The sequence below is a fragment of the Tissierella sp. QWL-11 genome (assembly GCF_058683765.1).
Map to the genome: position 1 here is coordinate 2,303,360 of NZ_CM178750.1, position 57,671 is coordinate 2,361,030.

Genomic DNA, 57,671 nt, shown 5'->3' on the forward strand with positions numbered 1-57,671 from the left:
GGATATTTATTATGCTTTAAGTAATTATTTTGGATACAATGAATTTAAAAATGGACAAAAGAAAATAGTAGAAGCAGTATTAGAAGGTAAAGATGCACTTGGAATTATGCCTACAGGTGGAGGCAAGTCTCTTTGCTATCAACTCCCATCTGTACTTTTAGATGGACTTACATTTGTAATATCTCCTCTGATTTCTCTTATGAAGGATCAAGTTGATTTTCTAAATGAAATAGGTATCTCAGCAACCTTTTTAAATAGTACATTAAATGATTATGAATTAAATAATAGAATCACCCAAATAAAAGAGGGAAAATATAAACTTGTATATATAGCTCCTGAGAGATTAAATACATATCTATTTAAAAACTTAGTAGATTCTGTCAAGATTTCAATGGTAGCAGTGGATGAAGCCCACTGTATAAGCCAATGGGGTCATGACTTTAGACCCGCTTATAGGGAAATTCCTAAGTTTATACATTCTCTTAATTATAGACCTGTAGTTTCTGCCTATACTGCTACTGCAACAAAAGAAGTATTAGAAGAGATAAAACATTTATTAGAATTAAAGTCTCCTATTGAATCTATTATTGGTTTTGATAGACCAAATCTTTTTTATCAAGTTACGAAGGTAAATGATAAATTTCAGTTTATCCAAGATTTTGTAAATAAGAATTATTCCAATAAATCTGGAATAATCTACTGTGCTACAAGAAAAACTGTAGAGTCTTTGAACTCAAAACTAAATCAAGCTGGATTTAGCTCTCTAGCTTACCATGGTGGTATGGATTCTAGCTTACGAGAAAAAAGTCAAGATGAATTCATATTTGATAAAGTAAATATTATAGTTGCAACTAATGCCTTTGGTATGGGAATAGACAAGCCTGATGTTAGATTTGTAATTCACTACAATATGCCTCAAAACATGGAAAGTTACTATCAAGAGGCTGGTAGAGCTGGCCGTGATGGAGAGCCTAGTCATTGTATACTTCTCTATTCTCCTTCAGATACAGTCAAACAAAAATTACTTATTCAATATAATTCTAATTCTCCTGAAAGAGAAACTATGCTATATAAAAATCTGCAGTATTTAGAAGATTATTGTCATACAAATGATTGCCTTAGAAATAATATATTGTCATATTTTGGAGAAAGGCCTAAAAATATAAATTGTGAAAACTGTGGAAATTGTTTAGATGATTCTGAGATGATAGATATAAGTGTAGAATCTCAAAAAATACTCTCATGTATATATAGAGTAGGACAAAGATTCGGTTCTACAGTCATAGCTCAAGTTTTAAAAGGATCTAAAAATAAAAGAATACTTCAATTTGGTTTAGATAAAGTATCTACCTATGGGATTATGAAGGATTATGATACTTCTACTTTAAGGGAAATGATAATGACTTTAGTATCTAAAGGATATATAACAATGACTTCTGATAAATTTCCCATTCTAAAATTAAACAATAATTCTATAGACGTTTTAAAGGGAAAAGTCAAGATCTATCATAAGAAACATTTATTAGAGAAAAAAGAAGCTACTAAAAAATCTAATCATAGTTCGGAAAGCTTCAATGAAGATTTATATTCTACATTAAGAGAATTGAGATATAAATTAGCCATAGATAAAGATATCCCTCCCTTTATGATATTCCATGATTCAACTCTTAAGGAGATGGCTTCATTATTTCCAAGAGACAGGCAAGCTTTTTTAAATATAAAAGGGGTTGGAACTAAAAAATATGAGACCTATGGTGAAAGTTTTATACAAATCATAGATAAGTATTTAAAAAATAATGATATAATTCCTCCTAAAGCCCCAAAAAAAGCAAATGAAGATAATTTAAAACTTAGATATGAAAATACTTATAAGCTATATGAAGAAGGATTGTCTCTGAAGGATATTGCTAAAGAGATAGGATTTGTACCAAGTACTATAATTAGCCATTTACAAAAATGTGAAACCCAGGGAAAAACTGTCGACTGGAATAGATTTATAGATAATCCTATAAAAGAAGAAACTATACTAAATTCTATAGAAAAATTAGGGATCGAAAAATTAAAAGATTTAAAAGATGATCTTCCTGAAGATATTGACTATATAGATATAAAACTTGTCATAGCTAAAAATTTTTAATATTATTATTGACATATGTTCATAATATGTTATTATAAATATAAAGAACATATGTCGATAACTTAAGGAGGAAAATTTATGATTATAGGTATACCTATAGATGAAAAATCTATGAATAGTAATATCAGTGATAATTTTGGAAGGGCAAATTTTTTTCTAATATATAATGATCAAACTAAAGAGTATGATTTTTTTAAAAACACCGCTGTAAATAGTCAAGGTGGAGCTGGAATAGAAGCTGCTCAAATATTAGTTGATAAAAATATAAATATTTTAATTACACCTAGATGTGGAAATAATGCAGCTAAAGTCTTAGAATCTGGAGATGTAGATATTTATAAGTCTATATCCAAATCTATAGAAGATAATCTTAATAATTTCAAAGAAAATAAGCTATCTCCCCTTTTAGATATCCATCAAGGCCTACATAGGCATGGTAGTAGATAATATGAAAATCGCTGTATTAAGTGGAAAAGGTGGTACAGGAAAGACTTTATTATCTGTAAACTTGGCTAGTGTATATGAAAATTCAAATTATGTAGATTGTGATGTAGAAGAGCCTAATGGGCATTTGTTTTTTAAACCTAATATTTTAGATACTAAGGATATAAATGTTAAGGTCCCTGTTATAGACCATGAAAAATGCATTGGTTGCAAAAAATGTGTTAAATTTTGTAAGTTTAATGCTCTTGCATATGCAAAAAAAGTCTTAGTATTTGAAGATATTTGTCACTCCTGTGGAGCTTGCCTATTTGTATGCCCTCAAAATGCTATATATGAAAAAGATAGAGTAATAGGAAAGATAGATATAGGTCATAGTGAAGATGTAAATGTATTTACGGGGACTCTAAACATTGGAGAATCTTCAGGAACACCGATTATAAGCAATTTATTAAAAGAAATCAAAAAAGATAATAAATTAACTATAATTGATGCTCCACCAGGAAGTGCCTGTATTGTAATGGACACGATTAAGGATGTAGATTATTGTGTGTTAGTTGCAGAACCTACAGAATTTGGTTCCCATAATTTAAATATAGTCTATGAATTGGTAAAATTATTTAAAAAACCCTTTGGTGTAGTATTAAATAAGACTTTAGATAAAGAAAATCCTTCAGAAAACTTTTGTATTTCTAAAGGAATAAAGATACTAGGAAAAATCCCCTATGACAAAAATTTAGGCGACTTAAATTCTAATTCTCTTATAGCGGCAAGAGAGGATAATTTTTATAGAAATAAGTTTAAAAGTATCTTAAAAGCCATAACTAAGGAGGCTAAGCTATGAAACAACTTCTAATCCTTAGTGGAAAAGGTGGTACTGGAAAAACAACTGTTGCCAGTTCCTTTATAAAATTATCACAAACAAGGGTATTTGCAGATTGTGATGTGGACGCTCCAAATTTACATATATTATTAAATAAAGATACTGCCCCAAATATATCTCCTTTTTATGGTTTGGATAAGGCAAGTATTGATAACAATATATGTACTAATTGTAATTTATGTAGAGAAAAATGTAGATTTGATGCAGTTTCTTATGATGAAAGTACAAATTCTTATCATATAGATCCTTTTTCTTGTGAAGGCTGTAGTCTTTGTAAATTTTTGTGTCCAGTAAATGCTATTAAAATGGTACCTCATGTATCTGGATATTTAAAATTATATAGAGACAATAATATATTTTCCACTGCTGAACTAGAAATAGGAAGTGGAAATTCAGGATTATTAGTTACTGAAGTAAAAAAAAGGATGAAATCTGATGAAATAAAATCAAATCTAGAAATAATAGATGGTTCACCTGGTATAGGATGTCCTGTTATAGCATCTATTACTGGAGTAGACATGGTTTTAATAGTTACAGAACCCAGCATTTCTGGTGTAAGCGATCTAAACCGGATAATAAACACTGTATCTCATTTTGGAACTAAGATGGCAGTGTGTATAAATAAATATGATGTAAATATAAAAATTTCTAAACAAATACAAGAAATATGTAAAAACTTAGACATCCCATATATAGGAAGTATTCCTTATGATGAATCTGTAATTACAGCAGTAAATAGTGGAAAAACTATTGTAGATATCCAATGTGAAGCTGCTAAAAAGATGGAAAAAATCTATAGTGAAACTATTAAACTATTATTTTAAAAATGGAGGAATTTATATGAAAATAGCAGTAGCAAGCGACAATAAAAATGTAACTGGTCACTTTGGCCATTGTGAAACCTTTGAAATTTTTGAAACTAAAGACAAGGAAATAATAAGTCAACAAAGCATAGCTAATCCTGGACATAAACCTGGATTTTTGCCTAACTTCTTACATGAAAAAGGAGTAGATATCATAATATCAGGTGGCATGGGTAAAGGTGCAGTAGACATATTTAACCAACATAATATAAAAGTTATAGTAGGAGCGCAGAGTACTAGTAAAGAAGCTGTAGAATCCTATTTAAATGGAAACCTAAAATCAACTGGCTCTATTTGTGAAGAACACAATCATTAATTTTTTTCAAATGTAGGATAGTGTGAAAAGCTTTGTGTATCGACCTTCAAGTTCAAGGTAAGATAGTTATATTAAATTTAAAAACCTTACAGTGATTAATTCTCCAATCACTGTAAGGTTTTTTTCCTTTTAAATCTTTTCTAATTTAATTCCTGTCATTTCTCCATTTAAATCTTGCTCTTCTAAATCTTCTTCTACTAGTTTTATAGCCTCAGCTAAAGTTTCTGATTTTATAAATTCTTCGTAAGATTTTACTGCTGATTGTATCTCACTGCTTCCATTATAATATACATTTATATTATCAAGTACTTCATATCCATTATTCTTTCTCATTTGTTGAACTTTAGATATAAATTCCCTTGCATATCCTTCTTCTTTTAATTCTTGTGTCAAAGTAGTATCTAAGATTACAAATAGATTATTTTCCATTACTACATTAAATCCTTCTTTAGAAGAAATTGTAACCTGTACATAATCTTTTTCTATCTTAGTATCTTCTCCATTTAGATTCAATACTAATTCTTCACCTGATTCTAATTTTTCAACTGTATCTTTTGAATCTAATTGACTTAGTACTTTTCCAAATTCTTTTATCTTTTTACCTAGTATAGATCCTGCTACTTTGAAATTAGGTTTTAAGCTATAGTTCATGTACCCTGATAAATCTTTTTCAAATACTACTTCTTTTACATTTAATTCTTCTTTTATAAGAGGAATTAAATCTTTAATCTTATCTTCATATTTTCCATCTATAACAACCTCAGCTAAAGGTTGACGTACTTTTAATTTTACAGACTCACGAGAAGCTCGACCAATTCCAACTAAGTCTCTAACTAAATCCATTTTCTCTTCTAATTCATTATCTAAAAGCTCGTCATTTAACTCTGGATAATAAGCTAGATGTACAGACTCATCATCTGAAAGTTTTTGGAATAATTCCTCAGCTATAAATGGTACAAATGGAGCTATCATCTTAGACACACCTAAAAGTATCTCATAAGTGGTGTTGTATACAGACTTTTTATCATCATCTAATTCTGTAGACCAAAATCTTCTTCTATTTCTTCTTATATACCAGTTAGATACATCTTCTATTACAAAATCTTGAATGTTTCTTACTACCCTTGTAAGTTCAAATATATCCATATCTTCTTTTACTGATTTTATTAAATTATTGTACTTAGATAATATCCATCTATCTATCTCTGGTCTTTCTTCATAAGGGATGAAGAATTCCCTTGGATCTACTTCATCAGTATTTGCATATAATGAGAAGAAATTATATATATTTTTAAGAGATCTAAAGAATTTAGACTCTACTTCTCTAAGTCCATTTTCATCAAATTTAGTTGGAGTCCATGGTGGTGATACATATAATATATACCATCTTAATACATCTGCACCATATTCATCAAATAATCTGAATGGGTCTACTGTATTTCCTTTTGATTTAGACATTTTCTTTCCATTTTTATCAAGTACAAGATCATTTACTAATACATTTTTATATGGAGCTTTTCCAGTTACAAAAGTTGAGATTGCAAGTAATGAATAGAACCATCCTCTAGTTTGATCTATACCCTCACATATAAAGTCCGCTGGGAATAATTTATCAAAATCATCCTTATGCTCAAATGGATAATGATGTTGAGCAAATGGCATAGAACCACTGTCAAACCATACATCTATTACATCTTTTTCTCTAGTCATTTTACCGCCGCATTTATCACATTTTAAATGTACATTGTCTACATATGGTCTATGAAGCTCTATATCCATATCTATATCTTCTATAGATCTTTCTACTAATTCAGCTCTAGAGCCTACACTATCTGCATGATCACAGCTATCACATTTCCATACTGGGAATGGAGTACCCCAATATCTACTTCTAGAAATAGCCCAGTCATTTAAGTTTTCAAGCCAATTTCCAAATCTTTTTTCTCCTACAAAATCTGGATACCAATTTACCCCTTTATTGTTTTCTATTAACTTATCTTTTAACTTAGTCATTTGGATATACCAAGATGGCTTAGCATAGTACAATAGTGGTGTATGACATCTCCAACAATGAGGATAATTATGATTCATCTTTTGCTTTTTAAAGAGTTTACCTTCTTCTCTTAGCCACTGTATTATATCCTTATCTGCGTCCATTACAAATTTGCCTTCCCATGGAGTCTCTAAGAATTTACCATCTTCAGATACAGGATTTACTACTGCTAAATCATATTTAAGTCCAATATTATAGTCATCTTCACCAAAAGCTGGAGCAGAGTGAACTATCCCCGTACCATCTTCTGTAGTTACATAATCTCCTAGGGTTACAAAAAAGGCCTTACCCTTTACATCTATAAATGGAATCAATTGCTCATATTCCATATGTTCTAAGTCTTTACCTTCTAATTCTTCTAATACTTCATATTCATCTTCTAGCACTTTATCTGCCAATACTTTACTTAAATAGTAGATTTCATCATTTTGTTTTACCTTCAAATAGATTTCCTTTGGATTTACTGTTAAAGCTACATTTGAAGGCAATGTCCAAGGTGTAGTCGTCCAAGCTAAGAAATACTCATCTTTGTCTTTTCTTTTAAACTTAACTATTACAGTCTCAGTCTTTATTTCTTCATAGCCTTGAGCTACTTCATGAGATGCAAGTCCTGTTCCACATCTAGAACAATATGGAAGTATCTTGTGACCTTCATATATTAATCCTTCCTTAAAAAATTTATCAAGTATCCACCATACAGATTCTATATAATTATTATCAAGAGTTATATATGGATCGTCTAAGTCGATTAAATATGCCATTCTCTCCGTCATATCTCTCCAAAGTTTTTCATATTGGAAAACTGACTCTCTACACTCTTTATTGAATGCCTCTACTCCATATGCTTCAATATCGTGTTTATCCTTTAAATTAAGCTTTTTTTCCACTTCAATTTCTACTGGAAGTCCATGAGTATCCCATCCTGCTTTTCTCTTAACTTGATAACCCTGCATAGTCTTATATCTACAAGTTAAGTCCTTCAATGTCCTAGCCATTACATGGTGAATTCCTGGCTTTCCATTAGCCGTAGGGGGTCCTTCATAGAATACAAAAGGTTTATCTTCATCTCTGGTATTAACAGATTTATTTAATAAATCAATACTATCCCAATACTTTGAGATCTCTTGTTCCCTTGACTTTACAGGGTCCTTTGATAATTCATCAAATCTTTTCAATTCTTCTCCTCCTCTAATTAAAAAAGTCCTAAATCTATATAGACTTAGGACGAGTTTTTCGCGGTACCACCTAAATTACAAATATACTTAGTATATTTGTCACTTAATAGAATAACGGTCATCTCCGTAATACCTTAATGATTTCAGGTATTATGCTCAAAGGTGATCTTCACAAAGGATTTATGATAATCTCTCACCTAATGATTATCTCTCTAAGATAAATTTACTTTGCTACTGTCCTTATCTATGCATGTCTTTTTACTTGTCTACTAATATACTTAATTATCTTAATTTTGTCAAGGATAATTTTATTCTAGTAAATTTAAACAAGTTTTTCTTGTTCCATTCTTAATTTATATATTTCTGTATCCTTGTCTATATCCACCATATCGTAGGTAATAAATTCTCCCTTTTTGATATCTCTTTTGACTACTGCATTTTTATTTATAAGACCTATAGGAACTAAATTTTCTTTTTTAGCTACCTCATAAGTATCTATACTTCCTAAAACTGTATATTCTCCTATACCATCTAAATGCTCTCCAGCTTTTAAATCTTTTTTTGCTCTAGTAATTACTTCAACTACAGGAGTATCATACTTTGGTGCTATTGTAGCTTCTTTGTAAATAACAGTTTTGGCAACAGTTATAGGTGTCTCTAAACTAGTCAAATGATATGGTCTATACAGCACATAATTTGGGCCTTCTCCCATACTTAAGTATTTCATTTCTTCGTGTACTTGAGGCAATTTTGTACTAACTACTACAAATACACCTGGAGCTATGCCATGGACATAGTCAACTATTTTTTTATTATTTAATATTCCCCCATCTTCTTTAAGGCTAAAGATTTTTGGCAAATCTTCTACCGTTGCTGTCGGTCCATGTCCTCCTCTAATATCTGGCAAAAAGCCTGTAGAATTACTCATAGCAGCCATTTCAATCATTGTATTTGTACCATCGACAAAAGAAGCTAGTCGTAGAGGTTTTAAGTTCTTTTTAAGTGCTTTTTCCCTTAAACTACTTGGTGTAGCTTCATAATCAATAGGATTGTTTTTTCCTTTTCCAATTGCCAATATATCAAATCCTAAGGCATCTGCAAAATCATATATTTCCTTCACACTTCCAGGTTCATCACCAGCAGTTCCTGTATAAATTACTCCTGCTTCTTTAGCTAATTTGTTTAGTATTGGTCCAACAGTTACATCAGCCTCAACATTTACCATTACTATATGCTTTCTATTTGAAATTGAATCCATGGCAACCTTAGCACCTACATTTGGGACTCCTGTAGCATCAACTACCACATCGATTAAATTAGCCTTAGTAGCATATTCTGTAATATCAGTTACTACATATTTTCCCCTTTCCATGCTAGTATTTATATCATTTAGATTCCTAGCTATTACTATATCTTCTTTTGAAATCCCAGCTAAAGTATAGGCATCCATGGCGTCTTTTATTTTATTACTTGCTACTACAGCTGGTATCATTCCTTTCATCAGCATCATCTGACTGACCATACCTTTGCCCATTAAACCTGCTCCTATTAAGGATACCTTTATTTGTTTATTATTCTCTTCTAGCTCTCTTAGTTTATTATTTATTGACATAATATCCTCCAAACACTAAATTTTATCTGTGGATGCACTAATACCTGCAATATATCCAGATGACCATGCCCACTGCAAATTAAATCCTCCACAATCTCCATCTATATCTAACAATTCTCCTACAATATATAATCCTTTAATTAGCTTAGACTCCATAGTCTTATTATCTATTTCATTAGTTCTTACTCCTCCTGCTGTAACTTGAGCATCTGAAAAAGAAAGACCTCCTATTATTTTAAATCTCCAGGATATAAGTATACGAGTCAATCGAATTATTTCATCCTTAGAAAGATTAGATACATTCTTATTTTTATCTATATTTAATTCTTTTAAAATAGGAATTATAAGTCTTTTATTTATCATTCCTATTAGAGCATCCTGTATAGATTTTTTAGGCATTAATAAAAATCTATTTTCTAAATATATCCTTAATTCTTCAAAAGTTTTTGTATAAATTATTGATATTTCAAGTTCTATTTCTTCACCTCTATTTAGATTATATAAGGCTGTTCTACTCAATTGAAGTATAGGAGGACCAGATATTCCATAATCAGTAAAAAGTATATCTCCAGTATCTTCTAAGACTATCTTTCCTTTTTTATATAGTCTTGCTATTCCTTTAAATTTAACTCCTTTTAATCCTTTAAATATATTTCCTTCTAATTTTAACTGTACGAGCCCTGGAAATATATCTGTAATACTGTGACCAAGTTTCTTAGCAAGCTTATACCCATCACCACTAGAACCGCTATTAGGCATTGCCATACCGCCTGTTGCTAATATTACTTTATCAGCTTTAAATTTTCTACCATCTTTTAATATAACTATAAATTTATGATTTCTTACTATATCTACTACTTCAGCTTCTGTTATTAGATCAATATTTAGTGAATCTATTTCATATCTAAGTACATCCAACATACTAGAACTTTGAAAAGATAATGGAAATACTTTGCCACCATCTTCTATAGCAGGTGTTATCCCTAGTCTTTCAAAAAAATCTATGGTCTGTTCCACACTAAAAGTTCTCAAAGCACTATAAGCAAATTTATGATTTTCACCATGATAATTTTCAATTCTTACATTTTGATTTGTATAATTACATCTTCCATTTCCTGTTGCAAGAAGTTTTTTACCTACTCTAGAGTTCTTTTCTAAAAGTAATACATCTGCTCCATTTTTCTTGGCAACTATAGCAGAAATCATCCCTGCGGCTCCTGCTCCTATTACTATTATTTTTTTAGACATATTTTTACTCCTTTATTGTATTCTACTCTATTTTATACTTTATATGGAAAATTGTCTAATTTAAAAACTGTGCATAATTTAAAATTATGCACAGTTTAATTTATTTTATTTAAAAATATTTAATTTAAGCTTCTTTTTCTTTTCCTAGTAGGTTTAATATGAAGTTTAAACTTATACCTACTAAAGCTGCAAAACTCAAACCATTTATTTGAACTGACTCATTTATTGGTATACCTACTGTTATTCCTAAAGTGCTAGATAAATAATCTCCACCTAGCCCCAATACTAAAATTGTAATTATTACTAATAAGTTTTTGAAATTAAATTTTACTTTCTGGTTTCTTATGGTATTTACTCCTATTAAAGAGATCATACTAAATAGCATAAGTGATATTCCACCCATTACTGCATTTGGTATAGTTGCAAGTACAGCTCCTATCTTAGATATAAAAGCTAATCCTATTGCAAATACTGCTGCAAGTCTCAATATTGATGGATCATAATTCTTTGTTATTGCAAGTACCCCTGTATTTTCTCCATAAGTTGTATTGGCTGGTCCGCCTATTAGTGATGCAAAGGCAGTTGCTAATCCATCTCCCAAGAGAGTCCTATTTAATCCTGGTTCCTTTATAAAGTCTTTTCCTACTACCTGCCCATTAGTTGTTATATCTCCTAGATGCTCCATGAATACAGCTAAAATAACCGGTGCTATAATTGCTATTGCTCCTAAGTCAAACTTTGGCAAATTAAATGCAGGAATTGACACTATTGAAGCTTCTCTTATGATTTCTGTTTCTACTAATCCAATTCTTAATGATATTAAATATCCTACTGCTACTGCTATCAATATGGATAATTGTTTTATAAAATTGGTCCCTTTAAATTTTATTATTACTGCTATACCAAGTGTTATAAAAGCCACCATTAAGTTTTGACTTGCCATATTATAAGCTGTAGGAATTAAGTTTAATCCTATTACAATAATCATTGGTCCTACCACTTGAGGTGCAAGTAATCTTTGAATTTTTTCCACACCTATCTTTTTAATTAAGAAGGATAAAAGGACATAAATTAATCCAGCCACCATAATACCCCCTTGGGCGTAGGCTAGATCTCCATTGTAAATCTCTTTAACTGTTAAAATTACTGGAATAAAGGCAAATGATGAGCCTAGAAATACTGGTACTTTACCTTTTGTACAAGCATGGAATATAAGAGTCCCCATACCTGCTGAGAATAAAGCAATAGATGGGTTGAAACCCGTAATCATAGGTACTAATACTGTAGCTCCAAACATAGCTATTAAATGTTGTAGGGCTAATATAGTCTTTTTTGAACCCTCAAGTAATGTAGATGACTCTTTTACCTGAGCTTTTTTCATAATATTATCTGTCATAATATCTCTCCTTTCCAGCCTCACAGGACTGATTTAAAAGTTAGTGTAACGAGTAAATAGATTTAAGTTGCAAAACTGCACTTCAATTTCTATCTAACAGAATAACATATATTGTACTAATATGCAATACAATTTCCATAGAAATTTATAGGTGAATTTTCCCTCCTAATGATAAAAACCCCCTACCGCATCTATTATGCAGTAAGGGGTTCTTATATATGTAGCCCGGCGACTTCCTACTCTCCCAGGGCGTTGCCACCCAAGTACCATCGGCGTTAAGAGGCTTAACTTCTGTGTTCGGTATGGTTACAGGTGTGTCCCTCTTGCTATCGTCACCAGACGAAAACTACTTAGCAATTTATCTTTGATCATCATTTGGTCAAGTCCTCGACTTATTAGTATCTTTTAGCTTCAAGTATTACTACTCTTTCACCTTAGACCTATCTACCAGGTGGTCTTCCTGGAGTCTTACTCTATTGATGGGAAATCTTATCTTGAGGGGGGTTTCGTGCTTAGATGCCTTCAGCACTTATCCCTTCCAAACTTAGCTACTCAGCCATGCCTCTGGCGAGACAACTGATACACCAGCGGTTTGTCCATCCCGGTCCTCTCGTACTAAGGACAGCTCCTCTCAAATTTCCTACGCCCACGACGGATAGGGACCGAACTGTCTCACGACGTTCTGAACCCAGCTCGCGTGCCTCTTTAATGGGCGAACAGCCCAACCCTTGGGACCTACTCCAGCCCCAGGATGAGACGAGCCGACATCGAGGTGCCAAACCTCCCCGTCGATGTGAACTCTTGGGGGAGATAAGCCTGTTATCCCCGGGGTAGCTTTTATCCGTTGAGCGATGGCCCTTCCACGCGGTACCACCGGATCACTAAGTCCAACTTTCGTTACTGCTCCACTTGTAGGTGTTGCAGTTAAGCTTCCTTTTGCCTTTACACTCTTCGCACGATTTCCGACCGTGCTGAGGAAACCTTTGAGCGCCTCCGTTACTCTTTAGGAGGCGACCGCCCCAGTCAAACTGCCCAACTGACAGTGTCCCTATACCAGATAATGGTACCAGGTTAGAATTCTAGCCTAACAAGAGTGGTATCCCACATTTGACTCCACCAAGACTAGCGTCCTGGTTTCTTAGTCTCCCACCTATTCTGTACATGTTATGCCAAAATCCAATGTCAGCCTGCAGTAAAGCTCCACGGGGTCTTTCCGTCCTGTCGCGGGTAACACGCATCTTCACGTGTACTACAATTTCACCGGATCCTTTGTTGAGACAGTGCCCAAGTCGTTGCACCTTTCGTGCGGGTCGGAACTTACCCGACAAGGAATTTCGCTACCTTAGGACCGTTATAGTTACGGCCGCCGTTTACTGGGGCTTAAGTTCTAAGCTTCGGATTACTCCTAACTCTTCCCCTTAACCTTCCAGCACCGGGCAGGTGTCAGCCCCTATACTTCGTCTTTCGACTTAGCAGAGACTTGTGTTTTTGGTAAACAGTCGCTTGGGCCTATTCACTGCGGCCAGATGATCTTTCGATTGTGCAATCTATCCTTCTCTGGCACCCCTTCTCCCGAAGTTACGGGGTCATTTTGCCGAGTTCCTTAACAAAGGTTCTTCCGCTCGTCTTAGGATTCTCTCCTCGCCTACCTGTGTCGGTTTACGGTACGGGTAGTTAAATACTCGATAGTGGCTTTTCTTGGCAGCATGGAGTCAGTTGCTTCTCTACTTGTTTTTCGATCCCCATCACATCTTGGAATTATGGGAACGGATTTGCCTATCCCCACTTCCTACTTGCTTAGACGCGCTTTTCCAACTGCGCGCTCAACTTATCCTTCTGCGTCACCACATCTCTCAAACGCATTTATCTAGTACAGGAATTATAACCTGTTGTCCATCGCCTACGCTTTTCAGCCTCGGCTTAGGTCCCGACTTACCCTGAGTGGACGAGCCTTCCTCAGGAAACCTTGGGCTTTCGACGGGTGAGATTCTCACTCACCTTTCGCTACTTATGCCAGCATTCTCTCTTGTGTTAAGTCCACCACTCCTTTCGGTGTAGCTTCAAGCCTAACACAATGCTCCTCTACCACTGATACTATTGTATCAATCCACAGCTTCGGTACCAAATTTAGCCCCGGAAATCTTCGGCGCAGGGTCTCTCGACCAGTGAGCTATTACGCACTCTTTAAATGTATGGCTGCTTCTAAGCCAACATCCTGGTTGTCTGTGAAACCCCACATCCTTTCACACTTAATTTGGATTTAGGGACCTTAGCTGGTGGTCTGGGCTTTTTCCCTTTCGACTATGAAGCTTATCCCCCATAGTCTGACTCCCAAGTATATGAGTATGGCATTCGGAGTTTGATAGGCTTTGGTAACGCTATGCGCCCCTTAGCCAGTCAGTGCTCTACCTCCATCTCACTTTATCTTGAGGCTAGCCCTAAAGCTATTTCGAGGAGAACCAGCTATCTCTGAGTTCGATTGGCTTTTCACCCCTATCCACAGGTCATCCGATAACTTTTAAACGTTACCCGGTTCGAGCCTCCATTGAATTTTACTTCAACTTCACTCTGCCCATGGATAGATCACTCAGTTTCGGGTCTATGGCATACAACTAATTCGCCCTATTAAGACTTGGTTTCCCTACGGCTTCGTAACTTAATTACTTAACCTTGCTGCATACCATAACTCGCTGGCCCGTTCTACAAAAAGTACGTGGTCACACATATAAAGTGCTTCCACTGCTTGTAAGCATAGGGTTTCAGGTTCTATTTCACTCCCCTCCCGGGGTTCTTTTTACCTTTCCCTCACGGTACTATTCTCTATCGGTCACTAAGGAGTATTTAGCCTTGGGAGGTGGTCCTCCCTACTTCCCACAAGATTTCTCGTGTCTCATGGTACTCTGGAGAAAAGCCTGTATAAACTTAGTTTCGACTACAGGACTATCACCTTCTTTGGTGAGACTTTCCAGTCTTCTTCGTCTACTAATTTTATATCCTTTGCTTTTTCCTTAACCCCAGATAAATCTGGTTTGGGCTGTTTCCCGTTCGCTCGCCGCTACTTAGGAAATCGAATTTTTCTTTCTCTTCCTCAGGGTACTTAGATGTTTCAGTTCCCCTGGTCTTCCTTCATACACCTATGTATTCAGTGTATGATACTTGAGGGTTGCTCAAGTAGGTTTCCCCATTCGGACATCTCCGGATCAAAGTCTACTTGCGACTCCCCGAAGCATTTCGGTGCTTATCCCGTCCTTCATCGGCTCTTAGTGCCAAGGCATTCGCCCTATGCTCTTAATAACTTGACCTTAAAAATTTTGATCTATTTTTTATTGCTTTTGTAGTTTTCAATGTTCAGTGTAACTTAATTAAATAAGTTAATATATATAAGAAAACAGTGTGAGTACTTTGGAGTCGGCTCCGTAGACTAAATCAAAGATTTAGACTACGCGACATCTGACCTACAACGAAATCAGAGATTTCTGTTAGGTCATAATCTCCTTAGAAAGGAGGTGATCCAGCCGCACCTTCCGATACGGCTACCTTGTTACGACTTCACCCTAGTCATTGACCCTACCTTCGACAGCTGCTTCCTTGCGGTTAGCTCGCCGGCTTCGGGTATCGCCAACTTCCATGGTGTGACGGGCGGTGTGTACAAGACCCGGGAACGCATTCACCGCGGCATTCTGATCCGCGATTACTAGCAACTCCAACTTCATGTAGGCGAGTTGCAGCCTACAATCCGAACTGGGATCGGCTTTTAGAGATTCGCTCCTTATCGCTAAGTGGCTCCTCGTTGTACCGACCATTGTAGCACGTGTGTAGCCCAGGACATAAAGGGCATGATGATTTGACGTCATCCCCACCTTCCTCCGATTTATCATCGGCAGTCTCTCTAGAGTGCTCAACTTAACTTGTTAGCAACTAAAAATAGGGGTTGCGCTCGTTGCGGGACTTAACCCAACATCTCACGACACGAGCTGACGACAACCATGCACCACCTGTGTCCTCTGTCCCCGAAGGGAAAACTCTATCTCTAGAGTGGTCAGAGGCATGTCAAGCCCTGGTAAGGTTCTTCGCGTTGCTTCGAATTAAACCACATGCTCCGCTGCTTGTGCGGGTCCCCGTCAATTCCTTTGAGTTTCATACTTGCGTACGTACTCCCCAGGCGGAGTGCTTAATGCGTTAGCTGCGGCACCGAGGTTTGACCCCCAACACCTAGCACTCATCGTTTACGGCATGGACTACCAGGGTATCTAATCCTGTTTGCTCCCCATGCTTTCGTTCCTCAGCGTCAGTATAAGTCCAGAAAGTCGCCTTCGCCACTGGTATTCTTCCTAATATCTACGCATTTCACCGCTACACTAGGAATTCCACTTTCCTCTCCTTAACTCAAGCCTTCCAGTTTCAAATGCTTACCACGGTTAAGCCGTGAGATTTCACATCTGACTTAAAAGGCCGCCTGCGAACCCTTTACGCCCAATAATTCCGGACAACGCTCGCCCCTTACGTATTACCGCGGCTGCTGGCACGTAATTAGCCGGGGCTTCCTCCTAGGGTACCGTCATTATCGTCCCCTAGGACAGAACTTTACGACTCGAAAGCCTTCATCGTTCACGCGGCGTCGCTGCATCAGAGTTTCCTCCATTGTGCAATATTCCCCACTGCTGCCTCCCGTAGGAGTCTGGACCGTGTCTCAGTTCCAGTGTGACCGTTCACCCTCTCAGGCCGGTTACCCATCGTTGCCTTGGTGAGCTTTTATCTCACCAACTAGCTAATGGGACGCGAGACCATCTTTCACCGCTTTACGCTTTGACTTTTAAATAATGCTATCTAAAAGTATCATAAGGTATTAATCCCAGTTTCCCGAGGCTATCCCTTTGTGAAAGGCAGGTTTCTCACGCGTTACTCACCCGTCCGCCGCTAAGATAATAAAAGAGTCAATCCGAAGAAATCTTCTTTTAAAACTTCGCTCAACTTGCATGTGTTAGGCACGCCGCCAGCGTTCGTCCTGAGCCAGGATCAAACTCTCATTTAAAAGTTTAAGTTTGATTGGCTCAATTATTTGTTGTTAATTGATTTTGTGTGTTTAGATTCAAAGTATTTCACACTGTTTAATTATCTAAGTTCATTGCCGCTCTCTCGAGGCGACTTTATTAGTATAACATTTCTTTTGTTTCTTGTCAACAGTTTTTTTAAATTCTTTTTTGTTGACTCTTTTCTTGCTTTGTTGACTTTGTTTGAGTCAACTCTTAATATACTACTATGTTTTTCTCATTTTGTCAACAACTTTTTAAAAATTATTTTAAATTGTTTTATCAAAATTTGAAAATCCAGCAAAAACATATTAGTTTCGACTGGATTTTTAGTATACAATAAATATAATTAACTGTCAAGGGTTTCTATGAAATAATCCTTTAATACTTATTCTTCTATAGGTTTCATAGTAGGGAATAACAATACATCTCTTATACTCTTTTGATTTGTTAAAAGTATTATAAGTCTATCTATACCAATCCCAAGCCCTCCAGTAGGTGGCATACCTACTTCTAATGCATTCAAGAAGTCTGTATCCATAGGATGAGCTTCACTGTCTCCCTGAGATTTTTGTTCTACTTGAGCTTCAAATCTTTGTCTCTGATCTATAGGATCATTTAATTCTGAGAATGCATTTGCAATTTCCCATGTGTTTATAAATGCTTCAAATCTATTTGTCTTTCTAGGATCATCTGGATTTCTTTTAGCCAAAGGTGATACCTCTACAGGATGTCCAGTAACAAATGTTGGTTGTATAAGATGTTCTTCACAAAACTCTTCAAACATCTCTGATATGATATGTCCTCTTTTCATTCCCTTTCTTACTTCTATACCTTTAGATTCTGCTATTTTAATAGCTTCCTCATCACTTTCTATTTTAGAGAAGTCAACTCCAGTATATTTTTTTACTGCATCTGCCATATCTATCCTATTCCAAGGTGGAGTTAAGTCTAACTCTGTTCCTTGATAATCTATTTTTAAAGTTCCTAAAGACTTTTCTGCTACATATGCAACTAAATTTTCTGTAAGTCTCATCATCTCTTCATAATCTACATAGGCTTGATATAATTCTATATTAGTAAATTCAGGATTATGTTTAGGACTCATACCTTCATTTCTAAACATTCTACCCATTTCATATACTTTTTCAAATCCACCTACTATAAGTCTCTTTAAATATAATTCATTAGCTATTCTCATATACATATCTAAATCTAAAGTATTATGATGAGTCGTAAATGGTCTTGCATTTGCTCCCCCTGCTATAGTACTTAATATAGGTGTTTCTACTTCTAAGAATCCTCTTTCATCTAAATATTCTCTTACTGATTTTAACATTTTAGATCTTAGTTTAAATGTCTCTTTTACTTCAGGGTTTACAATTAAGTCAACATATCTTTGACGATATCTTAAATCTTGATCCTTTAATCCGTGGAACTTTTCAGGAAGTATTTGTAGAGATTTACACATTATAACTATTTTTTTTGCTCTTATAGAAACTTCTCCTGCTTTTGTCTTAAATACTTCTCCATTTACCCCTATTATATCTCCTAAATCTAGTAAAGATAGTTGTTGGTATTCTTCTTCTCCTAATATGTCAAGCTTAGCAAATATTTGAATTCTCGATTCACTATCTTGTAAATCAAGAAAACTAACCTTACCATGTCCCCTTCTAGATACAATTCTACCTGCTACTGAAACTTCTTTTCCTTCTAAGTCTTCAAAGTTTTCTTTTACATCTTTGCTATAATGGGTGTATTCATAGGTCTCTACTGCATAAGGGTTATTATCATTTTCTATTAATTGTTGTAATTTTTCCCTTCTCATCATAAGCATTTCATTTAAATTTACTTCGTTTTCTGACATTTGACTTCCTCCTTAGTTATGTTCCACTAAACTCCTATATTTAATATTTCATACTCAATATGTCCATCAGGAACTTTAACCTTTATAGTATCTCCTTTTTTCATTCCCAATAGAGCTCCCCCTAGTGGTGATTCATTTGATATCTTTCCTTGATGGGGATCTGCCTCCGCTGAACCTACTATTATATATTCCATTTCCTCATCATATTCTACATCTCTTACTAAAACTTTAGAACCTACGCTTATAATATCAGTATTGATTTCTTTTTCATCTATTAAACGAGCATTTGCTAGAGTATTTTCTATCTTAGCAATTCTCTCTTCTAATTGAGCTTGTTCATTTTTAGCTTGATCATACTCAGAGTTCTCACTAATATCACCAAAATCTAAGGCCTGTTTTATTCTATCTGCAACCTCTCTTCTTTTAACTGATTTTAGCAAATCTAGTTCATCTTCTAATTTCGTCATTCCCTCAGCGGTTAAAAACACTTGCTTTTCTGCCATATGTCTCTCTCCTTTTATTTGAAAAATAAATTATATCTTTATTTAATTTGTTAAAAAATATCCACATTGTATGCAGAATATTATAATCAAGGTCTGCCTTAATGTCAAGAAATTATAATGTTCCCCTTATTTTTATAACATCTATTTTTTTATATTCTTTTAGCTCTTTTTCATTTATAAGAAGTTTAGAGAATTTTCTTATTTTGTCTCCAAATAAACTTTCATATAATATGGATTTAATTTCTCTATTAATTAAAATATTATTCATAAATATCTCTTCGGATATATCAAAAACTACATCAGTTATAATATCTATATCTCCAAGGACTAATAATGGTTTACTTAAACTAAAATCTATGAAGATAGTCTTTTTATTCATGTTTTTTAATTTGTCCATTAATTCTTCATTAAGTTCTTCCTTTAAATTTATAACTATCTTTATATTTTTTAAATTAGTTTTTATATCCTTAGGTTGAAATATAGAAATTCCCGTATATTTAAATATTTTATCATATAAATCTTCAAAATCATCTTCTGTTACTCCTATTAAACTTATAAATTTAAAATCATGAGATATAAAGCTAATTAATTCATAAGACAAATCCAAATCTTCACATAAGATTAATATTTCTTCTTTATGTTTTTCTTTTTTATATTTTAAAATCTCATTTAATACCATTACTATATTATATAATCTTATGTTTTTTCCCTTCTTAAACTTTAAGTTTAATTTAGATTCTATATATTTATATAGTTTTAAGTTAAATTGTTCTATATATATATAATCCCAATTTTCTTCTAAACTTAATATTCCATGTATATATTTCTCCAAATTCTTTTCATCTGTCAAGTCTACATCTCTTGTGTTCATACCTACGAATTTACCAATTACATTTTCTCCAATTCGAATATCATCTAAAATCCTAGGTTTAAAATCACCTATAAAAATTCTTGGTAAGTATTTGTAAATTCCTTTTTTAAGATGTCTTTCATATTTTTCATGTCCTATTACATATAGAAGCTTCGTATTATCACCTCCATCACAATTTTTAAAATTATATGATAGAGAATGATTATATATACATTTAATTATTTAATTTTTCTAGATAATCAAGCATTATATCTTTTATTTCCTCTTTTGTTGTAATTGTATTTATCTTGTTTTTCACTTCATTAGAGTTTTTTAACCCTTTAATATACCAGGCTATATGCTTTCTCATTTCTCTTACTCCAGCCCTTTCTCCTTTTAAGCGAACAACCATCTCCAAATGCTCTAAAGCAGTATTTATTATTTCTTCATAACTAGGAGGTGTATCTTCTTCTCCCTTCATTTTATTTAGTATTCTTCTAAATAAAAAAGGATTTCCCATAGCTCCTCTTCCAAGTGCCACTCCATCACAACTAGTAAAACTCAACATATCCATAGCATCTTCAGGTGTAAATACATCTCCATTTCCTATGACTTTTATACCTATGCTCTCTTTTATCTTTTTTATATATTCCCAATCTGCTTTCCCTGAATAAAACATCTCTCTAGTCCTAGCATGTACAGTTAACAACTTTATTCCTTCTTCTTCAGCTACCTTCGCTACTTCTAAGCAATTTATATTATCATCATCCCAGCCCAACCTGATCTTTAAACTTACAGGCTTATCACTTGCCTTTACTGCTTTTCTTAATATAGAACGAATCTTCTTAGGTTCTTTCAATAAAGCACTACCATCTCCATTTTTAACTATCTTCGGTGCAGGACACCCCATATTTATATCTATAATATGAATATCTTTATTTGTATTTAAATGAGTCTTTATGACCTTCTGCATAATATCTGGATCTGAACCAAATATTTGAATTCCTAAAGGGACTTCTCTTTTATCTGTCATCATCAGGCTTTTGGTTTTTTTATCTCCATAATAAAGACCTTTAGCACTTATCATTTCTGTAAATACTAGACCAGCTCCATATCCCTTGCATATAATTCTAAAGGGAAGATCTGTAACTCCAGCCATTGGAGCTAAAATTAGATTATTTTCTAAATTTAAATTGTCTATTATCATTTTCTCACCTCATAAAAAGGTAAGTAGTTTTCTACTTACCTTTTATTTCTTTCATGTATTATCCTTAAACCTTCTAAGGTTAAAAATTCATCTATCTTATCTATATATTTACTTTCATTCACAACTAGATTTGCAAATCCTCCAGTTGCTACGACTTTTAACTTTTCTCCCTGTTGACACATTTCAGATTCCATCTTTTCTATAATATAATCTACCATTCCAATATACCCAAATACCATACCTGATTGTATACTGTTTATCGTATTTTTCCCTATTACTTTTTTAGGTTTAGATATTTCAACTTTAGGAAGCTTTGATGTCCTTAAAAATAATGCTTCAGAAGATATTTTAATCCCTGGACATATTACTCCCCCTAAGTAATCTCCATTTCTATTTACAGCACAAAAAGTTATTGCCGTTCCGAAATCCACTATAATAAGCGGTCCACCATATTTTGAAAATCCAGCTACCGCATTTACTATTCTATCTGCCCCAACTTCTTTTGGATTATCATATTTAATATCTATACCCGTTTTAATTCCAGGTCCTACTACTTCTGGATTTATTCCAAAATATTTAATGCACATATTTGGAAGTGTATGCATTAAAGGTGGCACAACAGAAGATATTATAATATCTTCTATATCCTTTGAACTCAATCCATGATAACTAAATACTTGTTGAAATAATAATCCATATTCATCAGATGTACGTTCTTTTTGAGTAGCAATTCTCCAATTATATAAAAGTTTTTCATCTTCATATACTCCAAATACTATATTAGTATTTCCAACATCTATCACTAATAACAAAATATCACCCCTCTTATTTAATCCTCTTTAAGGCACTTATTACACTCATTGTAATTATAATTGCAACTATAGCCTCTGGTATTCCATTTGTCAAAGCTAATCCAAATATAATATTCTTAGTTAAGTTTGGATCAAGCCCTAATTTGTCCACAAATGCTTTTCCGTGGAATATATATATGAATCCTAATACTCCTATTGTATTAGTAAGGCTACCTATTATAGTTGAGATTATTATATCTAATTCACTATCTTTAAGCCTAGTATTTGTAAAATAAATAAAACTAATTACAATAAGAGTAAAAATAATACTTGCAATAGCAGATGAGATATCTTCTCCAACTGATATATTAGAATAAGCTGTGTATAGTAAATAAAAAACAATACAAGCCCATATAATATTTAAAAATCTAAGAGTGTTTTTTTTACCTATTTTTTTAAATCCACTATATACATAATAAGTTATAATTCCAATTAAAACCCTAGGCAATACAGAGACTAAAGGATTTAAAAACACAAAACTCACTGGGGTAGGATTCGTGACAGCTTGAAACATGCTGGATAATCCAAATATAAGCCCTACAGAACCTCCTACAATAGGTCCTTCCATTATAGCACCTATTATTACTGGAATATGCATAATCGTTGCCCTAGTAGGCCCTATAGGTATAAAACCCAGAGGTGTTAATCCTAAAATTATGGATATTCCACCTAAAACTCCTATTATTGTCATCTTTCTAATATTAAAATACTCTTTTCTTTTCATAATTTCCTCCTTTAGCTCCATAAATGGATACTAGTGGTATTTTTTTTATTTTTGAAAATTCAGTCTAGCTCTTTAAGATACTAGCTTTTTTACTGGATAATTATAATAATTATTTCATTTTTAGTCAAGGGATAATTTTAAATCATAAAATCCATTGACCCCTCCAAGGGAACTTGACTTTAATATAGAATTAATTATAGCCATACTCATAACTTCTGCTGCCAAGGTTCCTACAATATTTATATCTGCCTTTACTCTATTTGTTGACATTGTAAATATAGTATCTCCATCTAATGTAGTATGTACAGGATTTATAGATCTAGCATATCCATTGTGAGCCATTTGAGCTACTTTGTTAGCTTCAGCTTTAGTAAGGATAGCATTGGTTCCTATGACACCTATGGTAGTGTTTTTCATAGGGAAGCCTAGATTTTGGTTTTCCCTCTTCATAATCTCACAAGTATTTAGGAGTTTATTTGTTTTATAATCATATACTCCTGCGATCTGTTTATTAGTCTTATAATCATAAATATCACCAAAACTATTTACTGCAACTAGGGCTGAAACCATTAAATTTCCAAGCTCTATTGTTGCACTTCCAATTCCTGCTTTCATGGAATTTTTAGGTCCTAGTATTTTCCCCACAGTAGCACCCATACCGCAACCTATATTTCCTTGCCTATTTTCTTCTTCAGATGCAGTCTTGCAAGCTTCATAACCCATGGAAAAATCAGGTCTAATTTTATGATTTCCAATATTCAAGTCAAATATTACTGCAGATGATACAATAGGAACTTTTGTAACTCCTACATCAAAACCTATATCAGTTTCTTCTAAATATTTCATAACTCCAGAAGATGCTTCAAGGCCAAAGGCAGATCCTCCAGATAGCACTACTGCATGGATTTTATCTATCATCATTTCTGATTTAAATATATCTGTCTCTCTAGTACCTGGAGCACCTCCCCTAATATCAATCCCAGGAGTAGCTCCTTTTTCACATAGTATTACACTACAACCTGTAATCCCCTCTTCAGATTGACTATGACCTACTTTTATGCCTTCTATATCTGTTATATATCCTTTATACATACTTTCCCTCCACGTAAAAAAGGTAGGATAACCCTACCTTTTTTACTTTATTCTGCTTCTCCCAAAAACAATGCTTCAAATTCTTTTGCATCCAAGGTTTCCCTTTCCAAAAGAGCTTGAGATATTCTATGAAGAATATCCATATTGTCTTTAAGAAGTTGCTCAGCACGATTATATGCCGTATCTATTAACTTTCTCATTTCGCTATCTATAGTTGATGCCACTTCTTCAGAGTACTGCTTTGAGCTACCAAAATCTCTACCCATGAAAACTTGTTCGTCATCAGTTCCATAAGTCATTGGCCCTAATTTTTCATTCATTCCATATTGGGTTATCATCTTTCTAGCGATTTTGGTTGCTCTTTCAATATCGTTTTGAGCACCTGAGCTTATATCTTCTAAAACTAAAGCTTCTGCAACTCTACCACCTAGTAATGTGACCAATCTATCTTCCATTTGTCTTTTAGTTATATAGTTTACATCCTCTTCAGGAATATAAGCCGTAAATCCTCCAGCCATTCCTCTAGGAACTATAGTTACCATGTGTACAGGATCAGTACCTGGAAGTAATCTACCAGTAATTGCATGACCCGCTTCATGATAAGCTGTAAGTTTACGTTCTTTCTCACTTACTACCTTACTTTTCTTTTCAGGTCCAGCTTGGACTTTAATAGATGCTTCCTCTACAAGATGCATAGGTATCGTTTTAAGATTATATCTAGCTGAAAGAAGAGCAGCTTCATTTACTAGATTTTCTAAATCTGCTGGGGTAAATCCAGCTGTACTCTTTGCTATAACTTTTAAATCTACATCTACATCTAAAGGTTTATTTTTAGTATGAATTTCAAGAATCGATTCTCTGCCTTTTACATCTGGAAGTCCAACATATATAGTTCTATCAAATCTTCCTGGTCTTAAAAGAGCAGGGTCTAATATATCAGCTCTATTAGTAGCAGCCATAACTATAATGCCCTCATTTTTGCTAAATCCATCCATTTCAACTAGCAACTGGTTTAAAGTCTGTTCTCTTTCATCATGACCTCCACCCATTCCTGCGCCTCTTCTTCTACCTACAGCATCAATCTCATCTATAAAGATTATACAAGGTGCATTTTTCTTTGCTTGTTCAAATAAATCTCTAACCCTACTAGCTCCAACTCCGACAAACATCTCTACAAAGTCTGAACCAGAAATTGTAAAAAAAGGTACTCCCGCTTCACCTGCAGTAGCTCTACTTAAGTAGGTCTTACCTGTACCAGGAGGTCCTACCATTAAAACACCTGTAGGTATTCTAGCTCCTATATCAATATATTTTTTAGGTGCTTTAAGGAAATCTACAATCTCTACTAATTCTTCTTTTTCTTCATGTAATCCTGCAACATCATCAAAGGTTACTTTTTCTCCTTCATCTTTGTGGAGTTTAGCTTTGTTTTTACCAAAACTCATAACTCTTCCTCCACCACCACCTTGAGATTGTTGCATAAATACAAACCAAAATACACCAAAACCTAATAGAATTAATAATGTTGGCAATAAATCTAAATACCAAGGTCTAGTAGGTTCAGGTTTACTACTTAAACTAAGATCCTTATTTTCTACTAAATCTCTTAAATAATCATCCCAAAGGTTATATTTAACTTCATCAGGCAATAAAACTTGAAATTTCGTCCCGTCTCTTAATTCTCCAAATGCTGTTTTTCCTTGAATTACTATACCTTCTACACTATCTGACTTTAGATTATCTACAAATTCAGTAATATCCATTTCTTTAATTGTTTCAACATCTTGACCCATCATACGGACACCAAACATTATCAGTATTATGATCAATAGATAAATACTCATATCCTTAAAAAATTTTCTCAATCCTAGTCCTCCTCCACTCATAGGTAGATAATATCTTTTGATTATAACATAAGAGTCATTCTATTTCAATGACACTATTTGTAGACTTCTTCTTTTAATGTACCTACAAAAGGAAGATTTCTATATCTCTCTGCATAATCTAAACCATATCCAACCACAAATTCATCTGGCACAGTGAAACCTAAGTAATCTACAGCTACTTTCATTCCTCTTCCTGCTGGTTTATCTAGAAGAGTAGCTATCTTTACACTATTTGCTCCTCTTTTCTTTAAATTATCTGTCAAATAAGCAAGTGTTAATCCAGTATCTATTATATCTTCTACTATAAGTATATCCTTTCCCTCTACAGAAAAATCTAAATCCTTTATTATCTTTACTTCACCTGTAGATATCTTAGAATTACCATAGCTAGAAACTGCCATAAAATCCATTAGTAAGGGAAGATCTATGTTTTTAGATAACTCGGACATAAAAATTACAGCACCCTTTAAAATCCCAATCAACATCAAATCCTTATTTTTATAATCCTTAGTTATTTGTTCTCCTAATTCACTTATCTTCTTTGATAATTCTTCCTCACTAATTAATACTTCTTTTATTGATTCTTTCATCATTTCCTCCTTATATTTTTAAAGATTTAAACTGATTTTCAAGACTTTTTTTGTATCTCTTGTAACTCTATATAAATTATTAGACCTGTATCCTACAATCCATAAAATATTTTCACTATCTACTATCAAGGGGATTTTGTCCCTCATATCCTTTGAAATCTTTTCATCAATAAAGTAATCTTTTAACTTTTTACTCCCCTCCATACCATAGGGAATAAACCTATCTCCCTGTCTTCTATTTCTTATAAAGACTCCCCCTTGAATTTTATCCCAGTCTAAAAATAGAGTAGTCTTATTATTTTTCAAATAATCTATTTCACTAATAGAAAGGATTTCTAATCTGAATTTTAAATTTAAATCATCTATTTCGTTATATCCAATGGATAATTTATATTGATAAGGCTTAGTTTTAGAATTGTCTCCTATTTCTAAAATCAAATTATTATAATCTACTTTAGCAAATATATTTCTTGGTAAATTTAACTTTTTCCCAGTTTGACCAGATGTAAATAGTTTTTTTATAGCTATAATATGTTCTTCACTAAATCCTTGAAGCTCTCCTATTAAGTTAAATATGGCTGTTCTGATTATTCTTTGTTTCATACTTTCATGCTGATTATTAAACATGTCGCCATTTAAGATTATACAGTTATTGCCCACCTTATTCAACACATAATTGTATTTCTCCAAAGAAACTTCTTCTAAAAACTCACTATCAATTTTAGAAATCTGTGACATTCTCCATAAACCCTCAATTAAATTTGGATTGAAATTATCTTTTATATACGGGATTAATTCTAGTCTTATTTTATTCCTTGTATAAATTGGTAAAAAATTTGTATGATCAGTCACTGTCTCTATTTTATTTTTATGGACATAATCTTCTATTTCATCTCTGGAAATATTTAAGATCGGTCTAATTATATCATTAACAGAAAACTCCATTCCCTTTAGTCCATCTATTCCGCTCCCCCTAAAAATCCTCATAAGTAGGGTTTCAGCTTGATCGTCTTTATTGTGAGCAACTGCAATTTTACCACCATCAATTCCATTTAAAACTTCTCTAAAAAATCCATATCTTAATTCACGCCCAGCCTCTTCAGATGTTATACCCATCTTTTTTCCATAAGAAACCATATCCACCTTTTTGGTATAACAGTCTATACCTAACAATTCTCCTTGATTTTTTACAAAGTTTTCATCCCTTAAAGCTTCTTCTCCTCGAAGTCCATGATTTAGATGGGCTATAAGTATATTAAACTCTATCTTTTTTCTTGCATATATAAGAGAATATAATAAAGCCATAGAGTCAGGTCCTCCTGAGACTCCTACTAAAATAGTATCCCCTGGTCTAATTAAATTTTCTTTTTTTATTGTTTCAAAGACCTTTTTTTCCATATAATCACCACAATTTATATTTATATATATACTAATATACATTATTCCAAATAAAAAAACAAAGATAAAAAATATAGTACAAAATAAGGTGACCCCCTTAATTAGAGAAAAATCTAGTTTAAGGAGGGTCAATTTAAAATCCTCTATACTTTTTTCCATACCTTTGTAACCATTACAGTCATATCATCTTTTATTTCTTCTCCACCCATTACCTTTCCTAATTCTAAGATTTCTTTAGCTATTATTTCAGGATTTTGGGTACTTATTCCCTCTATTACTTGTTTCATCCATAATTCTGATCTATCTGTATCCCTATTGCTATCTAGTACTCCATCAGACATCATTATGACAATATCTCCATCAGCTAAATATTCTTCGTATATATTAAAGTCTATATTCTCTAATATTCCTATGGGAAGAGATGTAGAATCTACTATTATAACCCTATCTTTTTTCTTAATAAAGGTAGCAGGGGAACCTGTTTTTAAAATTTGAAATTTACCTGTATATAAGTCTATAAACCCTAAATCTAAGGTTGTAAACAATTCATCATTTGACTTAGTTCTTAAAACCGAATTAAGTGTTTTTATGATAAGTTCCCTATCTAAATCTGTTTCTATTAACTTCTCCAATAGTTCTATAGCTATACCACTTTCTTTATTCGCCATATTGCCAGTACCCATCCCGTCACTTATTGCCATAAAGCTAGTAGAGTTTACTTCTCCAAAACTTAGATTGTCTCCAGAAATCCCATTCTCAGAATTTGCTACACTTGCTACTTTTGTTAAGGATGCATACTTTTTGATCTTAGTAAATTTCAATCTCTTATCTTTATTAATTATATTTCCATAAGTAAAGTCACAACTTACATCATAACCTAGTTGATTAGAGATAATTTTATTTATATTATGAACTTCCTCTGTTGTATCTATGTTTTCACTTAGAGTTATAAATATTTCTAAATCATCTTTTTCTAATTGTACTACAGATAATTCCTCTATATCTATCTTCATATTTTTTAATTCTTTTATCAGTAAATTTTCTAAATTCTCTTTAAATACAGGCTCTTCATATATATCAAAGGTTATGTTTTTTATAACCTTCCCTAATCCCTCTAATTGTTCAGCTAATAACTGTCTTTGCTCTATTAGTTTTAAATTCCAATTGGAGTTTATTTTAAATAATTTATATTCGTCCATTATATTGTTAATTAAATCTATTTTTTCTATACAGGAATCCCCTATCTCAACTGCCAATCCATCTATATCTTCTAAATTACTCTCTACTAAAGCTGTAAGATTTAAAATATTACTATATGTTTCATAATAATTTTCTTTCCAGCATTTATGGTAGTTTTCACATTTTTTACATGTTTTATTGGAGACAGTGTTTATTAAATCATAGACTTCGGATTTTGGATATATGTCTTTATTTTGAAAAGACTTTTTAAAAGTAGAACTTAAAGAATTAAAAAGTTCTACCATATTATTTAATTTATCAATTACTATCTTGTTTTTCCTATCTAAATAATCTCTTTTAGTATTTGAACTTTCCATAAAATATTCTCTTAAATCAATTTTTATAAGTTTTGAAAATATTAGAAATCCTATAGAGGAAATTATAATCTCTCTATAATTTAAAAAACTTGTACCTAAACTATTTATATAGAAGCTAATTATTCCATTTCCAAGTATAAACCCTAAAATTGACCCAGATTTCCCCAAATCCTTAAATAATCCTGAAAACAATCCTGCAAGACTTAATATTGATATAATAAAAGGCATCTCAGTTTGAGATATGTAAGCTATAAGTCCTATTATAACCCCTGACACACTTCCGATCATCGCTCCATAATTGTAACTTAAATAAATAAGTAAAATTATACTTATAGTATTTTTTATAGAAATATTTAGAATTTCCAAATTACTAAGTCCAGCAAGAACTAATCCTAAAGTTATAAATGTACATATTAGTTTTTCACCTTGCATACTTCTATTTCTTATATTGCCTATGGGAAAACTAAAAGAAAATACATATGTCATAGTAAACACTAAGACTCCTTCAAAAATTATTATAAATACATCATAAATAAATGGGAAACTTGAGAAAAATAAGGATATAGTCCTAGTCGATACAAAAATTAGAGATAAAATCAAACTTGATTTTAGTAAATTAAACTTATCTATAGTTTTAATTTTAGTAAAAACTAAATAAACAATAATTGATACTAAATAATAGTCAAATCCACTTATCCCTTTTAAACTAAAGCTTCCTACTAAAACTGATAAAAGTAAGCCTATGGATCTATGTTTCATTATAAGAAAAGATCCTAGAAAAGCTAGTCCAAAGGGTGTAAATCCATCTAAAATACTTACCCTGCTTAAAAAAAAGCCTACAATGACTACAAATACTTTCTTATAATCTAGCTTTAAATTTAATCTTCTTTTAGTTAATATGGAATTAGTATTTATCATTTGAATCACTCCTAGAATTATTGTTGACTTTATATTATCAGATGCTATCTTTAAAATTTGTCAATCTAGAGAGGATAATTATTGAAATTTAAGACAAAAATTATTCATGTAGACTTAATTCTTAAATGTTTCATTTAAGACACTTTACATATTCCATTAACCTTAAAACCCTTGATTTTAACTACAGAAATGCTATAAATATGTTTTTTTCCATTAAATGTAGATTTATGGCAAAACAAAAAATAAAAAAAACCGGAATTACCCGGTTTATAATTTTATCCTTTAAATCTCATACTACTTTTTCTATTGTCTTTAGATTTTAATTGATCCATTTTATCATTGCTGTCTTTTAAGAATTGACTTAATTTATCTTCGAAAGACATGTTCTTTTGAGAGTTGTCTGGTTTGTTCCACTCTATTTCCGCAGGTTGGCTAGTCTTAGGCTTAGCTTGCCTAATAGAAAGACTAATCTTACCATCATCTGTTACGGATAAGACCTTTACCTTTACCTTTTCACCCTTTTTTAAATAATCATCTACCTTTTCTACATAATCGTGTGATATCTCGGAAATATGAACTAGTCCACTTTTCCCCTTTGCTAACTGAACAAATGCACCAAAATTGGTGATACCTGTTACAGTACCTTCAACTATTTCTCCAACAGATACAGGCATAAATAAATGATTCCTCCTTATAATATTCTCATTTTTAGTATATAGCACAAATAAAAATAAGTCAATTGGAATCTCTTTTAAAAAATTTTAAAAAAGAATTTTCCTTTTTCCCTTTATCTATATATATTATTTCCCTAGGTTTTACCATTCCCAATTCTTCTCTAGCAGTTTTTTCAATAAACTCTAGAGAGTCACTATTTTCTATCTCTTCATTTAGAGAATCTATATCATTTTCTATATTATGTATTTCTTCTTCAATGTCTATTTTTTTGCTATGTAGTTCTTTCATTAGCTTTCTCTGGTTTACCATTACAACAGATATATAAACCATTAAAAATAATAGTATTATATGGATAATCTTGAGTTTTTTCTTTTTCTTACTCTTTTTCCTCTTTCCCATAATATCACTTTCCCCTTTTGTATATAAACCATCTTACTTTTTATTAGACATAATTTTAAAATGTTTTTTTATATCTTTAAAGACAAAGGAAAATATATTGAAACATTTATTTACACCTGGTTTAAATAAATATAAAATCAATTTAAAAGGATATACTATTAATTTTATTATCTCATTTATTGTATTAAATATCAACTTAAAAATCTTAATTAATATGGGCAAGTTGTACCTTGAAATTATCTTTATATATATAATACTCCCCAATATAAATCCTAGTAATACAAAACCTCTTATTATTCCATCCGTGTTTTTTACTAGAAACATAAAGAATATGAATGTTATAATTATCCAAAATAATAAGTCTTCTATAAAAGAAAGAACCTTTTTAGGCTTAGTATAATATCTAAAAGTTCTATACAAATCATAGATAACTCCTATAATCAACCCTTGATTAATAGACATTAAAAAAATATATAATTCATCTCCTAAATTAAATCCAACCATGACAACACTCCATTTATCTAAAGATCTTACCTAGTATACCTTTAGCTTCCCCTTCTTTGCCAATATATTCTATGCTATCTATCAAACCTGAAATCTTCACCTTACCATCTTCAAGATTTAAATTACTAATATTTAAATCTGACCCTTTAATACTCACTCCTCCTTTTGTTGTGGATAATATAATAGTATGTTCATTAAAACTGTCTACTTGTTCAACACCTGATACACTCATCCTAGTCCTATCTTCAAGTACAATATTTTGATTTTTAAATTTATTTATATTTCCCTCCATATTCTCCCTCCTATCATTCTTATATTTATGAAAAAAAAAAGACTTTTATTACAAAAGTCTTTTTAAATATTTTTATATAATTGTGCTGACTCATCTTTTTTCACATTCTCATCTACTCTAAGAACTTCTAACTTCATAGATTCATTTGAAAAATTAATTTCTACTATATCCCCTATCTTCACTTCATCTCCTGGCTTAGCAATTTTCCCATTTATACTTACTCTATTTTGCTCACAAGCCTTTTTTGCTACAGTTCTTCTCTTTATTATCCTTGAATTTTTTAAGAATTTATCAATTCTAATATAAATCACTCCTTTATGAAAAAAATCAGGTCAAAAGACCTGATTTTTAACTATTTTCCTGGATTTACAACTTCTTTTAAAGCTTTACCTGCCTTAAATACAGGCGCATTTGATGCTGCAATCTTAATTACTTCTTGTGGATTTCTTGGATTTCTTCCTTCTCTTGCTTTTCTTTGTCTAACTTCAAATGTACCGAAACCTACAAGTTGTACTTTTTCTCCACCTGCTAGGGCTTCTTCTACAGATTTAATAAATCCATTTAAAGCAGCCTCTGCATCTTTTTTAGTTAAATCACTTTTCTCTGCTATACTGCTTACTAATTCAGCTTTGTTCATTATAATTTCCTCCTAAATAATAGTTTTTCTTTTTTATAAACTTAAAACTAAATAATCATAGTCAAGTTTTACTGGTTTTCAGTTTTTTTAGCAAATTCCCATAAAGCATCCATTTCTTCTAAGTTCATATCTTCAAAATTTTTCTTTGATTCTAAAGCTTGTTCCTCCATTAAGCGAAATCTTTTAATGAATTTTTTGATAGTTTTATTCAAAGACAGTTCTGGATCTACATCTAAAAATCTAGAGAGATTTACAACTGCAAATAACAAATCTCCTAACTCTTCTTCTACCTTTGAATCACCTCCACTAAATTCTTTCATTGCATGGATTACTTCTTCATATTCCTCAATAACTTTGTTAAGAGGACCTTCTATATCCTCCCAATCAAAACCTATTTCAGAGGCTTTCTCTTGAATTTTTCTGCTTCTCATAAGAGCAGGAAGTTTAGGGATACTGTCTAATTTTTCACTAAATTTCTCTAATCCCCTTTGGGAATCCTTTAGCTTATTCCAATTATATACTACTTCCTGGGAATTTTCTAGTTTTTTTTCTAAAAAAATATGTGGATGTCTATAAATAAGCTTATTTGCAAGTCCAGATGTAACCTCAATCGGATAAAATTCACCTTCATCATAAGCTATATCACAGTGAAATAGCACTTGCAATAATAAGTCTCCCAATTCTTCTTTTAAATTATCTATATCCTCCCTGTCAATTGCATCTACTACTTCATAGGCTTCCTCTATAAGACACTGTCTCATTGACTGATGGGTTTGTTTTAAATCCCAAGGACACCCATTTCCTCCTCTTAACACTCTCATTATACCCATTAAATCATTGAAATCAAATACTTTCTTGTCATTTTCCATCTTTTCTATATAAATGCTAGTAAGAGAATCTATATTTTCAATTCTATCTAATGAATATATAGGAATATTATGTACCTTTTCTTTACCTTCTATGCCTCCACTTTGAATAATCCATACTTTATAGTCATCTGTATAGATTTCAGATAGTTTTAGCTTTACATTTGACATTATCCTTTTATTGTATACCTGAGTTATAATAGTATCCACATTTATATCTATCATTAAATCATTAAACTCTGCACCATCTATTATCTTTAGCCCATCTATAGGATCTCTCTTTACAATTTGAAGCATTGGCTCTATAAAACTCATCCCTGGTATTATCTCAGTTTCAACATCTTTTTCTAATAGCAATTTCACTGTATTTTCCGCAACCATTGGATTACCTGGTACAAAGTAGTTTATAGCTTCTTCATTTTTTGATTGCTGTATTAATTCTTCTACTATCTTTTCATACACATGGTCAAATCCTTCTTCACTGTCATAAATATAATCATATGAAGTATAATCTATCTGTTTCTGATGGAAGTATTCTACTGTTGGATGTTTATCAGTTCTTAAAAAGTTTTTATACCCATTATGGATTTTTTCTATTGCTCCCAAAGTAAGAGAATTTATAGATCCTGGTCCTAATCCAATTATATATATTTTACCCATACTTTTCTCCTTAAGTTTATTTTTTTAATTTATCTGCTATGGTTTTAAATCTTTTATGTTTTAAAATCAACTCTAAGTCTGCATTAGTTATAGTACCCGTAATAATTAATAGTATAACATATACTATTCCCCCTATTAAAATAGACCCTATTGTAGCCATTTTGTTTCCTATTAAGCCTAATAAAAATCCAAAGCTTATACTTACTACTATAGCCATCCCTATGGAGGACAACAAAGGTTTTATAAATACATCTTTATAGTTAAACTTAAACTTAAATACTACAATTAAAACTATAATATCTAGGATTGCAGCTATTGCATATGCAACTACTGTACTTATTGCAGCCCCTTTTATATTTATAATTGGAACTGCAGTTAAAGTATATGATAGAAATATTTTTACAACTGCGCCTATAAATAAGTTGATTACTGGAATCATTGGCTTGTCTAAGCCTTGAAGTATTGCAGTAAGTGCTTGAACTAGAGTTAAAAATATTACTCCAAAGGATAGAAATTTTAAAATTTCACCTGTACTAGCTATAGTTTCAGCAGTATTATTAAAATATAATAGTCCTATTATAGGTTCTGCAAGTACAAATAGCCCTAATGCACTTGGAAGTCCTATAAGTAGAGTCATCCTAACTCCTGAGCCAATCAGCTTTTTTACTTCACCTTCTTTTTTTCTTACATTTGCATCAGTAATAGCAGGTACAAGACTCATTCCTATAGCTATGGAGAATACTTGTGGTAGATTTATAAGAGTTTGAGCAAACCCTTTCAATTGACCAAACATGTCATTTGCTTGAGCCTCTGTATAATTTATAGATTGTAACCTTCTAAGTACTAAACCTGCATCTATGGCATCCATTATAGGAGCTATTGCAGCACCTACGGTTATTGGAATAGCAATAGTTAATAGATCTTTTACTATTGTTTTTGTATTATAATCTTCTTTATACATAGAATTTTGGATTTCTAGATTAAATTCCTTCTTTTTAGATAAATAAATTATATACATAGTTAAAACACCTACAATAGCCCCTATTGACCCTCCAAAAGAGGCTCCTCCAGCAGCTATTGGCAATCCCTTGTCCAGCAATATGTATGTAAGGAACAATCCTGTAGCAACTCTAAAAAACTGCTCCATAACTTGGGATAAAGCTGTGGGAATCATGTTTTGTCTACCTTGAAACAATCCTCTAAATGCTGACATAATAGGAACAAAAAATAGAGCTGGTACTAAAGCTATAAGAGCATAATAAGCATTTTTATTCCCTAAGGAATCCACTATTGGATAGGCAAAAAATAGGACAAATAAAGAGGTTAAAACACCTCCTATAAACAAACCAATTAGAGCAACTTTAAACACCTTAAAAGACCCTTTAAAGTCTCCTATTGCTCTCCTTTCAGATACTAGCTTTGCAATTGCTACTGGAAATCCTGCTGTAGATATAGTAAGTAATAATACATAAAAAGGATATGCTGTTTGATAATATCCCATTCCTTCAGTCTTTATTATATTTCCAATGGGTATTCTATAAATCGCCCCTAAAATTTTAACAATAATTCCAGCTACACCAAGTATAGCAGCCCCTTTTACAAAACTATTGTCCTTAGACATCAGTATCACTCCTAATAATTAATCTTTAACATTATATTCTAAGTTTAATTCTTCTATGTTTTAAATTCCTATATAATATATCATATATCCTATATATATAAAAGAAAAAAGTACCTACCTTTTGGTAGGCACCTAATTTTCCATCTGCTTAGATAAAAATCCAGCAGCTGTTTTTAATAGATTTACTTCCATCTCATCCATCTTTACATTTTCTTCTTTAGAAGCTAGTATAATAGATCCTATAGGGTCTCCTTGCATAACAATAGAGGCAATAACTTGAGAAGTATAATTCTCTGCATTTTCATCTTCATAAAATATTTTTATAGGCCTATTATTCTCATCTGTAGAAAATATCTCTTTTAATTCAATTATTTTTTCTAATTCTGGACTAATCCGCTTTTCTAAGTACTCTTTTTTAGATCCACCAGCTATAGCAATTATATTGTCTCTATCTGATATAATCGCTATATGATTAGTATTATCATATAAAGCCTCGCAATATTCATTTGAGAATTCATTTAGTTCTCCTATTGGAGAATATTTTTTGAGTATTACTTGCCCTTCTCTATCTGTAAAGATTTCCAAAGGATCTCCTTCTCTTATCCTTAAGGTTCTTCTTATTTCTTTTGGTATTACAACTCTTCCTAAATCATCTATTCTTCGAACTATTCCTGTAGCTTTCAAAATTTATCCTCCTTATACAATAAGTGTAGTAAGCTTATTATATATCTAAGAGGAAATTTTTATACATTTTACATTTTTTTATTATATACTAATTTTAATTTTCTTTTTCAGTTTCTGATTCTTCTGCTTCAGGTGTATCTTCAGATTTACTTGTGCTCTCATCTTCAAATTCTAAAAACACTTCAACATCTGCTTCATCCCTTAAACCTTCAATATGTGCTTCGTATTTTTGCTCTTTTAATACCATAGAAATTTGTTCTTGTAAGTCTTCTAGTGTTTCTTTTTTGTCTTCAAGTTTTATAATATGATATCCTACCTCTGTCTTTACAATGTCACTTATCTCTCCTACTTCCAGTGCAAAAGCTGCATCTGAAAATTCCTTTATCATACCAGCTCTAGTAAAGTAACCAAGATCTCCTCCTTGGGCTGCTGATATACTATCTAAAGATTCTGCAAGAGCTATTTCTTCAAATTTCTCCCCAGAATTTAATCTCTCCACAATTTTTTTAGCATCTTCTTCATTATTTACTAAAATATGTCTGGCTCTTAAAACTACTAAATCTTCTTTGTTTTCTTCAAAAAACTTTTCTATTTCTTTTTGCTCTATTTCAGTAGTTTCTAAATAATCACTATAATATTTCTCCATTAAAATTTCTTTTTTAGTGCTAGCTTTGAAATACTCTTTAGAGATTCCATTTGAATTTAAAAATTCATCATATTGCTCTTCTCCACCTAAATTTGTCTTTATCTCTTCTAATCTAGTATCTACCTCTTCATCTGTCACACTAATATCTCTTTCTTCAGACTTTTGAGCTATTAACTCTTCTATTATTAGTTTATCTAATATATTTTGTTGTAATTCTAAGTCTAGAGTCATTCCATTTGGTCCAGGTTGAGATAGAGCTTCTTCTCCAAATTGTTTTATATATATTTCTCTATATACATCCAATTCAGCATCATAATCTTCTTGTGTTATCTCCTCATTGTTTACCTGAGCAACTAATCCCTCTACATTCTTTTTACATCCGTTTGCGATAATAGATATGGCAAGGATCAATCCTAAAATAAGGATTCTTTTATTTTTCATCTTTAACAATTAAAACATCCTCTCTTTAAAAATATCAATCTACTAAATCATTATATATCATTTTGTCCAGTATTAAAACCGTTGATTTTTTCTAGTAGAGTTTTAAGTTCAACTAATACATTATGTTTTGGCTTAAAACTCAAGTGTGGCTGAGAAGAAAGGTCAAAATTTATTTTTCTTCCATATTCTCCCCCTAGATAATTTATTAGCTCTAAAGATAGACTATCTGCAGAAATTATATCTATCCTTACGCTCTCCCTTTTCTGACTTATATTAGTAATTTTATTTTTATTTGCTAATGCTTTTATATAGGATATATCCATAAGATTTAATGTTGAAGGGGGGATATCACCAAATCTATCTATTAGCTCATCTATTAAATCACTATAGTCCTTTATATTTTCAATAGCTGCAATTTTTTTATATATTTCTATCTTCAAATCTTCTTCTTCTATATATTTTAATGGTATATATCCATTTACATTTATATCTATAGTAGTTAAAGTTTCCTCTTCAGTAACCTCGCCCTTTAGCCTCTTAACTGCATCTGCTAAAAACTTTACATATAAATCATATCCAATAGCTTCAATATGTCCATGCTGCTCCAAGCCAAGTAAATTACCTGCCCCTCTTATTTCTAAATCTCTCATAGCTATTTTAAATCCAGAACCAAACTCTGTAAACTCTTTTATAGCTCTCAATCTCTTTTCAGCAACTTCACTTAATACTTTATTTTTTTGATAAGTAAAATACCCATATGCAATTCTATTTGATCTACCTACTCTTCCTCTTAATTGATAGAGTTGAGATAATCCCATTTTATCTGCATCATATATAATTATAGTATTTACATTTGGAATATCCAAACCAGTTTCTATAATAGTAGTGCAAACTAATACATCATATTCTTTGTTTAAAAAGTCTAACATAGTTCTTTCTAATTGTCTTTCTGCCATCTGCCCATGGCCAATAGTAAAACTAGCCTCTGGTACTAATTTTCTAAGTTTATTGGTCACCTTTTCTATAGTTTCTACTCTATTATATACAAAATAAACCTGGCCTCCTCTAGATATTTCTTTAATTATAGCATCTCTTATCATCTGTTCATTAAACTCTACTACATAAGTTTGAATAGGATATCTCTCTTCAGGAGGCTCTTCTATAACACTCATATCTCTTATTCCTACTAAAGACATATGAAGAGTTCTAGGTATAGGTGTGGCTGTAAGTGTTAAAACATCTATATTTGTCTTTAGGCTCTTTAGCTTCTCTTTATGTTTTACTCCAAATCTTTGTTCTTCATCTATTATTAGAAGTCCTAAATCCTTGAATTTTACATCTTTAGATAAAAGCCTATGAGTTCCAACAACTATATCTACTGTGCCATTTTTTAAACCTTCTATAGTTATATTTTGTTCTTTTTTAGTTCTGAATCTATTTAACAAAGCTCCATTTATTGGAAACTGAGAAAATCTTTCTACCATAGTATTAAAATGCTGTTGAGCTAAAATAGTAGTGGGTACTAATATAGCTACTTGTTTCCCATCCATTAGAGCTTTAAAAGCTGCTCTTAAAGCTACTTCAGTTTTACCATATCCTACATCACCACATAATAGCCTATCCATAGGTTTAAAGTTTTCCATATCCTTCTTAATTTGAAAACTTGACTCTAATTGCCCATCTGTCTCTTCATATGGGAATAGATCTTCAAATTGATTTTGCCAAACTGTATCCTTTTTAAAGGAGTACCCCTTAGTTTTTTCTCTTTTTGCATATAAATTAAGCAAATCTACGGCCATATCTTCTACAGCTTTTTTTGCCTTTGACTTGACTCTTTGCCACTCACCACTATTTAATTTACTAACTCTTGGTTTATATGAATCAGACCCTACATATTTTTGAATTAAATCCATTTGATCTATGGGGATATATAATTTATCATTATCCTTATATCTTATATTTAGATAATCTTTTTTAACCCCTTGTATGTCTAATTGTTCTATCCCTTCATATCTTCCTATCCCATGGCTTTCATGAACAACATAAGAACCTATTTCAAGATCTGAAAAGTTATTTATCTTTTCAGCATCTTTTCTTTTCTTTGATCTTAATTTCTTTTTCTTAGACCCAAATATTTGGTTATCACTTATCACTACCAGTTTAAGTTGTGTATATTCAAAGCCACTTTTTATACTACCAAGGGTAATAAATATTTGATTTGATTTAATCTCTTCTTCTCTTTGTCTATAAAATGTAGATTCTAATTGCTCTTCTAATAGATTTTGTTTAAGTCTCTTAGCCCTCTCTTCAGTCCCAACTAGTATAATTATCTTGTATCCTCTATATTTGTAGTGCTTTAAATCTTCTAATAAAAGATCCATCTTGCTATTATAACTTACAATAGATTTTACTGAAAAATTATATATTGATTTAGGAGGAAATTCATCTTTTCCTTTTAATATGTTACTACTTGTAATTACAGTATACTGCTTTATCTTTTCTACTAATTCATCATAGCCATAGTTTATATACATATGAGCAGGAAGTACTTCCTTGGAATTTAATAAATCTGTTAATTTTAAATTAAAATCCTCTTTTAAATTAATGGATCTTTCTTCTATCCGTCTTGGTTCATCTATTATTACTATTCCATTAGAAGGGAAGAATTCTAAAATAGAGCTTAAATCTTCTTGTTTCATAAATGGTATTACCATGTCCATATTTGAAAGATGTAGTCTTTCCTTTAAATTATTTAATAATTTGACAAATTTAGTTTCATCTTTAATTTTATTAAACTTTTCCAGTTCAGATTCTAAGCTAGAAATTATATATCCTCTTGATTCCTCTTCTATTAAAATCTCATTTGCTGGAGAAATAGTCATTTCTTTTAAGTTTTCTAAAGATCTCTGTGTTGAAAAATCGAAGGTTCTTATAGAATCTACTTCTTCTCCAAACAACTCTATTCTGTATGGACTTTGATTCATAGGAGAAAATATATCTATTATGCCCCCTCTTACACTAAATTGCCCTAGGGACTCTACCATATTAACTCTTTCATATCCAGATTCTATAAGATTGTCGATAAATAAGCTTAGATTAATCTCTTCTCCTAAATTTATTTTCATTGTATGTCTACTATATATAGATTTACTTATTATCTTATCTAGAATAGCTTCTAAAGATGAAACAACCAATATGTCCTCTTGTTTAATAAGTCTTGACATCACCTTTAGTCTTTGGTTTGCACTTTCAGAACTAGTTAAATGTATATCGTAAAATAAAATTTCTTTTTTAGGAAATAGCTCTATTTCCATTTCACCTAAATTTTTAATGTCTTCATATAATTTTCTACTTCTATTTTCATCATATGTAATTAAAAATACAGGCTTTTTTGTATGACTTTTTAAGGCATATGCTAAATGCCCTAGATTTTCATCTATTATTCCATATGTAGCTATTGGAGATATATCTTTCTCTAAATCATTCAGCATACTTTTATATGATTTTAAATTTTTAAGTGGATCTATTATAAAATCTTTCATAATATCTACTCCTTACAAACACCAATAGCTCAGGTTTAATCCTGAGCTGTGTTTGATTTTACATTATATTTATTCATTGCCTTGTTTAAATCCTCAGTAACTATTGTCTCTATAGCTTCTGCAGCCTTTAATATAGATTCTTCTATGTCATTTATTTCATCTTTGGAAAATCTACTTAAAACAAAGTCTGCCAAATCCTGATTAGGGTGTTTTTTCCCTACTCCTATTTTTATCCTAGGAAAATCATCTCTTTTAAGATGATATATTATAGACTTTAGTCCATTGTGAGTTCCTGCACTGCCCTTTTTCTTTATCTTTACATTGGCAAAATCTATATCTATATCATCAACTATTACAAGCAAATTCTCTATAGGTATTTTAAAGTAGTTTAAAATTTCCCTAACTGCAATTCCACTATTGTTCATATAAGTTTGAGGCTTAACTAAAAGTACCTTTTCTCCACCTATAAATCCCTCTCCATAGACTGATGTAAATTTAATCTTATTTATATCTATACTATTTCTCTTTCCAAGCAAATCAATAGTATTAAATCCAATATTGTGTCTAGTGTCTTTGTAGTTTTTACCAGGATTTCCAAGTCCTACTATTACATACAAAATATCATCTCCTGATTATTCAAATAAAATACTTACAGATTCATTGCTATTAATTCTTTGAATTGCGTCTCCAAATATAGAAGCTACACTTACTATATCTATTTTTTTACCTCTATGCTCTTCTGGCAAAGGTATCGTATCAGTTATTACAAATCTTTCTAATTCAGATCCTTGAATTCTCTCTATTGCAGGGCCAGATAGTACTCCATGTGTTGCACAGGCATATACTTTTTTAGCTCCAAAAGTCTTTAATACAGTTGCAGCCTGACTAATAGTTCCAGCAGTATCTACTATATCATCTACTAAAATTACATTTTTTCCCTCTACTTCCCCTATTATATTCATAACCTCTGCTACATTTGCCTTAGGTCTTCTCTTTTCAATAATCGCTATAGGTAGATCAAGTATATTTGCAAATTTTCTCGCCCTAGTAACTCCACCTAAATCTGGTGATACCACTATGGTCTCTTCTTTTTCTGTAATGTCTTTAAAGTAATTTGCAAGTTTAGTCATAGCGGTCAAATGATCTACTGGGATGTCAAAGTATCCTTGAATCTGTCCAGCATGTAAGTCCATAGTAACAACTCTATCAGCTCCTGCAGTAGTTAAAAGATCTGCAACTAATTTCGCTGTAATAGGTTCACGTGCCTTAGTCTTTCTATCTTGTCTAGCATAACCATAATAAGGTATTACTGCATTTACCCTTCCAGCAGAAGCTCTCTTTACTGCATCTATAAGAATTAATAATTCCATAAGATTATCATTAACTGGATTACAAGTAGATTGGACTATATATACGTCTAGACCTCTTACTGTTTCTTTTATATTTACATTTATCTCTCCATCGCTAAATTGTGCTACTTCTGATGTGGCTAACTCCACTCCTAATTCATCAGCTATTTTTTTTGCTAATTCTCCATTTGAATTTCCAGATATAATTTTTAATCCACCTGGGCATAAGTTCATTATTTGTCCTCCTAAGTTTAATTTGTTATTTTTTTATTTTTTTCTTTCTACCCAACCTAATTTATTCACCTGTTTAGCCCTTCCAATTGCCAAAGCCCCTTCTTCTACCTCTTTAGTAATTGTCGACCCTGCAGCTATATATCCTTTTTCTTTGATATTTACAGGTGCAACTAAGTTGGAATTACTTCCTATAAACGAATTATCTCCTACTACTGTCTTATGCTTTGATTTACCATCATAATTTACAAATATAGCTCCACATCCTATATTTACATTTTTACCTACATGGGCATCTCCCACATATGCTAAATGTCCTGCTTTAGAATTATCATCTATAAAAGAATTTTTGACTTCTACAAAATTACCTATTTTAACATTTTTACCTATATGACTTTTAGGTCTCAGATGTGCATTGGGTCCAACTTTAGTCTCATCATCAACTTTTGAATCTTCAATTGTAGATGATTCTATTAGCACTCTATTATTTATGATACTATTAGAAATCCTAGTATTAGATCTTATTATACAATCTTCTCCTATATGAGTACTTCCTTCTAAGACTACATTTGGGTAAATAGTAGTATCACATCCAATTTTTACACTGGATTCAATGTATGTAGAATTTGGATCTACTATAGTAACACCATTTTCCATATGCTTTAAGTTTATCCTATTTCTTATAATCTCTTCACTAAAGGACAATTGCACTCTAGAATTTACTCCGTGGATTTCTGTAGGATCTTCTATTATATAAGCTCCCACATTATAACCTTCCTCTTTTAATATGCTTACTGCATCTGTCAAATAATACTCTCCCTGAGCATTATTATTCTCGATTTTACTTAAAGCATACTTTAAACTTTCTCCACTGAAGCAATATATCCCAGAATTTATCTCTTTTATTGCCTTTTCCTCACATGTTGCATCTTTCTCTTCAACTATTCTTTCAATATTAGAGTCTTTATCTCTTTTTATTCTGCCATATCCTTGTGGATTGTCAAGTAAGGCTGTTAAGACAGTTAATTTATACTCTCTTTTTTCATGATATTCTAAAAGACTATTGATAGTGTTTTCTGTAATCAAAGGAGTATCTCCATATAATATAATAACTGTAGATTGATCATCTATATAAGGGATAGCCTGAATAGTTGCAAAAGCTGTTCCATATGGCTGTCCTTCTCCCATAGGCTGGTTTAAGAAAATCATATCTTCTTCCTTAAAATATTCTTTTATCTTTTCTGACTGATGCCCCACAATTACTATATTTTTTTCTACTTGAGCTTTTTTACTTGCTGAGACTACATACTCTAGTAAAGGTTTTCCGCATACCTTATGTAAAACCTTAGGAAGCTTCGATTTCATTCTAGTTCCTTCTCCTGCAGCCAATACAATCGAAATATTCATCTTAACACCTCTCTATAAATTCTCTCATTACTATTTTAACTTATTTCTCATATATGTCTATACTTCGAATTTTATTATATACTATTTTAAAGCAATTTCCAAAAAAATATAAAAGATTCCTTATAAAAAACTATAAAATATAAAAAGAGCCTTAAAGGCTCTTTTTATAATACCGCTAAATTTTTTTCATACTCAGCAAACACTGATTCTTGAATTTTTTGTCTAGTTTCAGCGTTAATAGGGTGGGCAATGTCTCTAAATTCGCCGTCAGCCATCTTTCTGCTAGGCATAGCAACAAATAATCCATCTTGTCCTTCAATAATTTTTATATCATGGACTACAAATTCATTATCAAATGTAACGGAAACTATTGCTTTCATCTTGCCCTCTTGTGTTAATTTCCTAATCCTCACATCTGTGATTGTCATTGTCTTTCACCACCCTTCTTAAGTCGCAAAATATTATTACCTTAAACTTATTCTCTAAAAATTTCAAAAATCCTTCTTTTTTTCCATTTTTTCTTCAATTTGTTTTGATTTTAAAGAGGAAATTGTTCTTTTAATTTTTTTTTGGTATGATATAATCATTCAGTAGCAATATTACTGATTTAGAATATAATAAATATTAATTAGATATCTTGGCAATAATAAATATAGAAATTAAGATAATAAAATCTAGAAATATTAGGAGGATAACTTATGTTTGAATTTGATTTAGAAAATCATAAGTACCAACATGTGCACTTTACAGGAATAGGCGGCATAAGCATGAGCGGTTTAGCTGAAATCCTATTAGATAGTAATTATATGGTAACTGGTACAGATACAAAAGAAAGTCATATTATAAAGCATCTACGAAGTTTGGGAGCCGTTATTTACATAGGTCATAAAAAGGAATATATCTCAAATCCGGATTTATTAGTATATACAGATGCTGTTTCTCAAGAAAACGAAGAACTCTTATTTGCAAAATCTTTAGGAATACCCATTATAGACAGAGCTAGTTTTTTAGGGGCTATTATGAAAAACTATAAAAACTCCATAGCTGTTTCTGGAACCCATGGAAAAACTACAACTACTAGTATGATAGCTACTATTACAAACAATGCTATATTAAATCCTACCATATTGTTAGGTGGAGAATTAGATGATATAGGCGGAAATGTTAGATTAGGAAATAATGAATATATACTTACTGAAGCATGTGAATACAAGGCAAATATTTTGAAATATTTTCCAACTACTGCAATTATATTAAATATTGATGAAGACCATTTAGATTTTTTTAAAGATATAGATCATATAGTAGATACATTTGTACAATATGGAAAGAACTTACAAAAGAATGATTACCTAATTATTAATAAAGATGATCCCCATTGTGAAAAAGTCATAGAAAATACTGATGCAAATGTAATTTCTTTTGGAATTCATAGTGATTGTGACTACAAAGCAGAAAATATAAAGTTTTCTAAGGATGGATATTCCAGTTTTTTATTAAATTTAAAAGGAGAAAAAACTTTTCCTATAAGATTAAATGTCATGGGATCTCATAATATATATAATGCTTTGGCAAGTATTACTGCCTGTCATAGCTTAGGTATTTCTATTGAACATATAATTAAACATATATCTCTATATACAGGTGTTCATAGAAGGCTTGAATTTAAAGGACTTATAAATAATGCTAAGGTATTTGACGACTATGCACATCATCCAACTGAAATAAAGGCTACCTTAGAAGCTATAAATAATTCTTCTAAATCCAATGTATATTGTATATTTCAACCTCATACCTTTTCTAGAACTAAAATATTATTAGATAGTTTTTCAAAGTCTTTTGAAAATGCTTATAAAGTTATTATTACTGATATATATGCTGCAAGAGAAATAGATAATGGGGAAATTCACTCTAGAGATTTGGCTAAAGCAGTAAAAAATACTGGTACTGATGCAATTTATCTTCCTACATTTGAGGAAATAAAAAACTATTTAGTTCAAAATATAAAACCAAATGATATAATACTTACCATGGGTGCAGGAAATGTATATTTAATTGGAGAATCCCTTTTAAAAGAGCATGATCAAAACTTAAATAAAAAAGAAAAAGCTGTAGTTTAATTAAAGATACAAAAAAGATATAAAATCTTGAAAGATTTTATATCTTTTTTATTCTTATTTTTAAATTTTTTATTTTAATAGTATATTTTACAGTTTTTCCATGGGAGTCTTTTTCACATTATATATTTCTTCTAATTTAAGCCTAATCTCATTATCATCATATATATAGTAAGAAAATATCCTTTTGTTTATATCTCTTAGCTCAGGATTTCCAGGCAAAGTTTCAAACAAAATATCTTCACTCTCTATACCCACTAGTTTTCTTCCATAATTTACTCCATCAATGAAATTTATATCTGTATCTACATATTTAATTCCGTTAGAAATAATAGTTAATGGATTTTTAATTGCTTTTTTTGTAAAATTTTTCAAGAAATTTTGCTGTGCTTTTATTCTTCCTAAATCTCCATCTATATATCCTATCTTATTGTTCCCCTTTCTATATCTCAAAAAATCTAAAGCTTTTTTGCCGTTCAAATTTTGTGTACCTTTTTTTATATTTATATCTAAAGGTGGATTTGAACTAATATCTTTATATTTCATATCAAAGGGTACATTTACTTCTACACCACCTATACTTTCTACTATATTTTCAACTGCTTCATAATCTAGTTTAACATAGTGATGAATAGGGACATCTTCTAGTATATGAGATATTGTAGTCTCTAATCCTTCTAATCCATGATCTTGATATACACTGTTTATTTTTCTCTGTTCCCCCAAGTCTTTACCTTTTCTGTGTATATATGTGTCTCTAGGTATGGATAGAAGGTTTATCTTTTTTGTATCTGGACATACAGAGCCAAATATTATTGTGTCTGTTCTTGAATCTTCCATTCCAAGTATCATTATATTTATTCTATTGCTAATTTTAAAACCTTCTTCCAGAGAATCACACTCTTGTACAGTCCTATCCTTCTCTTCAATGATTATATTATTCTGGATTTTTTCTTCATGAAATTTAAATTTTTTATCATCATTTAAATTTTGTCTTTCCGTATAATATACACTACCCAAAGAAATTCCTATTATAAATAAAAAAATAGATACAATAAAGACTTTCAAAAAAGTTTTCATAAAACCCACCTTTCAAAATTATTTATTCTTTATTGTATCCAAATCATATATAAATATTTAATTTAATATACTGTTAATATCCTGGTTTTCCCAATAATCGGAACATATTTGTCTTATATTTTTCTACACCTGGTTGATCAAATGGATTTACTCCTAATAAATATCCTGATATACCACAAGATTTTTCAAATAGATAAATCAATTTTCCAAAATAAAATTCGTCTAATTTAGGAATTGTAATAGTTAAATTTGGAACCTTACCATCTACATGGGCTTTAAATGTGCCTTCAAAGGCCTTTTGATTTATAAAATTTAAAGTTTTCCCCTTTAAATAATTCAGTCCATCTAAATTTTCCATATTTCCCTTTAAAACTATGTCATTTTTAGGTTTTTCTATAATAATCGTAGTTTCAAATAAATTTCTCTTTCCATCTTGAATAAACTGTCCAAGGGAATGTAAATCTGTAGTAAAGTTTACAGAAGATGGATATAATCCCTTATTATCCTTTCCTTCAGATTCTCCAAATAATTGTTTCCACCACTCTGACAAATATTTTAGGGAAGGCTCATAACTCACCAATATCTCTATATCTTTTCCTCGATTATATAGGATATTTCTAATAGCTGCATATTGATAAGCAGGATTTTCTTCTAAGTTTGTATTACCATATTCTTCTTCTCCAGACTTAGCACCCTCAATTATCTTTTCTATATCTATTCCTGCAACTGCAATAGGTAATAATCCTACAGGTGTAAAAATTGAATATCTACCTCCCACATCATCAGGAATTACAAATGTCTTATAACCTTCATCTTCAGATAGTTTTTTTAATGCCCCTTTTTCTCTATCTGTAGTTACATATATTCTATCTTTAGAATCTTCTCCATACTTATTTTCCATATATTCTCTAAATATTCTAAAGGCTATAGCAGGTTCTGTGGTAGTTCCAGATTTTGAAATTATATTTATACTTATATCCTTATCTTTTATAAGTTCCAACAGATCAAAGATGTAGTCACTGGATAAATTATTTCCTACATAGTAAATTTCTGGAGTCTTTCTATCTTTTTTTAATAAATTATTATAAAAGTTAGAACTAAGAGCTTCTATACATGCCCTTGCACCAAGATAAGATCCACCAATTCCTATTACTATCAGTGCCTCTGATGTATCTTGAATTTTTTTAGCTGTATTTTTTATATCTAAAATCTCATCTCTATCTAATCTACTAGGTAAATCTACCCAACCTAAATATTCATTTCCACTGCCAGTTTTTTCATGTAAATATTTATGACTTATATTTAAAAAATCATTCATATTTTCTAATTCTCTTTTATCTACAAAAGAATTCTTATAATCAAATTTTATTTCCACTATATCTCCCCCTAAATCATTATTTCCTTTTATTAAAAAACCTAGAATTTTATTCTAGGTTTATCTATTATTATTGAACTTGAAATAGTACTATGGCAAAATCATCTATCTGTTCTCCCCAACTATGATTTATTATATTATCTTCAATTACTTCAAGCATATTATTTGGATGTCTATCTATTATTTCTAAAACTCCATCTAAGCCAAATTCTCTACCATTAAAATCCTTAGATTCTGTAATCCCATCTGTATAAAATAATAATTTATCTCCAGGGTTAAGATCTGTTTCTTTTATTTCATGATTCATCTCATCCAATAATATGGAGATAGGATAGCCTTTATTTTCAAGTAGCTCTTTATCCTTATGATTATATTTTATAGGTACGCAGTTATGACCTGCATTTACATATTGAAGCTTCCCAGCATTTCTATTATAGACACCATAAAATATGGTAAAATATTTATCTGCTTCTAAGTCTAAAGATTTAAACCTTTCATGAAGAAGCTTAATAGCTAAAGATGGGTCTTTCATTTCCTTTGCCATAACTCTTATAGTCTGTCTTATAAACATAGTCATAATAGATGCTGATATCCCATGACCAACTACATCACTTATATATATCCCTACATTTTCTTCATCTATGTTAAACATATCAAACATATCTCCACCAAGCATTTCTGAAGGTTTATATATATAATCTAATTCTAAATTGTTGCTTATACCTCTTTTGGGAAGTATCTTTTCTTGAATCCTCTTTGCAAACTTTAAGTCCTTACTCATCTTTTTATTTTTACCTATTAATTCAAGCTCTAGTTTTCTTTCTCTAGTTATGTTTCTAAATACTTCTACTGCAGCAGTTATTTCTCCATGCTTATTTCTAACTGGAGAACTCTTTATAGAATAGTAATTTCCAAGGATTTTTTCTTCTTTTTGTACAATTTCCCCTGTTGCCATACTCCTTTGAGTTATACAAAAGCTGCACTCTTTAGTAGCACAATAGGACTCATAGCACTTCATTCCTATTATATTATCCCCCAAATCTTTTTTCATAGCCCCATTTGCATATATAACAATCCCATTTTGGTCTATGACTCTAACCCAGTCTGCCATTCCTTCTAAAACATGATAATCTAATATTGCATAATCTTCAATATTTTTTTTAACTCCCAAATCTTGATTTTTTAACATGTTATCACCCATTTCACATATTTAAAATATGATACTATTGATTGTGATTTTTTTATCATTTTCATACTATGCTAGTATATATTGTACAATAGATTTGTAACATTTTCCATTAATATATATTACAATTGTATTAAATATTAATAATTTACTCTTATCTCTTCATCTTCTAGAAACTTTGCAATAGAATACAGGGTGTCAGATAATCTATTTATATATTTGATTACTAAAGGGTCTATCTCTACTTCCCTTGATAGAGTTATTATTCTTCTCTCTGCTCTTCTACAAATCGTTCTCGCTACATGAAGGTGACCAGATTTTTTATTTGTACCTGGAACTATAAAACCTTTAGGAGCTTCTAATTTTCCCATGTATTTATCTACTAATTTTTCTAAATTATTAACATCATCTTCTTGAATATGAAACTTTATTTTACTTTTATCCTCTGTGGCCAAATAAGAAGCTACAGTAAACAGTTTATTTTGGATATCCTGTAAAGTATTATATATCTCTGTATCTTCTACATAGTTTTTAGATAATCCTATAAAACTAACCAGCTCATCGATTGTACCATAACTCTCTACTCTAATATCGTCCTTTGAAACTCTTTTATTGTCAAATAAAGATGTGTTTCCACTATCTCCTTTTTTCGTATATATTTTCATCTTTTGTCCTCCTTTATTTTTTAGGTGGTCTAGGTCCATAATATTGATAATAATCTACTTTTATTCTTCCATTATATAATTTTCTTTTTTTATCTGCTTTTTTACCATATAATTTTTCAAAATCCTCTTCAGAAGTTATAACATAAACTGACCATGTATTGAGAGGTAATAGTTTTTCACCTAGGTCTTCATATAGCTTGTGTATTGCTTCTTTTTCTCCTATTCTCATTCCATAAGGAGGATTAGTTATGACAACTCCATAGTCTTCATGAAGATCTACATCTCTCATATCTTTCATGAAAAAAGCTATATCCTCATCTAATCCTAAGTTTGCAGCATTATCCCTTGCCCTTAAGATTGACCTTTTATCTATATCAGATCCTAGTATATGAAGACTTGATTCATTGTCAATTTTTTCAAATGCCTCTTTTTTAACTTGAGTCCAATATTCTTTTTTTATCCTAGGCCATTTCTGAGCATCAAATTCCCTATCTAGTCCTGGAGCTATATTTCGTCCAATCATTGCGGCTTCAATAGGAATAGTACCAGACCCACAAAACGGATCAAAAAGCACCCTGTCTTTATTCCAGTAGCTTAAGAGTATCATTGCAGCTGCTAGAGTCTCTTTTATAGGAGCATCTCCTGCTCTATCTCTATATCCCCTCTTATGAAGACCATCACCAGAGGTATCTATAGTAAGAGTCGCTATATCCTTGAGAATTGAAACTTGTACAGTGTATCTTTCACCGGTTTTTTCAAACCAAGATACATTGTATTTAGTTTTAAGTTTTTCTACTATAGCCTTTTCTACTATTTTCTGACAATCAGGTACACTATATAATTTAGAGTTTATACTCTTTCCCTCTACAATAAAATTTCCATCCTCAGGAATCCACTCATCCCAAGGCAATTTTTTAGTATTTTCAAATAGTTCTTCAAAACTAAGTGCTCTGAATTCCCCCATGTTAAGCAAAACTCTATCGGCTGTTCTAAGCCAAATATTTGCCCTTGGTATATCAATTTCTTCTCCTTTAAAGTCAACTCTTCCATTTTCTACTTTTATATCCTTATATCCTAAATTTATTAATTCTCTTTTACAAACAGCTTCTAATCCAAAAGTAGTAGTAGCTATTAAATTTATACTTTTCATCCCTTTCACTCCTTACAGCTTCTAAATATATTATAACCTAAATTTATCTTATATGCTAAATCTTTTAATTATTTGTGTAATATTTATAGCAATGGGTATATATGAAATCGAAGAACAATATTAGAAAATTCGAGGAGGTTATTTATTTGAAAAGTTTAAACGGTCTTTATCAAACAGGAGATTGGAAGGGAGAAAAACATGTCCCTGTAATACATGCACCTGAAAGTATCAATGTAGGAGAAGAAGTTGAATTAAAAGTATTAATAGGAGAGGAAATTTCTCATCCAAATACACTTGAACATCATATAGTATGGATGAAGGTATATTTCCATCCAGAAGGTGCTAAATTCCCAGTTGAGATAGGTACTTACGACTTTGGAGCACATGGTGAAGCAGAACTATATACAGAGCCATATGTAGTTACTAAATTTAAAGCTAGCAAATCTGGTACGATCTTAGTTTCTAGTTATTGTAATATTCATGGACTTTGGGAAAACAGTGCTGAACTAAAAGTTCAAGGATAATACAAAAAATTAAAATAAAAAAACTATCATTATATAATGATAGTTTTTTTATTTTGATTTTTATTTGACAAAAAATTAAATTTATATTAATATTGACTTAACTATATACAAACGATGAAAGATATAAGACTTTATTTAGTTAAATATAGAGAATAAACCATTGGTGGAAGGTTTATAACTTCTTAATAAAGAAAATACAAATCTTGAGTTTAATACTATATTACGACTTTCACTCGTTACGTGAATTGAGGCTTTAAGCAAATTAAGGTGGTACCACGGGTTTTATCTCGTCCTTTAGGGAAGAGATAAAACCCTTTTATAATTTATAGGAGGTATATTATGGAAAATGTATTTGATATTTTAAATGAAAGAGGTTATATAGATCAGGTAACATACCAAGATGAACTAAAAGATCTTTTAGGCAGTGAATCTGTTCCATTTTATATTGGATTTGATGCAACTGCAGATAGTCTTACCCTTGGACATTTTCTTCAAATTATGGTTATGATGCATATGCAAAAAGCTGGACATAAGCCTATTGTACTACTTGGTGGTGGAACTACTATGATAGGTGACCCTTCTGGTAAAAGTGATATGAGAAAAGTTATGACAAAAAAGATGATTGATTACAATGCAAGTAGATTTAAAGAACAATTATCTAATTTCATTGACTTCTCAGAGGGAAAGGCCTTCATGGTAAATAATGCTGATTGGCTACTTGATTTAAACTTTGTAGAATTTATGAGAGAAACTGGAGTTCATTTTTCAGTAAATAGAATGCTTACATTTGACTGCTATAAAAATAGATTAGAACAAGGATTAACTTTTTTTGAATTTGGTTATATGTTAATGCAATCCTACGATTTCTTACATCTATATAGAGAATTAGGTTGTAAGCTTCAACTTGGTGGAAGTGACCAATGGTCTAATATGCTTGGAGGATATGAATTAGTTAGAAAATTAGAAGGAGATAAAGTCTATTCTATGACTTTTAAATTGCTTTCTACTGCCGCTGGAATTAAAATGGGTAAAACTGAGGCAGGAACCATTTGGCTAGATCCAGAAAAAACTCCTCCTTATGAACTATATCAATACATGAGAAATGTAGATGATAGAGACGTGGAAAAATTCTTGGCACTTTTAACTTTCCTTCCAATGGATGAAGTTAAGAGATTAGGTGCCTTAGAAGGATCACAAATAAACAAAGCTAAAGAAGTATTAGCTTTTGAGGTTACTAAAGCTATCCATGGAGAAGAAGAGGCTTTAAAAGCAGAGAAAGCTTCTAAAGCACTATTTGCTGGAGCTACTGAAGCTGGATCAATTCCATTTACTCAAATGGATAAGTCTGTATTTGAAGAAGGTATAGATATTATAAGCCTGCTAAAAGAAGTAAGTCTTATTAAGTCAAATAGTGAGGGAAGAAGGCTAATAGAACAAAATGGTATTAGTATAGATGATGTAAAAGTAAAATCTATAGATAAAAAAATCACATTAGATGATTTTAATGATGGAAAAATATTGATTAGAAAAGGTAAAAAAGTTTATCATCAAATTAGAATTTAAAAAGAAGGTCTCTCCTCTTATTTGGAGAGATCTTCTTTTTATTCCATTTTTTGTAGGTTTATCTCCTGAGTTTATCGTGTTATACTTTAAAAAAGTTACAAAAGGGTTACAAATTTTGTAACTAATAATTTAAAACTTTAGGAGGTAGATTATGTTAAAAAATATTAAGAGGAAAACTTTGTTAGTTGTAGGATTATTACTTTTAAGTTCCAGCTTTACTTATGGTGAAAGTTATAGTTATAATATTAGAAGATACAATACAAATAAATACAGTATAAGTAAATACAATCCAAAAAGGTACAATATAACTTATGGTTTTTACGACAAACAAACTGATTATAATTATAATTATAATTGGCAAGTTATAACTTTACCTTATAAAAACCCGAATCAATTCCCTCAAATTCCTGTAATTCCTGAAGAAAAGCCTCAAGTTCCAGAAGAAAAACCTGTAGTTCCTGAGGAAAAGCCTCAAGTTCCAGAAGAAAAACCTGTAATTCCTGAGGAAAAGCCTCAAGTTCCTGAAGAAAAACCTGTAATTCCCGAGGAAAAGCCTGAAATAGAGGTTCCAGAAGATGAATCCGTTGATACAGACTTAGAAAATAACAATTTATCATCAATGGAAAGAGAAGTAGTTAGACTTGTAAACATAGAAAGAAAAAAAGCAGGATTACAACCATTTACAATTAGCAATGAACTATCTAATGTTGCAAGAATTAAATCTAAAGACATGGCAACTAATAAATACTTTAGTCATACTTCACCTACTTATGGAAGTCCTTTTGAAATGATGAAGAGCTTTGGTATAAAGTACAATACTGCTGGAGAAAATATCGCTAAGGGGTATCTATCAGCCCAATCTGTAGTAAATGGCTGGATGAATTCATCTGGACATAGAGCAAATATACTTAATGCAAGCTTTAATAAAATTGGAGTTGGAGCTTATACAACTAGTAACAATACAACATATTGGACACAAATGTTTACTAATTAATAATTAATAGGTGATATACTATTCTTCACAGAATAGTATATCACCTATTTTTTCTATTATATCTTCTTTATTAAATATGGTCGAAATATCTGCGATTTCTATAAGCTTATCTAATACCTTAACAGGTTTTTCTTCCTTTATTTCTTTTGGTGTGCTATTACACCTTACTAAATCCCATAATTCTTCAAATGAATATATTTTAAATCTATTTATTTCTGATTTCTCTGCTTTTTTCTCTAATAGGGAAATTAAAAGTTTTCCATAACTAAAGTCATCAGGAAGTCCTAATATTGATCCAAGCTTAGGTATTATATATTCAAATAATCCTCTCTTCAAGGGCATATCCGGAAGATTTAATAGCTCACCTATTCTCTTTATCTTATCCTCTTCCAATAAGTACAACAAATGTAAAAAATAATTCTCATCTATTTTTGGATCTATGTAATAATGTATACCCAAAAGCCCTTTTAGTCTTTTTAAGCAATCAAAATATCCCATATTTATATTTTTCTTAGCCATATTTTTTTCAAAAGAAAACATACTTCCCAAATCATCTGAAGGAGATATAACCGTTACATCTAAATTTCTTTCATCTACCTTTCTCACAATGCCATTTGCATGAGTTCTAACTAGAATTAAATCCCTATATCCTTTTTGAGCTAACATTCTAAAGGGTAAATTATCAAAAAACCCTCCATCTAAATAAACCTTTCCTCCGAGTCTCTCTGTTTTAAATACAGGTAAATAAGCAGATGCTAAGAGATAATCTTTTAATTCCCCTTTAGGAATATCTTCAATAAATATCTCTATAGGTTTAAAATCAGTAATGTTAAATGTTACCATACCAAAGTCCTTCTCTGATTTTCTTATTTTGTCTTCATCTATATACTCATCTAAAAGTTGTTTTAGTGGAGTAATATCTAGACCTCTTCCCTGTATCAATTTTTTTAATTTTTTTGCCAACAATCTTAAATCGCTTCTATCAAATTTTAATTCCATTAGTTTTTGTATCTCATCTTCATTAGCTTTTACAATCATAGAGTAGGATATCTCTTCCCATATTTTAATACAGCTTTCAAAATCCTCTTGCAATATCATAGCCGCATTTAAAGCTCCTATGGAAGTCCCAGCTATGCCATCTATATTAATCCCTTCTTCCATTAATGCTTTATATACACCTACATGATAAGCTCCCTTTGCTCCTCCACCCTCTAGAACTAAACCTTTCATAAAATCCCCTCTTAATTAGATAATTTTTATATAATTATACCCAGTTATACTTCTTACAAACTATGGTGGTACCCTATGCTTTATGATATAATATAAAAAAGTTTTATATAGATATTAAAATCAATAAAGTTTTTTAAACTTATTTAATGAAACTTCTTTATGTAAATATCAAAGTATGACTTTACTATTTACTATAAAATAATTTATTTGCCAAAGGAGAATTTATATGAGTAATAGAAAAAGCTGGAAAGAATATTTTATGGAAATCACCCATCTTGTAGCAAGTCGTTCTACTTGCGACAGGGCCTTTGTAGGCTGTCTCTTAGTAAATGATGACAATAGAATAGTCTCCAGTGGATACAATGGCTCTGTAGCTTCTAATCCTCACTGTGATGATATAGGACATACCATGAGAGATGGACACTGTATAGCTACTATTCACGCTGAGATAAATGCCCTATTATACTGTGCTAAGGAGGGAATATCTGTTAAAAATTGTACTGCCTATGTAACTCATTTCCCATGTTTAAATTGCACTAAAGCTTTGATCCAAGCTGGTATAAAGCAAATTTACTATAAAAATGACTATAGAATAGATGATTATGCAGTAGAATTATTAAATAGAAATAATGTAGGATTTGAGAAGCTATCATTTTAAAATGATAGCTTCTTTTGCCAATTGATCTGCCTCTTCATTATACTTTACTCCAGAATGAGCTTTTACTTTTATAAATACTACATTTAATTTGTCTTTTATAGAATCGTAATATTCTTTATAAAATTTAGTACCATCCTTATTTGCTTTCCACTCAGCTTTTGCCCATTTTTCTATTCCCATATAATCAAAATGAAGGTATAAGGTCTTTATATTTTCTTTTACAGCTATATCCATAGCAACCATAGCCCCTTTTATCTCACCTGATACATTTCTCATCTTAGCTAAGCTTTCATTGTCATCTCTTCCACTATAGTCCTTTTTATCTATTTTAGTTATAAAAACTACTCCGTAGCTAAAAGTCCATGTAGATAAATCAAAGCTTCCATCTACATATGCTATTGCCTCACCTTCTTCTAAATCCTCTTTATCCATGAAAACCTCTTCTTTATTTTCTATTTTAGCTTCAAACTCTTCTTTTAAATTAGAGGGTCTAGAATTTCCATTTACGAACTCATAGGCTTCACCATATGTAGGGAATTTTTTATAAACCGCACCACTATACCCCTTCACCTGAAATTC

General features: G+C 31.4%; 47 protein-coding genes, 3 rRNA genes and 1 other annotated feature (2 of these 51 running past the window's edge). Of the genes, 10 read left to right on the plus strand and 40 right to left on the minus strand.

Annotation, left to right across the window (positions count from 1 at the left end):
• The 5 genes from recQ to AC4PG3_RS11525 form a co-directional block, all read left to right on the plus strand.
• Positions 1-2,137, plus strand: partial view of a DNA helicase RecQ gene (gene recQ / locus AC4PG3_RS11505; RefSeq protein WP_492196770.1) — the 3' portion only. Its footprint begins 2 nt before the window's first position; the window shows 2,137 of its 2,139 coding nt (coding positions 3-2,139); the start codon is cut by the window's left edge — 1 of its three bases falls inside, at position 1; it ends in the stop codon at positions 2,135-2,137.
• 78 nt (positions 2,138-2,215) lie between these two features.
• Positions 2,216-2,584 (plus strand): NifB/NifX family molybdenum-iron cluster-binding protein, encoded by a 369-nt coding sequence (locus AC4PG3_RS11510; RefSeq protein ID WP_492196771.1) that lies wholly within the window; start codon positions 2,216-2,218, stop codon positions 2,582-2,584.
• Position 2,585: 1 nt separating this feature from the next.
• Entirely contained in the window at positions 2,586-3,422 is an 837-nt protein-coding gene (locus AC4PG3_RS11515) for an ATP-binding protein (protein ID WP_492196772.1), read from the plus strand.
• Positions 3,419-4,285, plus strand: a complete 867-nt coding sequence (locus AC4PG3_RS11520) for an ATP-binding protein (RefSeq protein ID WP_492196773.1) — start codon at positions 3,419-3,421, stop codon at positions 4,283-4,285. The genes AC4PG3_RS11515 and AC4PG3_RS11520 overlap by 4 nt, the downstream gene beginning before the upstream one ends.
• A 16-nt stretch (positions 4,286-4,301) precedes the next feature.
• The gene (locus AC4PG3_RS11525) at positions 4,302-4,640 is read left to right on the plus strand and encodes a NifB/NifX family molybdenum-iron cluster-binding protein (RefSeq protein ID WP_492196774.1); all 339 of its coding nucleotides are present in this window, start codon (positions 4,302-4,304) and stop codon (positions 4,638-4,640) included.
• A 129-nt stretch (positions 4,641-4,769) separates the two neighbouring features.
• Here AC4PG3_RS11525 and ileS read toward each other — a convergent pair whose 3' ends face one another.
• The 33 genes from ileS to spoVG form a co-directional block, all read right to left on the minus strand.
• Complete coding sequence (gene ileS / locus AC4PG3_RS11530; protein WP_492196775.1) at positions 4,770-7,868, minus strand: isoleucine--tRNA ligase; 3,099 nt, start codon at positions 7,866-7,868, stop codon at positions 4,770-4,772.
• A 42-nt stretch (positions 7,869-7,910) separates the two neighbouring features.
• Positions 7,911-8,124: a binding site (T-box leader), on the minus strand.
• A gap of 66 nt (positions 8,125-8,190) precedes the next feature.
• On the minus strand, positions 8,191-9,480 hold the full coding sequence (locus tag AC4PG3_RS11535) for an NAD(P)H-dependent oxidoreductase (RefSeq protein ID WP_492196776.1): 1,290 nt from the start codon (positions 9,478-9,480) through the stop codon (positions 8,191-8,193).
• A 15-nt stretch (positions 9,481-9,495) separates the two neighbouring features.
• Positions 9,496-10,728, minus strand: coding sequence for a BaiN/RdsA family NAD(P)/FAD-dependent oxidoreductase (locus tag AC4PG3_RS11540; protein WP_492196777.1), 1,233 nt, complete (start codon positions 10,726-10,728; stop codon positions 9,496-9,498).
• A gap of 124 nt (positions 10,729-10,852) precedes the next feature.
• Positions 10,853-12,124 carry a uracil-xanthine permease family protein gene (locus AC4PG3_RS11545; protein WP_492196778.1) on the minus strand — a complete coding sequence of 424 codons (1,272 nt, stop codon included), beginning with the start codon at positions 12,122-12,124 and terminating at the stop codon, positions 10,853-10,855.
• 223 nt (positions 12,125-12,347) lie between these two features.
• Positions 12,348-12,464, minus strand: a 5S ribosomal RNA gene (gene rrf / locus AC4PG3_RS11550).
• 35 nt (positions 12,465-12,499) lie between these two features.
• Positions 12,500-15,426: ribosomal RNA gene (locus AC4PG3_RS11555) — 23S ribosomal RNA — on the minus strand.
• Between the two features lie 197 nt (positions 15,427-15,623).
• A 16S ribosomal RNA gene (locus tag AC4PG3_RS11560) occupies positions 15,624-17,156 on the minus strand.
• Together the 16S, 23S and 5S rRNA genes form the textbook arrangement of a ribosomal RNA operon.
• Positions 17,157-17,542: 386 nt before the next feature.
• Positions 17,543-19,021 carry a lysine--tRNA ligase gene (lysS, locus tag AC4PG3_RS11565; RefSeq protein ID WP_492196779.1) on the minus strand — a complete coding sequence of 493 codons (1,479 nt, stop codon included), beginning with the start codon at positions 19,019-19,021 and terminating at the stop codon, positions 17,543-17,545.
• 26 nt (positions 19,022-19,047) lie between these two features.
• On the minus strand, positions 19,048-19,524 hold the full coding sequence (greA, locus tag AC4PG3_RS11570; protein WP_492196780.1) for a transcription elongation factor GreA: 477 nt from the start codon (positions 19,522-19,524) through the stop codon (positions 19,048-19,050).
• 112 nt (positions 19,525-19,636) lie between these two features.
• Complete coding sequence (locus AC4PG3_RS11575) at positions 19,637-20,395, minus strand: hypothetical protein (RefSeq protein WP_492196781.1); 759 nt, start codon at positions 20,393-20,395, stop codon at positions 19,637-19,639.
• 214 nt (positions 20,396-20,609) lie between these two features.
• The gene (dusB, locus tag AC4PG3_RS11580; RefSeq protein ID WP_492196782.1) at positions 20,610-21,581 is read right to left on the minus strand and encodes a tRNA dihydrouridine synthase DusB; all 972 of its coding nucleotides are present in this window, start codon (positions 21,579-21,581) and stop codon (positions 20,610-20,612) included.
• 35 nt (positions 21,582-21,616) lie between these two features.
• On the minus strand, positions 21,617-22,393 hold the full coding sequence (locus tag AC4PG3_RS11585) for a type III pantothenate kinase (RefSeq protein ID WP_492196783.1): 777 nt from the start codon (positions 22,391-22,393) through the stop codon (positions 21,617-21,619).
• A 13-nt stretch (positions 22,394-22,406) separates the two neighbouring features.
• On the minus strand, positions 22,407-23,156 hold the full coding sequence (locus AC4PG3_RS11590; RefSeq protein ID WP_492196784.1) for an ECF transporter S component: 750 nt from the start codon (positions 23,154-23,156) through the stop codon (positions 22,407-22,409).
• A gap of 120 nt (positions 23,157-23,276) precedes the next feature.
• A complete protein-coding gene (locus AC4PG3_RS11595; protein WP_492196785.1) occupies positions 23,277-24,248 on the minus strand; it encodes a P1 family peptidase in 972 nt (323 codons plus the stop codon).
• A gap of 47 nt (positions 24,249-24,295) precedes the next feature.
• Positions 24,296-26,113 (minus strand): ATP-dependent zinc metalloprotease FtsH, encoded by a 1,818-nt coding sequence (gene ftsH, locus AC4PG3_RS11600; RefSeq protein ID WP_492196786.1) that lies wholly within the window; start codon positions 26,111-26,113, stop codon positions 24,296-24,298.
• A 74-nt stretch (positions 26,114-26,187) separates the two neighbouring features.
• Positions 26,188-26,724, minus strand: coding sequence for a hypoxanthine phosphoribosyltransferase (gene hpt, locus AC4PG3_RS11605; protein ID WP_492196787.1), 537 nt, complete (start codon positions 26,722-26,724; stop codon positions 26,188-26,190).
• A gap of 18 nt (positions 26,725-26,742) precedes the next feature.
• Complete coding sequence (tilS, locus tag AC4PG3_RS11610; protein ID WP_492196788.1) at positions 26,743-28,122, minus strand: tRNA lysidine(34) synthetase TilS; 1,380 nt, start codon at positions 28,120-28,122, stop codon at positions 26,743-26,745.
• 143 nt (positions 28,123-28,265) lie between these two features.
• Positions 28,266-30,596, minus strand: a complete 2,331-nt coding sequence (gene spoIIE / locus AC4PG3_RS11615; RefSeq protein WP_492196789.1) for a stage II sporulation protein E — start codon at positions 30,594-30,596, stop codon at positions 28,266-28,268.
• 275 nt (positions 30,597-30,871) lie between these two features.
• On the minus strand, positions 30,872-31,270 hold the full coding sequence (locus AC4PG3_RS11620) for a S1 RNA-binding domain-containing protein (protein ID WP_492196790.1): 399 nt from the start codon (positions 31,268-31,270) through the stop codon (positions 30,872-30,874).
• A 61-nt stretch (positions 31,271-31,331) separates the two neighbouring features.
• Complete coding sequence (locus AC4PG3_RS11625; protein ID WP_492196791.1) at positions 31,332-31,670, minus strand: FtsB family cell division protein; 339 nt, start codon at positions 31,668-31,670, stop codon at positions 31,332-31,334.
• 33 nt (positions 31,671-31,703) lie between these two features.
• On the minus strand, positions 31,704-32,174 hold the full coding sequence (gene yabQ / locus AC4PG3_RS11630) for a spore cortex biosynthesis protein YabQ (RefSeq protein ID WP_492196792.1): 471 nt from the start codon (positions 32,172-32,174) through the stop codon (positions 31,704-31,706).
• A gap of 13 nt (positions 32,175-32,187) precedes the next feature.
• On the minus strand, positions 32,188-32,466 hold the full coding sequence (yabP, locus tag AC4PG3_RS11635; RefSeq protein ID WP_492196793.1) for a sporulation protein YabP: 279 nt from the start codon (positions 32,464-32,466) through the stop codon (positions 32,188-32,190).
• Positions 32,467-32,528: 62 nt separating this feature from the next.
• A complete protein-coding gene (locus AC4PG3_RS11640; protein ID WP_492198230.1) occupies positions 32,529-32,768 on the minus strand; it encodes an RNA-binding S4 domain-containing protein in 240 nt (79 codons plus the stop codon).
• A 50-nt stretch (positions 32,769-32,818) separates the two neighbouring features.
• Positions 32,819-33,103 (minus strand): HU family DNA-binding protein, encoded by a 285-nt coding sequence (locus tag AC4PG3_RS11645; protein WP_492196794.1) that lies wholly within the window; start codon positions 33,101-33,103, stop codon positions 32,819-32,821.
• A gap of 68 nt (positions 33,104-33,171) precedes the next feature.
• Positions 33,172-34,629 carry a bifunctional methyltransferase/pyrophosphohydrolase YabN gene (gene yabN, locus AC4PG3_RS11650; protein ID WP_492196795.1) on the minus strand — a complete coding sequence of 486 codons (1,458 nt, stop codon included), beginning with the start codon at positions 34,627-34,629 and terminating at the stop codon, positions 33,172-33,174.
• Between the two features lie 16 nt (positions 34,630-34,645).
• A complete protein-coding gene (locus AC4PG3_RS11655) occupies positions 34,646-36,250 on the minus strand; it encodes a putative polysaccharide biosynthesis protein (protein WP_492196796.1) in 1,605 nt (534 codons plus the stop codon).
• Between the two features lie 132 nt (positions 36,251-36,382).
• A complete protein-coding gene (gene spoVT / locus AC4PG3_RS11660) occupies positions 36,383-36,934 on the minus strand; it encodes a stage V sporulation protein T (RefSeq protein ID WP_492196797.1) in 552 nt (183 codons plus the stop codon).
• A gap of 94 nt (positions 36,935-37,028) precedes the next feature.
• Positions 37,029-38,021, minus strand: coding sequence for a peptidylprolyl isomerase (locus AC4PG3_RS11665; protein ID WP_492198231.1), 993 nt, complete (start codon positions 38,019-38,021; stop codon positions 37,029-37,031).
• Between the two features lie 50 nt (positions 38,022-38,071).
• The gene (gene mfd / locus AC4PG3_RS11670) at positions 38,072-41,563 is read right to left on the minus strand and encodes a transcription-repair coupling factor (RefSeq protein WP_492196798.1); all 3,492 of its coding nucleotides are present in this window, start codon (positions 41,561-41,563) and stop codon (positions 38,072-38,074) included.
• Positions 41,564-41,598: 35 nt separating this feature from the next.
• Positions 41,599-42,180 (minus strand): aminoacyl-tRNA hydrolase, encoded by a 582-nt coding sequence (gene pth / locus AC4PG3_RS11675; protein ID WP_492196799.1) that lies wholly within the window; start codon positions 42,178-42,180, stop codon positions 41,599-41,601.
• Between the two features lie 15 nt (positions 42,181-42,195).
• On the minus strand, positions 42,196-43,146 hold the full coding sequence (locus AC4PG3_RS11680) for a ribose-phosphate diphosphokinase (RefSeq protein WP_492196800.1): 951 nt from the start codon (positions 43,144-43,146) through the stop codon (positions 42,196-42,198).
• A gap of 33 nt (positions 43,147-43,179) precedes the next feature.
• Positions 43,180-44,550, minus strand: a complete 1,371-nt coding sequence (gene glmU / locus AC4PG3_RS11685) for a bifunctional UDP-N-acetylglucosamine diphosphorylase/glucosamine-1-phosphate N-acetyltransferase GlmU (RefSeq protein WP_492196801.1) — start codon at positions 44,548-44,550, stop codon at positions 43,180-43,182.
• 164 nt (positions 44,551-44,714) lie between these two features.
• Positions 44,715-44,978: a septation regulator SpoVG gene (spoVG, locus tag AC4PG3_RS11690; RefSeq protein WP_492196802.1), complete on the minus strand. Its 264-nt coding sequence runs from the start codon at positions 44,976-44,978 to the stop codon at positions 44,715-44,717.
• A gap of 270 nt (positions 44,979-45,248) precedes the next feature.
• Here spoVG and murC point away from each other — a divergent pair, with 270 nt between their 5' ends.
• On the plus strand, positions 45,249-46,670 hold the full coding sequence (murC, locus tag AC4PG3_RS11695; protein ID WP_492196803.1) for a UDP-N-acetylmuramate--L-alanine ligase: 1,422 nt from the start codon (positions 45,249-45,251) through the stop codon (positions 46,668-46,670).
• 87 nt (positions 46,671-46,757) lie between these two features.
• Here the strand turns inward: murC and AC4PG3_RS11700 are convergent, their stop codons facing one another.
• From AC4PG3_RS11700 to AC4PG3_RS11720, 5 genes are all read right to left on the minus strand, one after another.
• Complete coding sequence (locus tag AC4PG3_RS11700; protein WP_492196804.1) at positions 46,758-47,747, minus strand: LCP family protein; 990 nt, start codon at positions 47,745-47,747, stop codon at positions 46,758-46,760.
• Positions 47,748-47,820: 73 nt separating this feature from the next.
• On the minus strand, positions 47,821-49,116 hold the full coding sequence (locus AC4PG3_RS11705; protein WP_492198232.1) for a glucose-6-phosphate isomerase: 1,296 nt from the start codon (positions 49,114-49,116) through the stop codon (positions 47,821-47,823).
• A 76-nt stretch (positions 49,117-49,192) separates the two neighbouring features.
• Positions 49,193-50,311 (minus strand): PP2C family protein-serine/threonine phosphatase, encoded by a 1,119-nt coding sequence (locus AC4PG3_RS11710; RefSeq protein WP_492196805.1) that lies wholly within the window; start codon positions 50,309-50,311, stop codon positions 49,193-49,195.
• 137 nt (positions 50,312-50,448) lie between these two features.
• A complete protein-coding gene (locus tag AC4PG3_RS11715; RefSeq protein WP_492196806.1) occupies positions 50,449-50,973 on the minus strand; it encodes a cob(I)yrinic acid a,c-diamide adenosyltransferase in 525 nt (174 codons plus the stop codon).
• Between the two features lie 13 nt (positions 50,974-50,986).
• Positions 50,987-52,123 (minus strand): THUMP domain-containing class I SAM-dependent RNA methyltransferase, encoded by a 1,137-nt coding sequence (locus AC4PG3_RS11720; protein ID WP_492196807.1) that lies wholly within the window; start codon positions 52,121-52,123, stop codon positions 50,987-50,989.
• 146 nt (positions 52,124-52,269) lie between these two features.
• Here AC4PG3_RS11720 and AC4PG3_RS11725 point away from each other — a divergent pair, with 146 nt between their 5' ends.
• From AC4PG3_RS11725 to AC4PG3_RS11735, 3 genes are all read left to right on the plus strand, one after another.
• On the plus strand, positions 52,270-52,647 hold the full coding sequence (locus AC4PG3_RS11725) for a class II SORL domain-containing protein (RefSeq protein WP_492196808.1): 378 nt from the start codon (positions 52,270-52,272) through the stop codon (positions 52,645-52,647).
• A gap of 339 nt (positions 52,648-52,986) precedes the next feature.
• Positions 52,987-54,210 carry a tyrosine--tRNA ligase gene (gene tyrS / locus AC4PG3_RS11730; protein ID WP_492196809.1) on the plus strand — a complete coding sequence of 408 codons (1,224 nt, stop codon included), beginning with the start codon at positions 52,987-52,989 and terminating at the stop codon, positions 54,208-54,210.
• Positions 54,211-54,361: 151 nt separating this feature from the next.
• Positions 54,362-55,204 carry a CAP domain-containing protein gene (locus AC4PG3_RS11735; protein ID WP_492196810.1) on the plus strand — a complete coding sequence of 281 codons (843 nt, stop codon included), beginning with the start codon at positions 54,362-54,364 and terminating at the stop codon, positions 55,202-55,204.
• A gap of 18 nt (positions 55,205-55,222) precedes the next feature.
• Here AC4PG3_RS11735 and AC4PG3_RS11740 read toward each other — a convergent pair whose 3' ends face one another.
• On the minus strand, positions 55,223-56,434 hold the full coding sequence (locus AC4PG3_RS11740; protein ID WP_492196811.1) for a patatin-like phospholipase family protein: 1,212 nt from the start codon (positions 56,432-56,434) through the stop codon (positions 55,223-55,225).
• Positions 56,435-56,660: 226 nt separating this feature from the next.
• Between AC4PG3_RS11740 and AC4PG3_RS11745 the strand changes: the two genes are divergently transcribed.
• Entirely contained in the window at positions 56,661-57,092 is a 432-nt protein-coding gene (locus AC4PG3_RS11745; RefSeq protein WP_492196812.1) for a deoxycytidylate deaminase, read from the plus strand.
• Here the strand turns inward: AC4PG3_RS11745 and AC4PG3_RS11750 are convergent.
• Positions 57,084-57,671: the 3' portion of a ribonuclease H1 domain-containing protein gene (locus AC4PG3_RS11750; protein ID WP_492196813.1), read on the minus strand. It continues 69 nt past the right edge of the window; the window shows 588 of its 657 coding nt (coding positions 70-657); the start codon falls outside the window, past its right edge — the gene reads right to left on this strand; its stop codon occupies positions 57,084-57,086. The two genes, AC4PG3_RS11745 and AC4PG3_RS11750, sit on opposite strands and share 9 nt — an antisense overlap.

Excerpts from the sequence above, each read along its gene's own strand:
- AC4PG3_RS11510 (WP_492196771.1), top strand. The coding sequence starts at position 2,216 with ATGATTATAGGTATACCTATAGATGAAAAATCTATGAATAGTAATATC.
- AC4PG3_RS11645 (WP_492196794.1), bottom strand. The coding sequence starts at position 33,103 with ATGAACAAAGCTGAATTAGTAAGCAGTATAGCAGAGAAAAGTGATTTA.
- dusB (WP_492196782.1), bottom strand. The coding sequence starts at position 21,581 with ATGATAATAGACAATTTAAATTTAGAAAATAATCTAATTTTAGCTCCA.
- tyrS (WP_492196809.1), top strand. The coding sequence starts at position 52,987 with ATGGAAAATGTATTTGATATTTTAAATGAAAGAGGTTATATAGATCAG.
- glmU (WP_492196801.1), bottom strand. The coding sequence starts at position 44,550 with ATGAATATTTCGATTGTATTGGCTGCAGGAGAAGGAACTAGAATGAAA.
- yabP (WP_492196793.1), bottom strand. The coding sequence starts at position 32,466 with ATGGAGGGAAATATAAATAAATTTAAAAATCAAAATATTGTACTTGAA.
- AC4PG3_RS11575 (WP_492196781.1), bottom strand. The coding sequence starts at position 20,395 with ATGAACACAAGAGATGTAGACTTGACAGATGAAAAGAATTTGGAGAAA.
- AC4PG3_RS11595 (WP_492196785.1), bottom strand. The coding sequence starts at position 24,248 with ATGTATAAAGGATATATAACAGATATAGAAGGCATAAAAGTAGGTCAT.
- lysS (WP_492196779.1), bottom strand. The coding sequence starts at position 19,021 with ATGTCAGAAAACGAAGTAAATTTAAATGAAATGCTTATGATGAGAAGG.
- yabN (WP_492196795.1), bottom strand. The coding sequence starts at position 34,629 with ATGGGTAAAATATATATAATTGGATTAGGACCAGGATCTATAAATTCT.
- hpt (WP_492196787.1), bottom strand. The coding sequence starts at position 26,724 with ATGAAAGAATCAATAAAAGAAGTATTAATTAGTGAGGAAGAATTATCA.
- AC4PG3_RS11715 (WP_492196806.1), bottom strand. The coding sequence starts at position 50,973 with ATGAAAATATATACGAAAAAAGGAGATAGTGGAAACACATCTTTATTT.
- AC4PG3_RS11745 (WP_492196812.1), top strand. The coding sequence starts at position 56,661 with ATGAGTAATAGAAAAAGCTGGAAAGAATATTTTATGGAAATCACCCAT.
- AC4PG3_RS11520 (WP_492196773.1), top strand. The coding sequence starts at position 3,419 with ATGAAACAACTTCTAATCCTTAGTGGAAAAGGTGGTACTGGAAAAACA.
- AC4PG3_RS11720 (WP_492196807.1), bottom strand. The coding sequence starts at position 52,123 with ATGAAAAGTATAAATTTAATAGCTACTACTACTTTTGGATTAGAAGCT.
- AC4PG3_RS11535 (WP_492196776.1), bottom strand. The coding sequence starts at position 9,480 with ATGTCAATAAATAATAAACTAAGAGAGCTAGAAGAGAATAATAAACAA.
- tilS (WP_492196788.1), bottom strand. The coding sequence starts at position 28,122 with ATGGAAAAAAAGGTCTTTGAAACAATAAAAAAAGAAAATTTAATTAGA.
- AC4PG3_RS11620 (WP_492196790.1), bottom strand. The coding sequence starts at position 31,270 with ATGCCTGTATCTGTTGGAGAAATAGTTGAAGGTACTGTAACAGGTATC.
- spoVG (WP_492196802.1), bottom strand. The coding sequence starts at position 44,978 with ATGACAATCACAGATGTGAGGATTAGGAAATTAACACAAGAGGGCAAG.
- yabQ (WP_492196792.1), bottom strand. The coding sequence starts at position 32,174 with ATGGTTGGATTTAATTTAGGAGATGAATTATATATTTTTTTAATGTCT.
- AC4PG3_RS11710 (WP_492196805.1), bottom strand. The coding sequence starts at position 50,311 with ATGTTAAAAAATCAAGATTTGGGAGTTAAAAAAAATATTGAAGATTAT.
- mfd (WP_492196798.1), bottom strand. The coding sequence starts at position 41,563 with ATGAAAGATTTTATAATAGATCCACTTAAAAATTTAAAATCATATAAA.
- AC4PG3_RS11525 (WP_492196774.1), top strand. The coding sequence starts at position 4,302 with ATGAAAATAGCAGTAGCAAGCGACAATAAAAATGTAACTGGTCACTTT.
- AC4PG3_RS11545 (WP_492196778.1), bottom strand. The coding sequence starts at position 12,124 with ATGACAGATAATATTATGAAAAAAGCTCAGGTAAAAGAGTCATCTACA.
- AC4PG3_RS11515 (WP_492196772.1), top strand. The coding sequence starts at position 2,586 with ATGAAAATCGCTGTATTAAGTGGAAAAGGTGGTACAGGAAAGACTTTA.
- AC4PG3_RS11590 (WP_492196784.1), bottom strand. The coding sequence starts at position 23,156 with ATGAAAAGAAAAGAGTATTTTAATATTAGAAAGATGACAATAATAGGA.
- AC4PG3_RS11700 (WP_492196804.1), bottom strand. The coding sequence starts at position 47,747 with ATGAAAACTTTTTTGAAAGTCTTTATTGTATCTATTTTTTTATTTATA.
- AC4PG3_RS11665 (WP_492198231.1), bottom strand. The coding sequence starts at position 38,021 with ATGAAAAATAAAAGAATCCTTATTTTAGGATTGATCCTTGCCATATCT.
- AC4PG3_RS11655 (WP_492196796.1), bottom strand. The coding sequence starts at position 36,250 with ATGTCTAAGGACAATAGTTTTGTAAAAGGGGCTGCTATACTTGGTGTA.
- AC4PG3_RS11735 (WP_492196810.1), top strand. The coding sequence starts at position 54,362 with ATGTTAAAAAATATTAAGAGGAAAACTTTGTTAGTTGTAGGATTATTA.
- AC4PG3_RS11740 (WP_492196811.1), bottom strand. The coding sequence starts at position 56,434 with ATGAAAGGTTTAGTTCTAGAGGGTGGAGGAGCAAAGGGAGCTTATCAT.
- AC4PG3_RS11625 (WP_492196791.1), bottom strand. The coding sequence starts at position 31,670 with ATGGGAAAGAGGAAAAAGAGTAAGAAAAAGAAAAAACTCAAGATTATC.
- AC4PG3_RS11680 (WP_492196800.1), bottom strand. The coding sequence starts at position 43,146 with ATGAACTTATGCCCAGGTGGATTAAAAATTATATCTGGAAATTCAAAT.
- murC (WP_492196803.1), top strand. The coding sequence starts at position 45,249 with ATGTTTGAATTTGATTTAGAAAATCATAAGTACCAACATGTGCACTTT.
- AC4PG3_RS11540 (WP_492196777.1), bottom strand. The coding sequence starts at position 10,728 with ATGTCTAAAAAAATAATAGTAATAGGAGCAGGAGCCGCAGGGATGATT.
- spoIIE (WP_492196789.1), bottom strand. The coding sequence starts at position 30,596 with ATGATAAATACTAATTCCATATTAACTAAAAGAAGATTAAATTTAAAG.
- greA (WP_492196780.1), bottom strand. The coding sequence starts at position 19,524 with ATGGCAGAAAAGCAAGTGTTTTTAACCGCTGAGGGAATGACGAAATTA.